The 57,671-nt window shown below is 61.8% G+C and carries 45 protein-coding genes (1 of these 45 running past the window's edge); 23 read left to right on the forward strand and 22 right to left on the reverse strand.

The window, feature by feature from the left end:
- Positions 1–209: 209 nt before the first annotated feature.
- The 5 genes from Q0L30_RS02850 to Q0L30_RS02870 all read right to left on the reverse strand — a co-directional run bounded on the left by Q0L30_RS02850 (position 210) and on the right by Q0L30_RS02870 (position 5,365).
- Positions 210–1,931, reverse strand: coding sequence for a methyl-accepting chemotaxis protein (locus Q0L30_RS02850; protein ID WP_296650916.1), 1,722 nt, complete (start codon positions 1,929–1,931; stop codon positions 210–212).
- A 179-nt stretch (positions 1,932–2,110) separates the two neighbouring features.
- Positions 2,111–2,992 carry a LysR substrate-binding domain-containing protein gene (locus Q0L30_RS02855; RefSeq protein WP_296650918.1) on the reverse strand — a complete coding sequence of 294 codons (882 nt, stop codon included), beginning with the start codon at positions 2,990–2,992 and terminating at the stop codon, positions 2,111–2,113.
- Between the two features lie 207 nt (positions 2,993–3,199).
- Positions 3,200–3,616 (reverse strand): DUF1801 domain-containing protein, encoded by a 417-nt coding sequence (locus Q0L30_RS02860; protein WP_296650920.1) that lies wholly within the window; start codon positions 3,614–3,616, stop codon positions 3,200–3,202.
- A gap of 6 nt (positions 3,617–3,622) precedes the next feature.
- Positions 3,623–4,891 (reverse strand): MFS transporter, encoded by a 1,269-nt coding sequence (locus Q0L30_RS02865; protein WP_296650921.1) that lies wholly within the window; start codon positions 4,889–4,891, stop codon positions 3,623–3,625.
- A gap of 21 nt (positions 4,892–4,912) precedes the next feature.
- Entirely contained in the window at positions 4,913–5,365 is a 453-nt protein-coding gene (locus Q0L30_RS02870; RefSeq protein WP_296650924.1) for a MarR family transcriptional regulator, read from the reverse strand.
- A 207-nt stretch (positions 5,366–5,572) separates the two neighbouring features.
- Here Q0L30_RS02870 and Q0L30_RS02875 point away from each other — a divergent pair, with 207 nt between their 5' ends.
- On the forward strand, positions 5,573–6,361 hold the full coding sequence (locus Q0L30_RS02875; RefSeq protein ID WP_296650926.1) for an FRG domain-containing protein: 789 nt from the start codon (positions 5,573–5,575) through the stop codon (positions 6,359–6,361).
- Between the two features lie 40 nt (positions 6,362–6,401).
- Here Q0L30_RS02875 and Q0L30_RS02880 read toward each other — a convergent pair whose 3' ends face one another.
- Positions 6,402–7,226, reverse strand: coding sequence for an oxaloacetate decarboxylase (locus Q0L30_RS02880; RefSeq protein ID WP_296650928.1), 825 nt, complete (start codon positions 7,224–7,226; stop codon positions 6,402–6,404).
- Between the two features lie 244 nt (positions 7,227–7,470).
- Here Q0L30_RS02880 and Q0L30_RS02885 point away from each other — a divergent pair, with 244 nt between their 5' ends.
- Positions 7,471–8,817 carry an MFS transporter gene (locus Q0L30_RS02885; RefSeq protein WP_296651235.1) on the forward strand — a complete coding sequence of 449 codons (1,347 nt, stop codon included), beginning with the start codon at positions 7,471–7,473 and terminating at the stop codon, positions 8,815–8,817.
- A gap of 278 nt (positions 8,818–9,095) precedes the next feature.
- Here Q0L30_RS02885 and Q0L30_RS02890 read toward each other — a convergent pair whose 3' ends face one another.
- Positions 9,096–9,560 (reverse strand): hypothetical protein, encoded by a 465-nt coding sequence (locus Q0L30_RS02890; protein WP_296650931.1) that lies wholly within the window; start codon positions 9,558–9,560, stop codon positions 9,096–9,098.
- Between the two features lie 368 nt (positions 9,561–9,928).
- Here Q0L30_RS02890 and nirK point away from each other — a divergent pair, with 368 nt between their 5' ends.
- Genes nirK through Q0L30_RS02905 form a run of 3 tightly spaced genes read left to right on the forward strand, consistent with a single transcriptional unit; the run spans position 9,929 to position 12,888 of the window.
- On the forward strand, positions 9,929–11,431 hold the full coding sequence (nirK, locus tag Q0L30_RS02895) for a copper-containing nitrite reductase (protein WP_296650933.1): 1,503 nt from the start codon (positions 9,929–9,931) through the stop codon (positions 11,429–11,431).
- A gap of 30 nt (positions 11,432–11,461) precedes the next feature.
- The gene (locus tag Q0L30_RS02900) at positions 11,462–12,253 is read left to right on the forward strand and encodes an SUMF1/EgtB/PvdO family nonheme iron enzyme (RefSeq protein ID WP_296650935.1); all 792 of its coding nucleotides are present in this window, start codon (positions 11,462–11,464) and stop codon (positions 12,251–12,253) included.
- Entirely contained in the window at positions 12,250–12,888 is a 639-nt protein-coding gene (locus tag Q0L30_RS02905; protein WP_296650937.1) for an SCO family protein, read from the forward strand. The genes Q0L30_RS02900 and Q0L30_RS02905 overlap by 4 nt, the downstream gene beginning before the upstream one ends.
- A gap of 65 nt (positions 12,889–12,953) precedes the next feature.
- Here the strand turns inward: Q0L30_RS02905 and Q0L30_RS02910 are convergent, their stop codons facing one another.
- Together Q0L30_RS02910 and Q0L30_RS02915 are read right to left on the reverse strand one after the other, a co-directional pair.
- Positions 12,954–13,634 carry a cytochrome b/b6 domain-containing protein gene (locus tag Q0L30_RS02910; protein ID WP_296650939.1) on the reverse strand — a complete coding sequence of 227 codons (681 nt, stop codon included), beginning with the start codon at positions 13,632–13,634 and terminating at the stop codon, positions 12,954–12,956.
- A 224-nt stretch (positions 13,635–13,858) separates the two neighbouring features.
- Entirely contained in the window at positions 13,859–14,044 is a 186-nt protein-coding gene (locus tag Q0L30_RS02915) for a hypothetical protein (RefSeq protein ID WP_296650941.1), read from the reverse strand.
- 101 nt (positions 14,045–14,145) lie between these two features.
- Here Q0L30_RS02915 and Q0L30_RS02920 point away from each other — a divergent pair, with 101 nt between their 5' ends.
- The gene (locus Q0L30_RS02920) at positions 14,146–14,664 is read left to right on the forward strand and encodes a universal stress protein (protein WP_296650944.1); all 519 of its coding nucleotides are present in this window, start codon (positions 14,146–14,148) and stop codon (positions 14,662–14,664) included.
- A gap of 19 nt (positions 14,665–14,683) precedes the next feature.
- On the opposite strand, the gene Q0L30_RS02925 is transcribed toward Q0L30_RS02920, so the two are convergent.
- The gene (locus Q0L30_RS02925) at positions 14,684–14,920 is read right to left on the reverse strand and encodes a hypothetical protein (RefSeq protein ID WP_296650946.1); all 237 of its coding nucleotides are present in this window, start codon (positions 14,918–14,920) and stop codon (positions 14,684–14,686) included.
- Positions 14,921–15,084: 164 nt separating this feature from the next.
- Between Q0L30_RS02925 and cynR the strand changes: the two genes are divergently transcribed.
- Both cynR and Q0L30_RS02935 read left to right on the forward strand, forming a co-directional pair.
- On the forward strand, positions 15,085–15,981 hold the full coding sequence (gene cynR, locus Q0L30_RS02930; protein WP_296650949.1) for a transcriptional regulator CynR: 897 nt from the start codon (positions 15,085–15,087) through the stop codon (positions 15,979–15,981).
- A gap of 164 nt (positions 15,982–16,145) precedes the next feature.
- On the forward strand, positions 16,146–17,222 hold the full coding sequence (locus tag Q0L30_RS02935; RefSeq protein ID WP_296650951.1) for an HPP family protein: 1,077 nt from the start codon (positions 16,146–16,148) through the stop codon (positions 17,220–17,222).
- A gap of 45 nt (positions 17,223–17,267) precedes the next feature.
- On the opposite strand, the gene Q0L30_RS02940 is transcribed toward Q0L30_RS02935, so the two are convergent.
- Positions 17,268–17,909 (reverse strand): DsbA family oxidoreductase, encoded by a 642-nt coding sequence (locus tag Q0L30_RS02940; RefSeq protein ID WP_296650953.1) that lies wholly within the window; start codon positions 17,907–17,909, stop codon positions 17,268–17,270.
- Between the two features lie 204 nt (positions 17,910–18,113).
- Here Q0L30_RS02940 and Q0L30_RS02945 point away from each other — a divergent pair, with 204 nt between their 5' ends.
- Complete coding sequence (locus Q0L30_RS02945) at positions 18,114–18,908, forward strand: sulfite exporter TauE/SafE family protein (RefSeq protein WP_296650955.1); 795 nt, start codon at positions 18,114–18,116, stop codon at positions 18,906–18,908.
- 127 nt (positions 18,909–19,035) lie between these two features.
- Here Q0L30_RS02945 and Q0L30_RS02950 read toward each other — a convergent pair whose 3' ends face one another.
- The gene (locus tag Q0L30_RS02950; protein WP_296650956.1) at positions 19,036–23,895 is read right to left on the reverse strand and encodes an NAD-glutamate dehydrogenase; all 4,860 of its coding nucleotides are present in this window, start codon (positions 23,893–23,895) and stop codon (positions 19,036–19,038) included.
- A 61-nt stretch (positions 23,896–23,956) separates the two neighbouring features.
- Here Q0L30_RS02950 and Q0L30_RS02955 point away from each other — a divergent pair, with 61 nt between their 5' ends.
- Positions 23,957–24,154, forward strand: coding sequence for a hypothetical protein (locus tag Q0L30_RS02955; protein WP_296650958.1), 198 nt, complete (start codon positions 23,957–23,959; stop codon positions 24,152–24,154).
- Between the two features lie 62 nt (positions 24,155–24,216).
- On the opposite strand, the gene Q0L30_RS02960 is transcribed toward Q0L30_RS02955, so the two are convergent.
- The 4 genes from Q0L30_RS02960 to Q0L30_RS02975 all read right to left on the reverse strand — a co-directional run bounded on the left by Q0L30_RS02960 (position 24,217) and on the right by Q0L30_RS02975 (position 29,213).
- Complete coding sequence (locus Q0L30_RS02960) at positions 24,217–25,656, reverse strand: MdtP family multidrug efflux transporter outer membrane subunit (protein ID WP_296650960.1); 1,440 nt, start codon at positions 25,654–25,656, stop codon at positions 24,217–24,219.
- 86 nt (positions 25,657–25,742) lie between these two features.
- Complete coding sequence (locus Q0L30_RS02965; protein ID WP_296650962.1) at positions 25,743–27,833, reverse strand: FUSC family protein; 2,091 nt, start codon at positions 27,831–27,833, stop codon at positions 25,743–25,745.
- 7 nt (positions 27,834–27,840) lie between these two features.
- Complete coding sequence (gene mdtN / locus Q0L30_RS02970; protein WP_296650964.1) at positions 27,841–28,899, reverse strand: multidrug transporter subunit MdtN; 1,059 nt, start codon at positions 28,897–28,899, stop codon at positions 27,841–27,843.
- 20 nt (positions 28,900–28,919) lie between these two features.
- The gene (locus tag Q0L30_RS02975; protein WP_296650967.1) at positions 28,920–29,213 is read right to left on the reverse strand and encodes a YtcA family lipoprotein; all 294 of its coding nucleotides are present in this window, start codon (positions 29,211–29,213) and stop codon (positions 28,920–28,922) included.
- A 257-nt stretch (positions 29,214–29,470) separates the two neighbouring features.
- On the opposite strand from Q0L30_RS02975, the gene Q0L30_RS02980 reads away from it, so the two are divergent.
- Positions 29,471–29,695: a hypothetical protein gene (locus tag Q0L30_RS02980; protein ID WP_296650969.1), complete on the forward strand. Its 225-nt coding sequence runs from the start codon at positions 29,471–29,473 to the stop codon at positions 29,693–29,695.
- A gap of 581 nt (positions 29,696–30,276) precedes the next feature.
- On the opposite strand, the gene Q0L30_RS02985 is transcribed toward Q0L30_RS02980, so the two are convergent.
- On the reverse strand, positions 30,277–31,908 hold the full coding sequence (locus Q0L30_RS02985) for an S-layer protein (RefSeq protein WP_296650971.1): 1,632 nt from the start codon (positions 31,906–31,908) through the stop codon (positions 30,277–30,279).
- Positions 31,909–32,473: 565 nt separating this feature from the next.
- Here Q0L30_RS02985 and Q0L30_RS02990 point away from each other — a divergent pair.
- The 5 genes from Q0L30_RS02990 to Q0L30_RS03010 all read left to right on the forward strand — a co-directional run bounded on the left by Q0L30_RS02990 (position 32,474) and on the right by Q0L30_RS03010 (position 40,662).
- The gene (locus Q0L30_RS02990; RefSeq protein WP_296650973.1) at positions 32,474–33,904 is read left to right on the forward strand and encodes an alkaline phosphatase; all 1,431 of its coding nucleotides are present in this window, start codon (positions 32,474–32,476) and stop codon (positions 33,902–33,904) included.
- A 32-nt stretch (positions 33,905–33,936) separates the two neighbouring features.
- A complete protein-coding gene (locus Q0L30_RS02995) occupies positions 33,937–35,340 on the forward strand; it encodes an alkaline phosphatase (protein ID WP_296651236.1) in 1,404 nt (467 codons plus the stop codon).
- Between the two features lie 31 nt (positions 35,341–35,371).
- Positions 35,372–36,136 carry a hypothetical protein gene (locus Q0L30_RS03000; RefSeq protein WP_296650976.1) on the forward strand — a complete coding sequence of 255 codons (765 nt, stop codon included), beginning with the start codon at positions 35,372–35,374 and terminating at the stop codon, positions 36,134–36,136.
- Between the two features lie 288 nt (positions 36,137–36,424).
- A complete protein-coding gene (locus tag Q0L30_RS03005) occupies positions 36,425–38,578 on the forward strand; it encodes a LamG-like jellyroll fold domain-containing protein (RefSeq protein ID WP_296650978.1) in 2,154 nt (717 codons plus the stop codon).
- Positions 38,579–38,688: 110 nt separating this feature from the next.
- The gene (locus tag Q0L30_RS03010) at positions 38,689–40,662 is read left to right on the forward strand and encodes a bifunctional metallophosphatase/5'-nucleotidase (protein WP_296650980.1); all 1,974 of its coding nucleotides are present in this window, start codon (positions 38,689–38,691) and stop codon (positions 40,660–40,662) included.
- A gap of 104 nt (positions 40,663–40,766) precedes the next feature.
- Here the strand turns inward: Q0L30_RS03010 and Q0L30_RS03015 are convergent, their stop codons facing one another.
- Complete coding sequence (locus Q0L30_RS03015; protein ID WP_367277760.1) at positions 40,767–41,189, reverse strand: hypothetical protein; 423 nt, start codon at positions 41,187–41,189, stop codon at positions 40,767–40,769.
- 773 nt (positions 41,190–41,962) lie between these two features.
- Between Q0L30_RS03015 and Q0L30_RS03020 the strand changes: the two genes are divergently transcribed.
- The 5 genes from Q0L30_RS03020 to Q0L30_RS03040 all read left to right on the forward strand — a co-directional run bounded on the left by Q0L30_RS03020 (position 41,963) and on the right by Q0L30_RS03040 (position 50,212).
- Complete coding sequence (locus tag Q0L30_RS03020; RefSeq protein WP_296650984.1) at positions 41,963–43,108, forward strand: DUF2827 domain-containing protein; 1,146 nt, start codon at positions 41,963–41,965, stop codon at positions 43,106–43,108.
- On the forward strand, positions 43,105–44,265 hold the full coding sequence (locus Q0L30_RS03025; protein ID WP_296650987.1) for a DUF2827 domain-containing protein: 1,161 nt from the start codon (positions 43,105–43,107) through the stop codon (positions 44,263–44,265). The genes Q0L30_RS03020 and Q0L30_RS03025 overlap by 4 nt, the downstream gene beginning before the upstream one ends.
- A 400-nt stretch (positions 44,266–44,665) precedes the next feature.
- Entirely contained in the window at positions 44,666–45,334 is a 669-nt protein-coding gene (locus Q0L30_RS03030) for a response regulator transcription factor (RefSeq protein WP_296650989.1), read from the forward strand.
- Positions 45,335–45,619: 285 nt separating this feature from the next.
- Complete coding sequence (locus Q0L30_RS03035) at positions 45,620–46,768, forward strand: DUF2827 domain-containing protein (RefSeq protein WP_296650992.1); 1,149 nt, start codon at positions 45,620–45,622, stop codon at positions 46,766–46,768.
- Positions 46,769–46,879: 111 nt separating this feature from the next.
- Complete coding sequence (locus tag Q0L30_RS03040) at positions 46,880–50,212, forward strand: hybrid sensor histidine kinase/response regulator (RefSeq protein ID WP_296650994.1); 3,333 nt, start codon at positions 46,880–46,882, stop codon at positions 50,210–50,212.
- A gap of 85 nt (positions 50,213–50,297) precedes the next feature.
- On the opposite strand, the gene Q0L30_RS03045 is transcribed toward Q0L30_RS03040, so the two are convergent.
- The 4 genes from Q0L30_RS03045 to Q0L30_RS03060 all read right to left on the reverse strand — a co-directional run bounded on the left by Q0L30_RS03045 (position 50,298) and on the right by Q0L30_RS03060 (position 56,188).
- Positions 50,298–51,620 (reverse strand): galactosyl transferase GMA12/MNN10 domain protein, encoded by a 1,323-nt coding sequence (locus tag Q0L30_RS03045; protein WP_296650996.1) that lies wholly within the window; start codon positions 51,618–51,620, stop codon positions 50,298–50,300.
- Positions 51,621–52,316: 696 nt separating this feature from the next.
- Positions 52,317–53,468 (reverse strand): hypothetical protein, encoded by a 1,152-nt coding sequence (locus Q0L30_RS03050; protein WP_367277761.1) that lies wholly within the window; start codon positions 53,466–53,468, stop codon positions 52,317–52,319.
- Entirely contained in the window at positions 53,465–53,803 is a 339-nt protein-coding gene (locus Q0L30_RS03055) for an iron-sulfur cluster assembly protein (protein WP_296651000.1), read from the reverse strand. Before Q0L30_RS03055 ends, Q0L30_RS03050 begins: the two co-directional genes overlap by 4 nt.
- Before the next feature lie 93 nt (positions 53,804–53,896).
- Positions 53,897–56,188, reverse strand: coding sequence for a nitric-oxide reductase large subunit (locus Q0L30_RS03060; protein WP_296651002.1), 2,292 nt, complete (start codon positions 56,186–56,188; stop codon positions 53,897–53,899).
- A 521-nt stretch (positions 56,189–56,709) separates the two neighbouring features.
- On the opposite strand from Q0L30_RS03060, the gene Q0L30_RS03065 reads away from it, so the two are divergent.
- Complete coding sequence (locus tag Q0L30_RS03065) at positions 56,710–56,943, forward strand: DUF2249 domain-containing protein (RefSeq protein WP_296651004.1); 234 nt, start codon at positions 56,710–56,712, stop codon at positions 56,941–56,943.
- Positions 56,943–57,671: the 5' portion of a hypothetical protein gene (locus Q0L30_RS03070; protein ID WP_296651005.1), read on the forward strand. 612 nt of this gene lie beyond the right edge of the window; only the first 729 of its 1,341 coding nucleotides appear in the window; it begins with the start codon at positions 56,943–56,945; its stop codon lies beyond the right edge, outside the window. Before Q0L30_RS03065 ends, Q0L30_RS03070 begins: the two co-directional genes overlap by 1 nt.

Raw genomic sequence — 57,671 nt, forward strand, 5'->3', positions numbered from 1 at the left:
ACGCACGATACGCACGATACGCACGATACGCACGATACGCACGATACGCACGATACGCACGATACGCACGATACGCACGATACGCACGATACGCGGGACAGCGTGCGGTCATTGCGGCCGCAAGCGAATGCGGATGCGGGCGGCACGCCGGTTAAGGCATAGCCGCCCGCTATGGTTTTACCCGCTGTGCTTCGTACGCATCGTGCGCGTCAGAACGTTTCCCAGTCGTGCTCCGCACTGGCCGCACCGGCCGGAAGTTCCGGCTCCCGCTGACGCACGGGGGCAGCGCTCGCACGCGCCTTTACCTTCACTTTCGGTTCGTGCGGCGCAGCCGGTTTTACGGGCCTGGGCGCGGCGGCAACCGGCGCCTCGCGCGTCGCGCCGATCCGGAACGCCGAGATCACGTCACGCAAGCCGTGCGATTGCGTAGCCATCGCCTGGGCTGCCGCCGACGCTTCTTCCACCAGTGCCGCATTTTGTTGTGTCATCTCGTCCATCTGCGAGACGGCCTTGTTGACCTGTTCGATGCCCGAGTGCTGCTCTTCGGAAGCGGCGGCGATTTCGCCCATGAGGTCGGCCACGCGTCTTGCGGACACCACGACTTCGTCGATGGTCGTGCCCGCCTCGTCGACGAGCTTCGAGCCTTCCGCCACCTGCGTGACCGACTGGCCGATCAATTCCTTGATTTCCTTCGCGGCACTGGCGCTGCGCTGCGCGAGGGTGCGGACTTCGGCGGCGACGACGGCGAAGCCGCGTCCCTGGTCTCCCGCGCGCGCCGCTTCCACGGCGGCGTTGAGCGCGAGGATGTTGGTCTGGAACGCGATGCTGTCGATTACGCTGATGATCTGCTCGACGCGTTCGGACGTCGTCGAAATATCGTGCATCGTCGCCACGACGCGGCGCACGGCGTCGCCGCCGCGCGCGGCGACCTGGGACGCGTTGACCGCGAGCGTATTGCCCTGGCGCGCGTTGTCGCTGTTGTGTTTCACCGTCGCGGTCAGTTGCTCCATGCTCGCCGCGGTTTCTTCGAGCGAGGCGGCCTGCTCTTCGGTGCGCGACGAAAGGTCGAGATTGCCGGTCGCGATTTCGCTGGCGCCCGTCGTGATCGATTCGGCGGACTGCTGGATGCGCCGCACGGCTTCCACGAGTTGCCGCTGCATCTGACTCATCGCGTACAGCAGGCTGTGCGAGTCGCCGTTCCTGACCTTCACCTGCGTGGTGAGATCGCCCGCGGCAATGCGCGTGCAGATTGCGGTGGCGTAGCCCGGTTCGCCGCCGAGGCTTGCGCGGATGCTGCGGATCAGCCAGACCATGCCGATCGTGACGGCCACGCCAATCAGCGTCACGAGCACGAGGTTGCGGATCAGCGCGCTGAAGAACGCGTCGTCGATGTCGTCGACATAGAGGCCCGAGAAGAGGTGCCAGTCGTACTCGGGCACGAATACGGAGTAGGTGATCTTGCCGACCGGCTGGCTGTGGCCCGGCTTCGGCCACACGTAGCGGGTGAGGTGATTGCCGCCAGGCGACGAACTCTTCACGATCTCGACGGCAACGTGGCTGCCGCGTGCGTCCAGCATGCCGGACTGGTCCTTGTTCTCGAGTTCGGGCTTGGGCGGAACGAGCACGGCCCAGGCCCGCGAATCGTAAGCGCCGAAGTAACCGCTCTGATCGGCGCCGTAACGTATGTTGCGCAGGGCCGCGATGGTCAGGCGCTTTGCTTCGTCGGCGGATATCTGGCCGGACGTGGCCTGCTTCTGGAAGAACGCGACCACGCCCATCGCCGTGTCGACCTGCTGCGCGAGCATCTCTTCGCGATCGTTCAGCATGTTCTGCCGCGTCATGACCGCATTCGCGACAATCATGACGACGAGCGAGATCCACAGCAGGGCGATGATGCACCACGCCTTCTTGTTCAACGATATACGGTTCACTTTTGGAATTCCCGGTCTCTCTCGTGTTGCTGCATTGTCCCAACACGCAATCCAGGCAGGCGGGACGGCCTCCCCACTCTGTTTATCGGACGATCTGGAGCAATCTGAACCCTCGCGGGGCGAATCCGCGCTGGAATGTCGCGTTGATGTGCCTGGGGGCGTTGACCGGGCCGCGACGTTCAGGCCGTGCGGGCGAACGGCCGGCAGCGCTCGACGGCTGAGAAGAACGATGCGACGAGACGGCTCTCGCGCCGCTCGCTCAAACAGCAGACGTGGATGTGCGTGACGACCGGATCGCCCTCGATGCGCAACGGGCGCAGGCGTTCGTCGGGCACGTACTCGGCCTGCGATACCGTCCCGACGCCGAGACCGCGCGCGACGGCTTCGCGCAGCGCTTCGCGGCTGCCGATTTCCATGGCGATGCTGGGGCAAAGGCTTGCTTCGCCGAGTGCGTCTTCAATCGCGCGCCGCGTGGTCGAACCGGGCTCGCGCATGAGGAGCGGTTCGCGGGCGAGTTCCTTCAACGTGATCGACTTGCGAGCGGCAAAGCGATGCGCCTTGTCGACGAACGCGATGACGGGAAACGTCCCGTACGGCTGCGTGTAATAGCGCGTGTCTTCGAATGCGCGGGCCACGACGCCCACGTCGCAGGCGTACTGATCGAGGTCGCGCAGCACTTCCTCGGAATTGCCGAGCGTCACCGAGAGCTGCATGCGCGGATAGATGGCATGCCAGGCCTCGATCATCTCGGTCACGTGAGCCGGACCGACTGCGCCGATTTTCAGCGTGCCGCGCTGAAGCGCGCCGCTATCGTGCAGCAGCGAGATGGCGTCGCTCTCGTAGCCGCTGATGCGCCGCGCAATGGGGAGGAATTCCAGCCCGACCGCGGACAGTTCCACGCGCCGGCCGCGCCGGTGAAAGAGTTCGACACCGTGCTCGCGTTCGAGGGCCTGGATCTGCGACGTGATCGTCGTCTGACTCGTGGAGAGCGCCCGTGCAGCGGCGGTGAAGCCGCCGTGCTGCGCAACGGCGATGAAACTGCGGATCTGCGTGAGGGTCATGGCGGGCGCCGAGCGAATAAACCGTCGCGAACGGCGGTTTCGACCGAAAAACGCAATCTATCCGCGTTGTGTGACAGTTTCGGAACGCGCAGCGCTCGTAATGTGAGGGCGAAGTTGCGGCCATCGCCGGTATGCCCTTGCCCGAATGGGCGCTCACCGCAGTGCTACGGCTGCTACGCGCTGTTTGCTGCGGGCTGGTACGGGCCACTACGGGCGCGGCATCTTCGGCGCTTTCGACCGCGCTCCCGTGGCCGTCTTTTGCTTCTTGTTTCGATTGAATTCCACCGCGGCACGGATCAGCGCTGTTAAAGCGCGTTCATCGACTGCGTCGCCCTCGAACCAGTCGATGGCCCGTCTCGCGTTGCCGTCGAGGCCCGCGTTGAACAGCTTCCCGGGATCGGGGAGGCTTGCGCCAAAGGCGAACGTCAGTTTCACCTTGTCCTTGTGGGCATTGGCGACGGCGATCATGCCGTCGCGATACCAGACCGGGCTTCCCATGTACTTCCATTCCTCGACGATCTCGTGATCGGCATCGAGAATGAGCCTGCGAACGGCCGCGAGTGTTTGCCCGCGCCAGTCCGTGAGCTCCGCGATCATCTGGTCGATGCGTTCGGATGCATTCATGGGATTTCATGCCTCGATGTCGTGGTCGGAGTCCTGCGACGCTAACACCGATGTCTCGTCGGCGTGTGCTTCTCGCCGCATCTCGCGTGCCGCGACGAACGCTGCGGCGATGCCCGAAGCCGCACCCACCACCAGCGCCCAGCGCGGGCCGTAATGATCGGCCACCCAGCCGACGATCGGCGCGCCGATGGGCGTACCGCCCAGCACCACCGCGAGCCGGATCGCCATGACGCGCCCGCGCATGGCGGGCTCGGTCGAGAGTTGCATGAGGCTGTTGGTCGTCGTCGTGAGCGTCAATGCAGCGACGCCAATGAGCACGAGCGCCGCGCCGAACCATCCATAGCCGGGCGCGATTGCCGCAAGCGCACAGCCGACACCGAACAGCACGGAGCCCGTGAGCAGCGAGCCAAAGCGCGGCAGGCTGCGTCGCGCGCCGAGCAGCGCGCCGGACACGGTGCCGACGGCCATCAACGACGAGAGGAGGCCGTAGCCGCCCGCGTCGGTATGAAAGACGCGTACGGCCATCGTCGAGATGAAGATCGGAAAGTTCAGGCCGAACGTGCCGACCAGTGCGAGCATGACGACGATGGCCTTGAGGTCGGGGCGCGACCACACGTAGCGAAAGCCCGCCGTCATGCTGCCGCGCGCCGGACGGGCACGCCCGCGTGTGCGCAGTTCCTGCGTGCGCAGGTGCGTGAGCGAGATCAGCACGGCGACGAACGAGAGGCCGTTGACGATAAACGCCCATCCCACGCCGACCGATGCGATCACCACGCCCGCCACGGCAGGGCCGACCATACGCGCTGCATTGAACGAGGTGGAATTGAGCGCGACGGCGTTGGGCAGGTCGCCGTCGCCGACCAGTTCGGAGACGAAGGTCTGCCGCACCGGCGCATCGAAGGCCGTCGTGCAGCCGAACAGGAAGGCGAATGCGTAGACGTGCCAGAGCTGCACGACGCCGGAGACGGTCAACACGCCGAGCAAGAGCGCGAGCGCGCCCAGCGTCGCCTGCGTGGCCATCAGCAGCTTGCGTTGGTCGAGATGATCGGCGGCGTAGCCGGACCACGGCAGGAAGAGCAACTGGGGCCCGAATTGCAGCCCCATGACCACGCCCACCGCCGCCGCGCTGTGGTGCGTAAGCCCGGTGAGAACGAGCCAGTCCTGCGCCGTGCGCTGCATCCACGTGCCGATGTTGGACACGATCGCGCCGCTCGCCCACACGCGGTAATTGAAGCTGCGCAGCGAGCGAAAGACGCCGTCCGACGAGGTGCTCATGCGTGCTCCGGCGTCAGTCGCTCAGTCATCTACGAGCCGCTGGAGCAGATCGAGTGCGGCAGCGAGTTCCCGCTGTTCGTCCTCGTCGAGCTTTGCTTCGATCGTATGCGAGAGCCAGTCCTGGCGCGCTGCCCGGACATCGCGCAGCCACGCGGCGCAGGCGTCGGTGAGCGACCAGAGCGTCTGGCGGCCGTCGTCGGGGTCGGGTGCGCCATTCAGGAGGCCGGCGGCGTCGAGTTGCGCGATCACGGCGCCCATCGACTGCGGGCGCATGCCTTCGGCGCGCGCGAGGCTCGTTACGGTGCCCGGCCCTTCGCGGTCGAGGCGCACGAGCACGGCGACCTGCGACGGCGTGAAGTCTCCGGGGTTGGACTGTTCGCGCAGGCGGCGTCTGAGTTTGCCGATCAGGGCGCGGATCTCGCTCGCGAGCTGGGCGGCGAGATCGTGTTCGGCGAGGGGATTGCGGCGGGTCATGCGGGCATTCTAGGAGAAAGGAAGGCAAACTTCAAAGTTTGGCTTCAGATCTGCCCTGGGCCTTACATTTGAGCCTGTAATGCGGGCTTTTGAATCGGGCCTGGAATTCGGGCCTGCCGTTCACGGAGGCGTCTTGCCTCGCCGGTAGGATCGGCGCGATGGCAAGGGCGGCGCCTGTCGGCCCGCTCGCCGCTTCGAGGATTGGCAATGCAGACGGTCGTAATCACCGATTGGCAGCAGTTCATGGCGCTCACGATGCAGCTCGAAGGCTGGGCCTTTCGGGGGCAGCAAAACGAGGCCTGGCGGCTCGAAAGCTCGCTTTCGCGCTACATGCGCGACTATGTGCTGGACCGCAGCCAGTGGCGCGTGCGCGAGGAGCGGGCGATCCGCATCTTCCGGCGCAAGGCGCACAACTTTCTCGCGCATCCCGACCTGCTCAAGGACGACCTGCGCTGCCTCGCGCTGATGCAGCACCACGGCGCGCCGACGCGCCTGCTCGATTTCACGAAAAGTCCCTTCGTCGCCGCGTTCTTCGCACTTGAACGCGCGACCGGCGATGCGGCGGTCTTCGCGCTGAATACGCCCGCGCTGTGGAATAACCGGGCCGTGCCGAAGGCCAACCCGACGCTCACGCGCGACATGATCGATCCCCGCGTGCACGACAATTTCGACCGGTACTATTTTTCAAACCGCCACGAGATCGTGTGGTTCGGCGAACCCACGGAAATGGACGACCGGCTCGTCGCGCAGTCGGGCACGTTCGTGGTGCCCGGCGTCATCGACAAGTCGCTACAGGCCATTCTCGACGGCTACGAAAGCAACGAAGAACTCCTGCACAAGATCGTGCTGCCCGAGCGCATTCGCGTCGACGCGATGAAGTGGCTCTACCGGATGAACATCACCAATGCATCGCTGCTTCCGGGGCTCGACGGTCTTGCGCGCTCGATTGCGGTCGAACTGGAAATCGTCTGGCCGGGTCTGATGCCGTCTCCGTGACGCCCGCGGCGCGCCAGCCGGGCCAGCCGCGTTAGCCGCGCTAGTGGTTCGCCCTGAAAATGCCATTGAGCTGCGGGCCGCGCGCGGCGCCTTCGAAGCCGTCGAAGCGGCCCTCGGCCAGCGCCTGCGCGGCGCGCATGAAAGCGCCCCATGCCGCGCGCGCCAATGCGCCGCCGACGCTCACGCGCCGCACGCCGAGCGCCGCGAGATCCGCAAGCGTGAACTCCGAGACCGAACCCACCAGCACGTTGACCGGCTTCGGCGCGACTGCGCCGACCACGGCGGCGATCTGTTCGCGCGTCTGGATGCCCGGCGCGTAAAGGCAATCGGCGCCCGCGTCCGCGTAGGCCACGAGGCGACGGATGGCGTCGTCGAGATCGGCCTTGCCCGCGAAAAAATTCTCGGCGCGTCCGACGAGCAGCGTGTCGCCGCCGTGTGCGTCGATGGCGCGCCGCGCCGCCTTGATCCGCTCGACGGCAACCTCGACCGGAAACAGCGGCGCGGCCGGGTCGCTCGTCGAGTCCTCGATGGACAGGCCCGCAACGCCCGTTTCCACCGCCAGGCACACGCTTTGCTCAACTTCATCGGGGTTCGCGCCGAAACCACTTTCGAAATCGGCGTTCACGGGCAGGTCCGTCGCGCTCGCGATTGCGCGCAGATGGGCAAGCACCGCCTCGCGGCCGACGGTGTTGTCGGCGTGGCCCGTGGACCAGGCAAATCCGGAACTGGTGGTGGCGAGCGCCTTGAAGCCGAGGTCCTGCAAATAACGGGCGCTGCCCACATCCCACGGATTCGGCAGCATGAAGCAGCCGGACTCGTGCAGCGCGCGAAACGCCGCGCGCTTTTCGCCTGTGGTTTGAGGCATGACGTGTCTCCTGGTCGAATAAGGGGACGGCAAGCGTGAGTGCCGCACGCTCGCCAGCATAAACGGGGTAGTCGTTTCGTGCGGTCGGCGTGAGCTCACACCAACATGGAGGGACATGAAATGTTTGCTATCGCAGATGCCGGAGCCGAAACCTGATTGAAGTTAATTCGGTACGTAACTATCCAATCGTTCAGATCTACCTTTCTTTTTGGGGTACGAAATGACTGATGAATCATCGGGGGTGATGCCCCTATCCGCGGAAGACGCCCAACGTCAGTTGCGCCGCGCTGTCATTGCCAGCACGATCGGCACGACGATCGAGTGGTACGACTTCTTTCTCTACAGCATCGTAACGGGCCTCGTTTTCGCGAAACTGTACTTTCCTGAATCCGATCCGCTCGTCGGCACGCTGCAGGCGTTTCTGATTTACGCGGTCGGTTTTATTGCGCGGCCGGTCGGTGCGGCGATTTTCGGCCACTACGGCGATCGCGTCGGCCGCAAGGCCACGCTGATCGTGACGCTGCTCACGATGGGGCTCGCCACGTTCGCCGTGGCGTTCGTTCCGACCTATGCCTCGATCGGTATCTGGGGCGCCGTGATTCTCACCGTGCTGCGCTTCATTCAGGGTGTGGGCGTGGGCGGCGAGTGGGGCGGCTCGGTGCTGATGTCCATGGAGTGGGCGCGAACCAATTCGCACCGCGGCTTTGTGGCTTCCTGGCCGCAGTTCGGCGTGCCGGCGGGACTGTTCATCGCCAACCTGGCGGTTCTGGCGATGAGCGAAATCTCCGGTAGCGCGTTCCTCACCTGGGGATGGCGTGTGCCGTTCTTCATGAGCATCGTGCTCGTCGCAATCGGCCTCTACATCCGCTTGAACATCCTGGAGACGCCAATATTTGCGAAGCTGCTCGCCGAGCGCAAGATCGAAAAGACCCCGATGCTCGAGGTGATCCGCCGCCAGCCGAAAGACATTCTGTATTCGGCGCTCGCACGTATGGCCGAACAGGCGCCGTTCTACATCTTTACTGCCTTTGTCTTCACGTATGGCGTGACGAACCTCGGCGTATCGCGGAACCTCCTGCTAATCGCAGTGCTCGCGGCTTCCGTCGTGGAATTCGGCACGATTCCGTTTTTCGGCCACCTGTCCGACCGGATCGGGCGCAAGCGCATGTACATGATCGGCGCCGTGGCGGTAGGCGTATTCGGCTTTCTCTACTTCGCGATGGTCGACACCAGAAATCCAATGTGGATCTTCGCGGCGATCGTGCTTTCGCTGGTGCCGCACTCGATGCTGTACGGTCCGCAGGCAGCCTTTATCGCCGAATCGTTCACGGGGCGGCTGCGCTACAGCGGCGCGTCGCTCGGCTATCAACTGGCTTCCGTCATTGCCGGCGGTCCCGCGCCATTGATCGCAACGGCGCTCTTCGCTTACTACCGCTCGGGCTATGCGATTGCGGCGTACATCCTCGTGTGCGCCGTGGTCAGCCTCTTTGCCGCGTGGCGCATGGGCGACTACACGAACAAGGATATCTCGCGCGAATACGATGAAGCGCATGCGTTGCACGATGGCGGACACGCTTCACGGCCCGCATGAGCTATCGGTTTGCGGTACGGCTTTGCGGCACGGCAGGTCAATGCGCCAGGCAACTGGCGCATTGACTGATTCGGTGCGCCCACATGCGGTTTGCATGATGCCGGCAACGCTTGCGACCCGGCTGCACAACGCACGCATGCAGCCGCTATCACGACGATGTTGCGAACCGTCAATCGCGGCCCTGTCCGGCTCATGCGCCGCGCATCGTTTCACGCTTCGACGTGCCTCATCATCTGCGCGCGACGCCTGCAAAAGCGCACGCAAGACTGCGCGGTGCGCTATTTCGTCATCCCGTCGCGAAGCCGCCCGAAATGGTTGCGCAAGGACAAGATTGCCCGGGGCGAAATTAAAAAATCGCGGTCTGCGCAGCGCGTGTCTATCTGAATAATTCGCGCAATTGCCGGACTGGCAAGGCCTCGCGTGCTTATGTGGCTAATAAAACCATTGTGCAAGTAAGGAAATGCGCCGGATGTCTGATTTTTTGAGTGACCTAAAACCCTTTCATCGTCACGGGAATATGTGCGGCATTCTGCTGCATAACCGAAATTGAGAAATTGATGGCTATCAAAGATATCTATTACCGGAGGGTTTAGTCTCTTTCCTGTTACGAAGTCGTAATTAACAGGTTGCACTGATATCGTTGAAGTCGCGAAAGACATTATTTCATTTTGCCGGGGAATGGCTATCTGAAAATCGGTTTGCTGCCCGCGCTGAATGTAATTGGCATTGGGATCTCGGTTCATTATGGTTGCGCATCTCAAACCCGGCTTTAACGGGTGACAGGTGTTTTTTGCCCGCGTCGCTATTCCCCGAATAGCTCGCATCGGCTGCGCAGGGAAGCCAGTCCTCGATCCGCTCGTGCGGCACCCGTTGCCGCAGGGAGAATTGCGTGCGTGAACGGGAGAATCGTCTTCAGGTAATCAATATCGCCTGGTTCCGGCAGGAAATTCCGAACGAAATTCGGACGAGAATACACACAAAACGCTCTGTTTAACGCGCCGTGGATTACTGAAAGAAAGGGAATGTTAGCCGCCGTCTGGGGATTTTCGGCGCCAAATTATTCCTGGCGCATCACAGCTCCCGGCAGCGAGAGCAAATAAGGAGAATGCTCATGAAACGAAAAATTTGTACTGCTTTGGCCGTTGCCGGTTTGCTGGCCGGTTTCTCTTATTCGGCGCTTTCCGCGACTGCGGTGCCGGGTGATCTGGGTGCGCCGCAGGGTGCGCCGATTCAGGCTGTGCTGACCAGCCCGCCGAACGTGCCGCCTCCGATCGACCGTAAGTATCCGGCGCGCGTGATCGTCAATCTCGACATCAAGGAAGTCAAAAAGGAAATCGCGGACGGCGTGACGTACGACTTCTGGACGTTTGGCGGCACCGTGCCGGGCAGCTTTATCCGCGTGCGCCAGGGCGACACGGTTGAATTGCACCTGACGAATCCGCCGGATTCGCACATGCCGCACAACATCGACCTTCACGCAGTGACCGGTCCTGGCGGCGGCGCGCCGCTGACGCTGACGTCGCCGGGCCACGAGGGTGTGTTCACGTTCAAGGCGCTGAACTCCGGCCTGTTCGTTTACCACTGCGCGGCAACGCCGGTCGGCATGCACATCGCCAACGGCATGTACGGCATGATCGAAGTGGATCCGCCGGAAGGCCTGCCGAAGGTCGACCACGAATACTACGTGATGCAGGGCGATTTCTACACGGCCGGCAAGTATCACGAGCAAGGCATGCAGGGCTTCGACATGGAGAAGGCCCTCGACGAGCGTCCGACCTACGTGCTGTTCAACGGCCGTGAAGGCGCGCTCACGGGCGATAACGCCCTGAAGGCCAAGGTCGGCGAGAGCGTGCGTCTGTTCGTGGGCAATGGCGGTCCCAACCTGGTGTCGAGCTTCCACGTGATCGGGGCGATCTTCGACCGCGTGTGGGACGGCTCGCTCAAGCACTACGAAGAGAATGTGCAGACCACGCTGATTCCTGCGGGCAGCGCGAAGGTGGTCCAGTTCAATACGCCGGTGCCGGGCACGTTCCTGCTGGTCGATCACTCGATCTTCCGCACGTTCAACAAGGGCGCGCTGGGCATGCTGAAGGTGGACGGTGCGCCCGCGCCGGAAGTCTACGCACCGGGCCCGGTTACGGCGATGGCGAAGGCAACGACGGCACCGGCAGCACCGGCAGCAGCAGCCGCAGCGTCGGGTGCAGCCGCGCAATCGAGCACGGCAGCGCCGGTACACGCCACGAGTACGCATGCAGCAGCAGGCAAGCCGGCCGATCTCGTCGCAACGGGCAAGCACGTGTTCGAGGGCATCTGTGCCGCGTGTCACCAGGCAACGGGCAGTGGCATTCCGACCGTGTTCCCGCCGCTCGCGAAGTCCGACTTCCTCGCAGCCGATCCGAAGCGTGCGATTCACATCGTGCTGAACGGTCTGAACGGGAAGGTCACGGTGAATGGCGAGCACTTCGATTCGTCGATGCCGCCGCTCGGTCCGCAACTGACCGACCAGGAAATCGCCGGCGCACTGACGTATGTGCTGAACAGCTGGGGCAATCCGGGCGGACATGTGAGCCCGGAAGAAGTGGCAGCAGCGCGCACGCCGACCTCGGCACACTGACGCTGCGACTTACCGGAGTGGAGTTCAACGATGCGATCCCCCAGGCTGTTGGCCGCCGTACTCTTACTGGCAGCTTCGTGTGCGTATGCCGATGGGCAATACGCCTTCGTGCCGGGGGGATCGTTTCGTAGCGCGATTGCGCAAGAGGGCAATGCGACCGACGCCGTCGACGTAGCGGCCTTTCGCATGCGCACGAAGCTCGTAACCAACGCGGAGTTCCTCGCTTTCGTCAAGCAGGACCCGAGTTGGCGCCGGGATCGCGTCGCCTCCTTGTTCGCCTCTTCGGGGTATTTGTCTCACTGGGCCGGGTCGTCGAGACTCGGCGACAACGCGCCAGCCGATCAGCCGGTGACGAAAGTCAGCTGGTTTGCTGCGCGCGCCTTTTGTGCTTCCGAACACGCGCGTCTGCCCGACTGGATCGAGTGGGAATACGCCGCGGCAGCGGACGCACACCATCGTGACGCTCGCGCTGACGTTATCCGCAAGGCACGCATTCTTGCGGCTCTGACCGCCAGTTTCAGCAGCGCACAGACCAAAGCCGACAACAGCAACGCGCCGAACACGTACGGGTTGTACGGCATGCATTCGCTTGTGGGCGAATGGGTGAACGACTACGCGGCATTGTTCGTGAATACCGACACGCGCGCCCCCGGTGGAACCGGGCAACTGCAGCTTTGTGGCGGTGCGGCGCTCGCGTTTGTCGATCGCACCGATTACGCGTTGCTGATGCGTGTCGCGGCTCTCGCCGCGCTTGCGCCTGCCGATAGCGCCAATGTGGGCTTCCGGTGCGTCAAGGACGTCGGCGACGGAGAAAAAACATGAAGCACATCCGTGGTGTCTGTCGCGTGCTCTACGCACTGTGTTTGCCTTATGTGCTCAACTCAGTGCTCGGCCCGGTGCTCGGCGCCTGCCTGCTCGCCAGCGCGCCGGCCATTGCCGCAGCGCCTGCCGCGCAGCTTCCGGGCGATTCGCTCTACCGAACCCCGCTTGTATTGCAGGACCAGCAAGGGCGCAAGTTCGATCTCGCGTCAGTGCGCGGAAAGCCGGTCATCGTCAGCATGTTCTACGCGTCCTGCACCTCGGCATGCCCGTTGACGGTCGACACGATCGATCAGACGCGCCGCGCTGTGGATGCAGCCGGTCGCACCGCGCCTCCCGTTCTGATGATCAGCTTCGATCCGGAACACGACGATGTCCTCAATCTCGCGGCCATGGCGAAGGCGCATCAACTCGATCCGGCGTACTGGCGTGTGACGCGCCCGGCGTCCGGCGACGTGATGGCGTTTGCCGCCACGCTGGGTATTGCCTACCGTCACCGCGCGGGCGGCGATATCAGCCACAATGCCGTGATTGCACTGCTGGACGAGAACGGTCGGGTCATTGCGCAAACAACGGTTGTCGGCGCACTCGATCCGGCGTTTGTCGATGCCGTGAAGGCACAGGTTGCGAAGCACTGAGGGATACGCGAGGTCGAGCCGATCCCGGAGCAACCCGAAGACGACTTTAAAGCTGGCGTGGATTGTCAAAGATACGTGGCGAGCAGCGCCACGATCATTGCCGCAAGCGCCAGCAATAGCGCGGCGAGCCAGAGCGAAGCGCGTGCCGGTGAGGCGATTGTCGAGGGCAGCCGCTTGCGGCCCGTGAGCATCGGGCCCAGCAGATTGTGGCCTTTCGCGAGCGCGTAGACGCCAATCGCGCAAAGATGCAGCACCACCGCGGCGAGCAGAACATACCAGCCATAAGCGTGCAGCGCCGAGATCGCGTTCGCGATGCGCGCCGGAACGATCTCGCTAAGCGGCCCCTCGTCGGCGATATCGTTGTAGACGTAAATGCCGCTTAGCGTCTCGATCAACAAAAGTGCGAGCAGCAGCAGAACCATCCAGGCGCCTGCGGGATTGTGCCCAACCTGGATGTCCGGCTCGCGCCTGAAGAGATGCCGCAGATGCCGGAACGCCGCCGCTGGCGTTGAGATGAAACTGCCGAAGCGCGAAGTTTCGCTCCCGACACAACCCCACATCAGCCGGAACAGCACGAGCGCGAGCAGCGTTTCGCCAAAGCGCACGTGCAGGTTGATCCAGTTGAACCGCTCGGTGATCCAGGCGCCGGCCACGAGCGCGACGGTCAGCCAGTGAAAGAGCCGCGTCGGGAAGTCCCAGACGCGCACCGGGCGTTCGCGGACGGCATTGGCTCGATTCGATTCCATAGACACGCGCGAGAGAGAGAGAGCGGCGTGTGGTGCCGCTCCTCCTGAGTACGAGTCTAGCGAATCCGTATTCGCGTGTCGCGGGCGCGGCACGCTGTGGTGCGCCGCAATGTGCGGCGGCGTGCTGCCCTGCAACATCAATGGCCATGCGCCTGTGAAGCGCCGCGTCGATGCGGAATTCACGCGCATGGCGCGTGAAAGCACGTAGTGATTAATCGCGCGTTTCAGGTCATCATCGGTAGTGCTTCGATGAGAACGAACCCGAGCAATGTGCCGATGGCGGCCCCGATGAGCCGTGGATGCCAGCGCTCCAGATGGAGCGCGGTAATGAGCGCGCCGATCAGGATTGCGCCGAGCAACGCGAACGCAATGAGAACATAGGTGATCTCGAATCCACTGGTGATGAGCATACGGCCTCCCTGATGACGCCGTGATCGCAGTGACAACGCACGTGTCAACTATATCACGCTGTGATACAACGCCTATAATCGAAACGGACAGTTCGCAACACGTGTCGTCGCAGGCCGCGCGCGCTTCGGACCTCACGCAACGCAAAGCGGGGGAGGAGAAAATGTCTTCTTTCAGCCGGATTCTGCTGTGCTACGACGCCTCGCGGGAAGGGCGCCGGGCGTTACGCGAAGGGGCGCAGCTTGCGCTCGAGTGCCACGCGCAAACGCACTTGCTGGCCGTGCTCGATAACGCGCCGGTGCAGTGGGCGATGGCGGATGTGACATTGGCAGTGCCGCTGGATTCGGCAGAAGACGCGGCCCGGGAGATTTTGCGCGAGGGCGTCGCACGCCTGACCGCGATGGGGCTCGATGCGCAAGGCCATTTTGTGGTTGGGCGGCCGATCGACGAGATTGCGCGCTATTGCGAAATGTTGAAACCCGATGTCGTCGTGCTCGGGCATCATCGCCGCGGCGCATTGGCCCGCTGGTGGGAAGGTCGCGACGACCGCCTGTTGCTTGACCGCGTGTCGTGCAACGTGCTGGTCGTGACCGCGCCAGAACCAGAACCGGCGCCCGCGTAAGCAGGGCGCTGCGCGAGGATCAAGCTTCCAGTCCGAAAGGTGTTCGACGCGTTTTGCGGCGGTACCGCGCTGCGGCATTTGCGGTGCGGCACGCACGTGCCTGCGGGTATTGCGATGCGTCGCTGCCGAGATCGGCAAAAAGTCCGCCGCGATTGGCCCGCTCGGCTGCCTCGTCCGGCAGCAATACCGCCGTCAAAAAGGTCAAACAGACCCCGGCGAAAACCGCGAGCACGGACATTACAATCGCTTCAAACATTCGTTGCCCCGCTTGTAAAATTGCAACACGCAGGCTGGGCGCCTGCCGTTGTCATGCGTTCACCCAGCGTTTACACCAGTCCATTCTGTGCATCCCGATGGCGGGTGTCCAAGACGATATTGCAATCGTTCCGATAAGTGACTCTTATAGAGGACCGGAGCTCGATGCTGCGCCCCCTTCGATACGTGGTAACCGTCGCAGAACTGAAGAACTTCACGCGCGCCGCCGAGGTGCTGCACGTTTCCCAGCCCGCGTTGTCGCAGCAGATCCGGCAACTGGAGAGCGAACTGGGCGGCCAGCTTTTCGACCGCACTGGCCGCACCGTGAGCCTCACCGATTTTGGCCGCGAATACGTCGAGCACGCAAAGCAGGCGCTGGCGCAGCTCGAAGCCGGCCGACGCGCGCTGCACGAATTGCGCGACCTCACACGCGGTCTGCTGCGCCTCGCCTATACGCCGACTTTCTCCGAATACCTGATCGATCCCGCGTTGCAGAAATTTCGCACGGCGCATCCGGCTATTGCCATCGAACTCGCGGAGAAGCCGCTGGAAGAAATCGAGGGCGGGCTCCTGCGCGACGAACTCGATCTCGGCATCGGCTTTACCGATGTGCGCTCGGAAGAAATTCAAGCGCAACCTCTGTTCGAGGAGCACATCGCGCTCGTGGTGTCGAAGCGTCACAATCTCGCGCGGCGGAAAAAGCCCATTCCCGCCGCCGAACTCGCCGCGACGCCCATGACGCTGCTCAGCCCGGATTTCGTCGTGCGCCAGTTCGCCGACACATGGTTGCGTGTGCATCAAACCCGGCCACCGGTCATGGTGCAGTCGAACGCACTGGGGACGGTGCTCAAGCTCGTAAAGCAAGGCACGCTCGCGTCGATCCTGCCCTCGGCGGTGATGCGGGAACACGACGGGCTCGTCAGCCTGGCCGTCTCGCCCGCACTGCCGCAAAGGACGGTGGCATTGCTTTCGCGTCGCAACGCCTATACGACGCTGGCGGCGAAGGCGTTTTCGGCCATGCTGATCGAACTGGTTGAAAGCGAAGGCTTCGCGCAACGCTAGGCCGTTGAAGGCGGGGCAATCGGCCACTCTCGCGTGCCCGCATGTCCTGCGACGTATACGCGATTCGTTATGCTTAAGCAGAAAATTATCAATTGTTGACGTTTGTCACGCCTCGATATGCTGGCAGCACTTCACTCATTGCACGCCGACGTGCTGCCTCGTTCATGTCACTGTCCACCTTCATCGACTGGCTGACGAATTTCGCACCCCATCCCGGCGTGCCGATGTGGCGCGAGCGCGTAAGGCGATGCGCGGGCGCGCTTCTCGGCATCGGCACTGCGGCACTGTCCACACGCTACGTGTTTGGCGAGGCGGGCGGCATCCCGATGCTTATCGCGCCGATGGGCGCGTCGGCGGTGCTGCTGTTCGGCGCATTCGAGAGCCCGCTGGCACAGCCGTGGTCGATACTCGGCGGCAACATCGTTTCGGCGTTGATCGGCGTGGCCTGTGTGCAGTGGTTTGCCGATCCGGGCACGGCAGCAGCCGTGGCGGTTGCGCTTGCAATCGGCGCCATGTATGCGTTGCGCTGCGTGCATCCGCCTTCGGGCGCCGTTGCGCTGACCGCCGTGCTCGGCGGCCCGGCCGTGCATGCGCTGGGGTTACGTTTCGTGATCGAACCGGTGCTGTTTCAGTCGGTCGCATTGCTCGGTGCGGCGCTCGTGTATCACGCGCTAACGGGTCACCGCTATCCGCATACGGTCGTGCATGCCGTACCGCAGCACAAAACGGATTTGGAGCGTACGCAGGCGTCGCGCTTCGATGCGGCCGCCAACGTCTTCTGGCATGGATTCGACGAAATCACCTGCGAGGACGTGATGAGCACGGACGTGCGAGCCGTGCCGTCGACAATGCATCGCAAGGCCGCGCGCGAACTGCTGCATCGCGAAGGTGTGACGGCACTGCATGTAGTCGATGCAATGCACCGGCTGGTGGGTGTGGTGACGCACGGCGATCTCGCCGAAGCGTCCGTTCCGTTGCTCAGGCGGCTGTGGCGAGCGCTGCGGCGCGGATCAGCACGCGTCGAGGAAACGGTCGAGGCGGTGATGACGGCAGCCGTCCATGCGGTCCATCAGGCGACGCCGCTGGCCGGACTCGTACCGGCCTTCACCGATCACGCGATTTCGTCGATCCCGGTGCTCGACGACGGACAGCGGCTGGTCGGCGTGATCAAGCATTCGGACATGATCCGCTGGCTGCATCGCCAGGCGGGCGAGGCGCGGACCGTTGCGCGCGCCCGCTGATCCGATCACGGATCGCGCGGGCGCGTCACGTCGCATCACGTTACGTCACGCTTGCGCGAGAATTTGCCGGATCGCCTGCTCGAAGGTTTCCACGGGTTGCCCGCCGCTCACGAGATAGCGCTCGTTGAAGATGATCGCGGGCACCGACTGAATACCCATCGACTGAACTTCCTCTTCTTGCGCGCGAACGTCGTCGGCATAGGCTTCGCTCTCGAGGACCTCGCGTGCCTGCGCGCCGTCGAGTCCGACCGATTGCGCGGCTTCCACCAGCACGTCATGGTTGCCCGGATCCTTCCCGTTCGAATGATAGGCGCGCAGCAGCGCCAGCTTCAGCGGCACTTGCTGGCCCACGAGACCGGCCCAATGCAGCAGGCGATGCGCGTCGAACGTGTTGTAGATAAAGTTGCGCGGTCCGAAATCGAAGCCCACGTCTTTACCGCGCGCGCGGATCATGGCCTGGTTTTCGGCAATCTGCTCGGGCGTAAGCTCGTACTTCTTGCTGATGTAATCGACGAGCGATTCGCCGGCCGGTCCCATCTGCGGATTCAGCTCGAACGGATGCACGGCGATCTGCGCGTCGACCTCGTCGCCAAGGCGTTGCAGCGCGAGTTGCAGCGAAGAAAGACCAATCGCACACCACGGGCAGGCGATATCGGAGACAAAATCGATCTTGAGCGGCTGCGTCATTGCGTTCCTCATGGACATGACTGGTTGCGCGCCGGGAAAAGTGGAACGCAACGATGGCGCACAGCGTAGCGCGAAACGCCGGGCTCTGCAGAGCAGCGACCGGGTTTTACCTCACGTTATCGGGTGTTTTTCGCGCTGAGCTATCATGCTCGACGGTCATCCTCTTGCGAATCCGGCGCCCACTCGCCCACCTCATATTCTTCGATGTTCGATCTCCATCTATCCGGCGGACTGCTTTATCCCCATCTTCAGGCCCTGAATGCGCTCGCGTTGTCGGGAATCGTCGTCGCGCTGGTACTGGGCGGAATCGTGAAAGGCGTCACGGGTATTGGCGTGCCGCTCGTCGCGATGCCGATCCTCGTGCACTTCATGCCGGTCAAGGCCGCCGTGTTGCTGCTGTCCATGCCCATCATCCTCGGCAATATTCCGCAGGCAATCGAAGGCGGCGCGATACTCGCGACCGCACGACGCATTGCCGCGCCGCTGGCCGGGACCGTGATCGGCAATGTGATTGGCGTGTCGGTGCTTATCGCGCTCGAACCGCATCGGGCCCAATTCGCGTCGGGCGCGGTGTTGATCGTGGCGGCCGTCTTGCTGCTCGCCTCGCCGAGACTCAAACTCGCGCCGTCACTCGTGATGCCCGTGGGTTTCGCATTCGGCTTCGGCGCGGCGCTGATGGAAAGCATCGCCTCCGTGCCTGGGCCGTTGCTCGCGATGTATCTGCTCGCGACTGGCGCAACGGGCCGTCAGTTTACGAAGCAGATTGCGATCATTCTCGTCGTGTCGATCGTGACGCTCGTCACGACGTTCACCAGCGGCGCGCACGCGAACGCCGCGGACCTCGCGATTTCTGCGGCGGCCAGTCTTCCGGCCATCGCGGGCATGCTGCTCGCGCGGCCATTGCGTGACAGCCTGCATCCGCTCGCGTTCCGTGCCGTGGTGCTCGTCTGCGTGCTGGCGGCCGCCACGCAGATGATCTGGAAATCCGGCCTGCTTTAAGGCACGAAGACACGGCAACGCAAAAACACGGCAACGCAAAAACACCTTCAACCGCATGAAGGCAATCGTCAGGCGAAGCGTCAAGCCGGATCGTACCGATTGCGCGCGCAACGGCCATCCATGCGGCTTACACCCGCTCGAGCGCAACCATCTCCCTGACAACCACCAGCAGCACCGCGAGACTTGCCCCGCCTGTGGCGCGAAGATCCGCGAGTAGCTGGCCGTAGCGCGCGAGCGCGGTTTCGCGGCAATCGCACCATGCCTTGACGATCGCATCGGACGTCGACGATTCCGGCGACTGTGCAAGCGCACTCGTCGTCAGCGCGCGCTTGAGCCGTGCAACCTCGGCCAGTGCCGCCGCGCGCGCCATCATGTCCCAATGCGTGGGCGTGGGCAGCGAAGCCGCCCGTTCGCTGATCCAGCCGTAATTGAGCTGCGTGCCGAGCGCGAAGTACACCCCGGCGACGAGATCCAGATTCCGGTTGCAGGCTGCGGCGACCTCGGCGATATCGAGCAGCGCTGCCGAAATGTCGCCACTCGCCACGCGCGCGGCCAGCCCGCTTTCGACACCCGCATCGACCAGCGTGCGCTGGCGTGCCGTGAGCGCTTCGAGATCCGTGGCATGCAGCAACTGCGGCAGTTGCGGTGCAAGCCGTTGCGCCGCGTCGCGACAGCGCGCGAGCAGATCGCTCACGCTGCCGTTGCTGCTGTTACCCACGGCGCCCGATTGCAGATGCCGCAGGAACCACAGCGCCGCGCGTTCGAGCAGCCGCGCGACGTCGACAAACATGCGCGCCTGCACGTCGTCGGCGACGCGGTTGTCGAGCGCGTCGATATCGCGCCAGACTTCGTCGAGATCGAACACGTCGCGCGCGAGGATGCAGGCGCGCACGATGTCGCGGGGCTTCGCGTCGGTTTCTTCCATGATGCGATGCACGAACGCGCAGCCCACGCGATTGATGAGCGCATTGGTCAGATGCGTCGCGAGAATTTCGCGGCGCAGCGGATGGCGGCGCATCGGCTCGCTGAAGCGCTGTTGCAGCGGCTTCGGGAAGTAATCGACCAGCATTTCGGCCACGAGCGGATCTTCGGGAATGTCGGAGTCGAGCAGCGCGTCGTACAGCCACATCTTGCTGTAGGCGAGCAGCACAGCGCGTTCCGGCGACGTGAGGCCGAGCTTCGCGGCCTGGCGCTCCGCAATCTCTTCGTCGGTGGGCAGAAACTCGATCACGCGGTTCAGGCGGCCCGCACGTTCGAGCGAGCGGATCAAGCGCGCTTCGGCATCGAGCATCTGCACGGCGTAACGGCCCGCAATCGAAAGCGCCTGGGTCTGGTAGTAGTTATCGCGCAGCACGAGCAGGCCGACTTCGTCGGTCATTTCCGCAAGCAGGGCGTTGCGCTGCTTTTCGGTCATTTCGCCGTCCGCGACCACGAGTCCGAGCAGAATCTTGATGTTGACTTCGTGGTCGGAGCAATCGACACCGGCTGAATTGTCGATGGCGTCCGTATTGATGCGGCCGCCGCGCAACGCGAATTCGATGCGCCCGAATTGCGTGGCGCCGAGATTGCCGCCTTCGCCGACGACCTTGCAGCGCAGGTCGGCACCGTTGACGCGCACGGCGTCGCTGGCGCGGTCGCCCACCTGCGCGTTCGTTTCGTGCGCCGCCTTCACGTATGTGCCGATTCCGCCGTTGTAAAGCAGATCGACGGGCGCGAGCAGGATCGCGCGGATCAGCTCGTTTGGCGCGAGCGCCTTCGCATCGATCCCGAGCGCGGCCTGAACTTCGTGTGAGAGCGGAATGGTTTTCACCGTGCGCGCGTAGACGCCGCCGCCCGCGGAAATTTTCGTGGTGTCATAGTCGGCCCAGCTCGAACGCTCCAGCGCGAAGATGCGCTGCCGCTCCGCGAGGCTCGTGGCCGGATCGGGATTCGGGTCGAGGAACACGTGCCGGTGATCGAAGGCGGCGACAAGCCGGATGTGCGGCGAAAGCAGCATGCCGTTGCCGAATACGTCGCCCGACATGTCGCCGATGCCGACCACCGTGAAATCGGTTGCCTGCGTATCGATGCCCATTCCGCGGAAATGCCGCTTCACGGATTCCCAGGCGCCGCGCGCCGTGATCGCCATCTTCTTGTGGTCGTAGCCGACCGAGCCGCCCGATGCGAAAGCATCGTCGAGCCAGAAGCCGTATTCGTGCGAGATCGCGTTTGCGTAATCGGAGAAGGTGGCCGTGCCCTTGTCGGCCGCGACGACGAGATAGGGATCGTCGGCATCGCGGCGCACGACATCGGCTGGCGGCACGACGGCGTTATTCGCGAGGTTGTCGGTGAGGTCGAGCAGGCCGCGCAGGAAAGTCTGATAGCACGCGATACCTTCGCGCATCCACGCTTCGCGATCCGAGGGCGCGGGCGGTTGCTTCACGACGAAGCCGCCCTTCGAGCCGACCGGCACGATAACCACGTTCTTCACCATCTGCGCCTTCATGAGCCCGAGCACTTCCGTGCGGAAGTCTTCGCGCCGGTCGGACCAGCGCAGGCCGCCGCGTGCGACGCGACCGCCACGCAGGTGCACGCCTTCGACGCGCGGCGAGTACACCCAGATCTCGAACATCGGCTTCGGTTCCGGCAGGCCGGGCACTTTCGCCGGATCGAACTTGAACGAGAGATAGGACTTGGGCTGGCGGCTGGCGTCGCGCAGGAAATAGTTGGTGCGCACCGTCGCGTTAATGACGCCGAGAAATTGCCGCAGAATGCGGTCTTCGTCGAGGTTGGGCACCTGGTCGAGCGCGCTTTCGATGGCCTGCAACAGGCTTTCGGCCTGCCTGTTGCGCGCCTCGCCGGCGGACGGATCGAAGTGCGTCATGAAGAGTTCGACGAACTGCCGCGCGATGGCCGGATTGCCGGTGATCGCGCGCTCGATATACGCATCGCTGAAGGTCGAGCCTACCTGGCGCAGATATTTCGCGTACGCCCGCAGGATGGTGACTTCGCGCGCGCTGAGATTCGCGCGCAGGACGAGCCGGTTGTAATTGTCGTTTTCGATGGCGCCGTTCCACACCTGATCGAACGCATCTTCGAACAGATCCTTCACGCGGTCGATATCGAATTCGGCATCGTCGGCCAGTTCGAGCCCGAAATCGTGGACCCATGCAGGCGCGCAATCGGGCGCCTGAATCAGATAAGGCCGCTCTTCATCGACGCGCACGCCAAGATGTTCGAGCATCGGCAGGCTGCGCGAGAGTGCGATTGGCTCGCCCGCGCGATAGACCTTGAAGCGGAACTGACGCACCCCGGATTCAATGGGGCGATAGAGATTCATCGCGAGACGAGGCGTGCCTTGAACGCGCTCGATCAGTTCGATGTCGCGCACCGCGGTGCGCGCGGGATAATCGTCGCGATAGCCCGCGGGAAACGAGTCCGCGTAGCGGTGCAGCAGCCGGTTGCCCTGTTCTTCGCCGAACGCATCGAGCAGCGTATCGGCGAGATCGTCCTGCCAGCGGCGCGTTGCCTGCACGAGCCGCGCTTCGAGTTCGCGCGTGTCGACATCGGGCATCGTGCCCGGTTCGGCATGCACGACGAAATGAATTCGCGCGATGGTCGATTCGGACAACAGCGGCGTAAATTCCGCGGATATGCCGTTGAATGCCTGCATGAGCAGGCGTGCGATGCGTCGGCGCGAATCGGTGTTGTACTTGTCGCGCGAGATGAACACGAGGCACGACACGAACCGGTCGAAGCGGTCGCGCCGCACGAAAAGCCGCGTGCGCTGATGTTCCTGGAGGCGCAGCACGCCGAGCGCGCTGTCGTAAAGCTGGTCTTCATCGGCTTCGAACAGTTCGTCGCGCGGCCAGGTATCGAGCACCGTCACGAGCGTTTTGCCAAGGTGCCCCTTAGGCAGAAAACCCGCGCGCTGCACGATGTTCGCGCACTTGCGGCGCACGATCGGAATCTCGGCGCTGGACACCATGTAGGCCGTCGACGTATAGAGCCCGAGAAAGCGCCGCTCGCCGGTCACTTTGCCGTCGGGGCCCATGAGCTTCACGCCCACGTAGTCCAGGTAGCCGGGCCGGTGAACCGTTGCGCGCGAATTCGCTTTCGTCAGGAAGATCGGCCACGCACCCGTGATGATTTCGGCAGCGGCGTGCGGCAACGGCGTGATGTCGGGCGTCCCGGGCGGACGCCGTGCGGCGCGCAGGATGCCGAGGCCCGATTCGTCCATGCCGCGCAGGCCGAAGCCGGTGTCGAGGGAGACGAGCGCATAGTCGCGTTGCCCGAGGAACGTGAAATGGTCGGCCACCATCCATTCGAGGAATGCGCGTGCCTCGATGTCCTCCGCGGTCTTCTCGCGGGCCTTCATGAGCTTGATCGTGTCGCGTGCGATGTCGAGGAGCTTCGGCCAATCCTCGACCGATGCGCGCACATCGTCCAGAACTTGAGCGATGTCGTTGCGCAGTGTGTCGAGTTTTGCCGCGTCTCCGCATCGATCGACTTCGAAGTGAATGAAAGAGGCGAGTTGCGACTGGGCCTCGTCGCCGGTTGCACCCCCCACGCCGCCCACGCTAACGCGGCCAATGCCGCCGTCCTTGTCGCGCCAGATCCGGAACACGGGATGCAGAACCGAATGGAGAACGAGGCCGAGCCGATTGACGGCCATGGTGACCGAGTCAACGAGAAACGGCATGTCGTCGTTGACGATTTCGATGACCGTGTGGTCCGAATGCCAGCCGTGCTGTTCGAGGATCGGGTTGTAGACGCGCAGGCGTTCGCTGCCCGGTACGAAACGTTGCGCTGTCTGCCAGTGCGCCATGGCGGCGCCATAAAGGTCGGCGATGCTGCGGCTCTTGAGATCGTCGACGTCGGCAAAATCGTAATAATGCTGGAGAAACGGCTCGACGATCTGGAACGCGGGTTCCGGTAATCGTCCACGCGCGAAATCAACGAGATCAACAAGCAGGTGCGTGACGACTTCCTCGGTCTTCGCGTGCATGGCGCTCTCCTCGGCGGGTGACCATCATTGCATCGGTAGTGGGCCATTATGCGCCCGTTGCGTGAATGGGCCGCGTACGGTGTGCGTGCAGTCGCGCGCCGGTTTCATCAGATGTATCGCACGTGCAGCAAAGCGCGCGCCCGATAAATCCTTTGCCCAATTGCATCAGTTGCTCGCGGATGGCACGCCCGATATTCCTGCGCCGTTCGGCGACGCATGCCGCGAGGAACTCGAATCGCTTCGCGCACAACAGTTCTGATTGCCGTGGACCGGCGTGTCAACGCGGCGTTATCGCGATGTTAGTGTGATGTTAGTGTGATGTTAGTGCGGCGTGAGCTCGACGGGCTGATCGGCGCGATATCCGCCGCCGAGCGCCTTCGTCAATGCAATGTCCTGACTGATCATTTCTCCGTGCAGCGTAAGCAGGACAACCTGCTCCGCAATCACGGGCTGGCGCGCTTCGAGCGCCGCCAACCGGCTGGATAAACCGCGCTGGTAATGCGCTTTGGCGCTGTTGCTGGCGAAATCGATGGAGGCGACCCGGCGGCCTTGCAATGCGAACTGCGCATCGAGTGCCTGCAGGCGGCTGCCGGTCTGCGCGACGTCGCGCACCGCGTTGAGGACGGCCTCGTTGTACTGGTCGATCAACAGGTTGCTCTGCGCGCGTGCGCCGCTCAGGTTGGCGTTGAGCCGCCCGCCGTCGAAGATCGGCAAGTAGAGACCCGGAATGAAGTTGATCTGCTGGCTTGCATGCGTGAACAGGTCGCTGAGATGCAGCGCATTGACGCCGAAGAACGCCTTGATGTCGAAGCTCGGGAAGAAGGCGGCCTTCGCGGCATCGATGCGTTTGAACGATGCCTGCACATACCAGCGCATGGCCTGCAAATCGGGCCGGCGTGCGAGCAGCTCGTACGAAAGCGTCGCGGGCAAGGCCGCCTGTTCGGGCGGCAGCGCAACCGGTTCGATCACGCTCAGGCCGTTCGGCCCCGCGCCCATCAATGCGCGCAACGACTCGCGAAACGCCACGATCCGGCCTTGCGCTGCCGCGATCTGTTGTTCGATGGCCAGTTGCTGTGCTTCGGCTAATTCGAGTTCGGTGCGGGCTTCGAGGCCACGCGAGGCGCGTGCTTGATGAGCCGCCACGGCGAACGACGCGATATCGCGCGACTGGTTGAGCAAATCAACGAGTGCATACGTCGTTTGAATGCCGTAATACAGCTGCGCGACGTCGGTGGAAATTTCGAGTTCGACTGCGGACGTTTCGGCTAGGCGCGCGTTGCGCACGCCAAGCGATGCGGCAATCTGGGCGCGCTGCTTGCCCCAGATATCGATATTCAGACTTGCGCCCAGGCCGACGATTCCCTCCGTGTACCAGGGGCCTGTCAACCCGAGCGCCGGGTCGTTGCTGGCGAACGGACCGAGAAAGCCGTTTGCCGAAACATGCTGGCGATCGAGCATGCCTAGCGCCACGACTTGAAGGCTCGAGCCGGTTTGCGCCAGTTCCACGTCGGACCTGGCCTGCGCGACGCGGGTTCGCGCGATGTGCATCGTGGGTGCATTTTCAAGCGCCTGATCGATGAGTGCGTCGAGCTGGGCATCGTGATACCGGGTCCACCAGCGCGCAGCGGGCCAGCCTTCGCTCGCAAGATGAATGTCGCTTGCCAGATTGATCTGGTCGGGTTCGATCGTGGCATCGGGCGTGCCGTTTTTATGGATCAGCGCGCATCCGGGGATCACGCACAGCACCCAGACGATGCTCAAGATGCGCCGTTGCCAGCGCCGTCGCTGTTGCCGCCGCAGTTGCCGCCGCTGTTGCCGCGATACTCCGCTGAAAAAAGGACGCGTCTTCACGTGCGCACCGCCTGTGACGTTGCCAAAGCAACGGTCGCTCCGAAGCGCCAGTCGGGCAGGCCTGCGATTTGCCGTGACAGATCGTCCATCGCGGCGGCCAGTGGAGGCTCCACGGCAACCGCTGCGAACTCGATGCGCCGGGGCGCGCTGGCGGCAGGTGGGTTGGATGCGAGATCGTCGGCGTACCGGCCCAGTTCGGCGCAGGCCTGCTCCTGAACGCTGCGCGCCGCGTTGGCCGCTTCGGCGCTTGCAGCGCGGTCGCGCGAAGCAATCGTGTTGTGCAGCGTATTGCCCGCGAGCATGATCTCGCGCCCCTGTGCGAGGACGGTTTGCGCACGCAGCGTCAATTGCGCGTGTTCCCCTTCTTGCCAGTTGGGTTCGAGCGCAACACGTGAAAGCGTCGCTTCGCAATCGTCCAGTTGCGCCCACGCTTTTAGCTCAAGCTGGGCGTAGGGCGCCTCCGCCACCGTTCCTGCGGGCGCCTGCGGCGGGCGCAGCAGCGAGGCGATCGAGCGCAGCAGCGCGGCGAGTTTCAGGCGCAGTGCATCGCCTTCGCCTTCGCGCCAGAAGGACATCTGCACGAAGGTCGACACGCCGACGCCCAGCAGAATGCCCACCATCCGGTCGCGGATTTCCGTGAGGTTCGTGGTCGGGCCAAACTGTTCGAGCAATGCCAGCGCGAATGTGAATACGAGCTGGATTCCGGCGTAGCCGATACGCTCCGACCCGGCCGATATCCACGCGCCGAACGCGACGATGGGCAGTGTCATCAATAGCAAGCCGACGATGCTGTCGAGTTGCGGCACGACGAATACCACCATGAACAGGGCAAGCGCGCTGCCGACGAGCGCACCGGCGAGGCGCAGTGCGGAACGTTGCGCCGACGCGCCAAGACTCGGCAGCGCGACGATCAGGCAGGTCAGCATGATCGTATGGATGCCCTGCCAGTCCACGGCGTTGTAAAACACGTAGCACACGAGCACGGTCAACAGCACTTTCAGCGAAAAGCGCATGTAGGCGGGATTGGTCCATGCATCGGGCGCGATCATCGGTTCGGGTGTCGCGGGCTTGCCGGATGCGGCGCCGCTCGCAACCAGATCGGAATAAGCGTGCAGGGCCCGCTGAATTTCCGCTGCGGCCGGGATGGTATCCGCGCTGGCGCGGTCCGTGACGGTGGTGGTGCTCACATACCGATACGGTTCGCCCGTCATGACAGCGTTGTCGAGCGCCCGGCAGTTCGCGAGCAACTCGCGCAACATCGCGATCCGCGCTGCGGGCACGAGCGGTGATTCGTCGGGCAGTGCAACTGCGCTGCGATAAAGCCTCGATACCGTTGCGATGCACGCAAGATGCAGTGCCTGATCCTCCCGATACTGCGCATCGCGCATCGTCGAAAATCGCAGCAGTTTCTGAAGTGACAGCGCACCGCGTTGCACCGCCGCATGCGTTACCGGCGTGGCGCCGCGCGTGCCGTCGATCAATTGCGTGAGCCGGGCTTCGAGCGCGCCCAACTGACGATGGATTTCCTCACGAAGCTGACGTTGCGGCTCGGCGGGCAGGAGCAGGGTGTTGACCACGAGCGTCAGCGCAATCGGATAGTTGACGGCGACCCACACCCACAAGACGGCTCGGACCAGAATCTCTGCCTGATCCGTTTGATCGACAAAGCTTTGGACGTAGATGATGACGATCGCGACAATGAAAAACACAACGCCGATCTTGAGCACGCGCATCAGATAAACGCTTGCGAAGAACAGTCCACTCGCTACGACGATGCGCACCAGCGGGTAATCGAACGTGAGCTTGAGCATCAGGATCGATAAGCCGATGGCGAACGTCGAGCCGACGATGAACATGAGACCGACGAGCCGCGTCATCACCACGTTGGCCTGCGTGACGTAAAACACGACGAGCAGCGACAACGCGAGCGAAGGCACTTCGAGCGCCATCGAGGCGACGATCACGATCGCGCTCGTGAGTACGCTGCGAAGCATCACATTGGTTCGTCCGGGAAACGGCGCAAGCTCGTGTTTCAGGAACGCGCCTGCGTCATGCAGCGAGGTCGGCAGGTATTCGTCGATGGCCATGGCGACCTCAGCGGCGTTCGCCGTTTTTGTCGTGCTCGGGGTGCAGCACCGCGACCGCCGACGTGCCGACGCGAAAGAGCGCAGGGTCGGGATGATCGACGCGTATCTTCACGGGGAAGCGCTGCGACACGTGCACCCAGTTGATCGTGCGTTGTATGCGCGGCAAGCCGCCCGGAAGCGTGAGGCCGCCTTCGTCCGGCGCGACGCCGTAACTGATCGAATCGACGGTGCCCTGAAAGTGACGGCGCGTATCGCTCATCAGGTAGACGGTGGCGCGCGTTCCGGGCCGGATGTTTTTAAGTTCGGTCTCGCGGAAGTTCGCGACGACGTACCACTGGCGTGTGTCGATCAGCGTAAAAATGGGTTTGAGCACCGATGCAAACTGGCCCGTCGAAGTCTTCAACGCGACGATGCGGCCATCGAACGGCGCTTTCACCGTTGCGTATTCGAGATTCAGTTCGGCAATCGAGATATCGGCCATGACGACGGCACGCTGCGCGACGAGCGCATCGACACCGCTTACGGCCGCCGTAGCCTGTTGCGCCTGCAACTGTGCGGCGCCGAGTTCGGCTGCCGTGGCGCGTTGCGCGGTACGCGCACGATCGACATCCTCCGCCGATACATAGCCTTGCGACAGGAGCGGTTCCATCCGGTGCAGCGTATCGGCGGCCTGGGCGGCGGCAGCGCGCGAGCGTTCGACGGCGGCGCGCACGGATTGCGCGTTGTACTGTTGCGCGTTGACGGTGCGCTGGGTCAGCTCGATCTGCCGGTCGAGCGCGACGAGCGACGCTTGACCTCGTGCGAGTGCCTGCTCGTACGGACGAGGATCGATGCGAAACAACAGGTCTCCCTGCTTTACCGCCTGATTGTCGCGCACGGGCAATTCGACGATACGACCGCTCACTTCCGGCACGACGTCGATCGTATCGGCGTACACATAGGCGTCGTCCGTGCGCGGGGAACGGTCGAGCAGATGGATCACGAAAAACAGCAACAGTATCGTGACGACTACCAGCACGATGGCGGGCCATTGCTTCGTTGATGTCTTGCGGGCAGTTGTCGCCATGGTGTGCCTGCGAAGGAGAATCAGTCGTGAAAAAAGACTAGCCAGGCAACGAGTGCGAGGAACGTGACGAGCGTGGGATAAACGACGGCCGGTGGGCCGAGCAGCCGGTCGCGTTGCAGGCGTTTGAGGATCAGGAAGAGCGCCACCGCGAGCGCGACGCCCGCGACAATGCAGAACAGCCAATCAGGAAAATAGGCGCCGAGAATGCCTATGGACGGTGCGACTGCGCATCCTTGCAGGAGCACGGTGGCGACGGCTGCGACGGTCACCATAGCGATTGCGCGCGCCAGCTGGAAGTCTCGCCCGAGCGGCATAAAAGCGCTCCCAAGTCGTCCGTCTTGTTCGTTTCGGATGTAAAGCTTTGTAGCTTTGCTCGCGTATTCTGCACGAACTGCCGATACTCGCGCGGCGAGCAGGGATGCCAATCCGGAAGTCAACCCGGACGCAATTCAACGCTTCCTTGCATTACCCTGACAACCATCGCGATTTAATTATTGCACCGCAGCAAAATGATGCCTAAACTGGATACGTTGAGTGGTCGTTCCGAATGTTTTTGAAAGGAGAGCGTGACATGACGACTCGATCTCCACCGCATCAATCAAACCCGATGCTACATGTCTTCGAACAAGAAGGTGGATGGCATTGGGGTATCACAATCCCCAGGCCGGCTGGCAGCGGCTTCAAAGTTATTGCATACAGTAAGACGAAATTCGCCGGTGAAAGTGAGGCCAGACGAGACGGCAACCACGCACTCGATAGTCTCCCTGGTATGGAAGGATTCTCGTTCGTGAGTTAATGCGCGGACGGTCGTTCGATCTCGCTGAATCGATGCGCTTGCCCTGCGGCGGCATCGTGGACGGTCGGATGTTCTCGCTGTTTTTGTGCTCGACGTATCACGTAACGCGAAGAGACAAAACGATGATTGAGCGAGCCGATATCGCAATGCGGCGGAAGCGTTATGCGATGTATCGCCTTGGTCTGGCGATGGATCGACTGATGAAGGCCGATGGCGAGTGCGAGCGCGTCATGGCTACGCGCTGGGTGAACGCCTGGGGACGAGCAATCGGCGAGCGATGGTTCGCGAGACGCACGTACGGAAGCGATCGGCCTCCCGCTGTGGCATCGCCCGAGTGGCTAAAGCACGCCGGCGCTATCGGCGCAGCCGGAACAACGGCGACAGATCGTCCGTTTCAATAAAATTCGGAATCCGGTTTTAAAAACGCAGTTGACTCGCATGTGACGTTTCCATGCGATTGCCCCGCTGCGCATCGACCGATGAGGTAATGGAACCAAAACGCGGAGAGATGGACCCGTTACACCGCAACGGTCCACCCTCCGCTTATCCGCGTATCCGATTTTGTGCGGATAGCTCTCCTGTTACGACCCTACCGTCACGAACACCGGGTTCGAATAGAACCACAGGTTATTGTAGTTCCGCGCGTTGATCGCATTAAAGCGCGCGTCGTTTTGAGTCACGTCGGTCTTCTGGTCGGGTAGCGGATTGCCATTCTCCGTTTCGCCCGGCACATTCATGCCCAGATTCGTGCCGCGCAAACGGAAGTATTGATTCGTCGTCGCCACGTACTTGTATGTCATTGTGTTGTAGCCATCCTTGTCTAGCTTCCAGTCGGCAGCCGTGAACGTAGCGATAACCCGCGTCGAATCGTTGGTGTCCTTGCTGTAGTTCGGCGTGCCTGGTGCCGCGCGAGGCGTGACGTCACCGGCAATCAAATCAATATGATCCACGGTGGGGCGAGCATTGACGCTGATGCCACTGTCGATCGGATACTGATAATTGTTGCGATCCGGGCTCTTGAAGCGGATCGTGATCGATACCGTTTCTCCAGCTTTCGCCTTCAGCTCACCGCCCATATCGGCAGCGGTCGTGCCGCCGCCGATATGAAAGTCGAGCGCATTGATCAAGTCGCCGTACACCGAAAACATCTTGCCTGAGCGCAGACCTTCCAGTACCCCTTTCACGCCGGTGTACTTATCGTCTACCCAGATATAGGTTCTAGCATATTCGCCGGGGAAGTAGCTGCTGCTGTGCGGCACACGAATCTTGAAGTGGTGATCGGAATTGCCCACGTTCCAGAAGCGGCGGCCGTCACCGAGCAACGCATCCCAAACGCCACCCACTTGCGCCACAGCGTAATCCACGCCGCCGTAGGCACGGTTTTTCCGGTTTGCATCGACATAAGCCGTGGTATAGCCACCGCGATCGGGCTCCATCTGCGCGCCAATCATGCCTTCCATGGCAAACACGATGTTCGGTGCAACGTCATTGAACGCGCGATAGTCGGCCGCCGCCCATTTGCCGTTATTGCGCGAAGGGTGGTTGATCAATGCATAACTCGTGTCCGGGTAGTTGTCGCGCAACCACGTGATGGCCTTGACCGCATCGTCGTGAGTCGTGAAGGCGCGGGTACCGGCGGCATCCCATCGGGCGACATCGGCTGAGTCGAACTGGCTGGCCTTGCGTTTGGTGAAGTAGTACTCGAATTGTTTGGCCGCTTCGAGCGACGTGCTCAGTGGCGAACCGGTGAAGATGCCCACGTTAATATGATCGTGCGTGGGCATATCCCATTCGAATGTCGAGAAGATCAACTTGTCTCCGTAGCGGCCGCCGGCCTGCAGTTCGCGTACAGCCGGAATTTCGTATTGAGCCAGGGCCAAAGAGAACGGTAGCTCGCCGTTGACGAGGTCAACGCCGTTGTGATCGCGTTCTGACGGACGAAGATGGTTGGAGAGGGCCATCCAGTCGAGGTCGTAGTGGAGCAGCGCTTCATCCAGCACGACCGAAAGCTTGTCCTGCGCATCGTTCGACTCCACCGTATGGACGTGAAAATCACCGGTCTTCCATTTACCCGTGATCTCAGGCGCTGGTGTTGGCGGTGCCGAGGGCTTCGACTCGACTGGTTTATTGTTGTTGGCATCGCTGCAGCCATAAGACACGGCGATGATAAAAGCCGCCATGGCGGTCATCGTCAACTTGAGAGGATTCGTCATATTTCAAATATCTAGATTTTCTGGTGCCGAAGAGGGGGTATTCCTGGAGGCCTAAGCGCGCGCGTCTACCAGCAGAAGCGGTATCCCGGCGGACGGAAATGAACACTGGACTACTAAGTGACACGCCGATGCCTGCCTTTGCTGTAGGGCAAGGATTCCATTTTGCTAGCTGTTCGTGCGTACTTTGCGGTCCTCACTAATTTCAAGGCCGCAATTATGCGTAAGGAAAATGACATCTTTCTGACCCGGTGCGTGGCACATCTCGTGGTGACCTCAAAGTGAGCCGGGTTTAACCTGCGCAAGCTCGCCCGTCAACGTCATCTTCACGGCCTCGTCGCGAAGCGCCTTCATATAGGGCGCTCCTGGATGTCGATTCGTCCACGCCTGCGTTTTGCAATTTTTAACGAAACGTTGGCCGCCATGTTCTCCAATCGATGTCATCGACTCCGCGCGCACCTCGTTCGAAAAGCATTCCTGACCTTTCGTTATGCTTTCATTGTCGAGTCACACTTGTTCCTTAACATCCGAGCTTCCTGAAAACCTTCGCGACGGGGGAGTAGAAAACATGGAGCGAGCCAAACTGGCGGCGCTGCTTAGTTCTTGCGTCTTTGCACTTGCCGGATGCAACGGCAGCGATGAACGGACCAGCACCGTACCCGATACTGCGCCGACTGCCGCGCGCAACGTAATCTTTTTCCTCGGCGACGGCATGGGCATCACGACCCTGACGGCCGCTCGCATTTACGCCGTTGGCGAAAGCGGCGACCTCACGATCGACACGCTGCCTGAGTCCGCGTTCGTGAAGACCTATTCCAACGATGCACAGGTGACCGACAGTGCGCCTTCGATGTCCGCCTATATGACGGGCGTCAAGTCCAACAATGAAGTCATCGCGATGTCGACCGAAACGGTGGCGATCGAGCCGAGTGGTGGCGTCGGCAACTGCGGTGCGAACAACGGCAAACCCGCGACGACGCTGCTCGAAATCGCCAAGGCGAAGGGGTTGGCCACGGGCGTTGTGACGACCACGCGCGTCACGCACGCGACGCCAGCAGCAACGTACGCGCACGTATGTCATCGCGACGCCGAGAACGACATTGCGGCATCGCTGGTGCCGGGCGGTGCGGGCTTTAACAGCGCGCTGGGCGACGGCGTCGACGTTGTGCTCGGCGGCGGCAAGAAATTCTTCGTCCCGAAGGACAGCGGCGGCGAGCGCGGCGACGGGCGCAACCTGGTCAACGAGTTGAAGGCGAAGGGCTACGCGTTCGCGCAGAACCGAGACGACCTCATTGGCGCGGATGCGATCAAGAACGGAAAGCTGGTCGGCTTTTTTGCGTCGAGTCACATGAGCTACGACCTCGATCGCAACGCGGTGAAGGAGCCTAGCCTCTCCGAGATGACGACGCGTGCGCTCGACGTGCTGCAAAAGAATCCGAAGGGCTATTTCCTGATGGTTGAAGGCGGCCGCATCGACCACGCGCTGCACGACACCAATGCGAAGCGCGCGCTGCAGGACACTGTCGCGTTCGACGACGCGATCAAGGCGGCGCTCGACAAGGTGAGCAAGACCGATCCCGGCCTGAAGAACACGCTGATCGTCGTCACGGCCGATCACGATCACACGCTGGTGCTGAACGGCTATGCGGGGCTGACCGGCAGGACCGAAGCGGGCAAGCCGGGCGTGCTGGGTGTGGTGCACAACTATCAGGACGGCAAGGTCGCGAAGGATGCGGACGGCGCACCGTACACGATCATCGGCTTCGGCAATGGTCATAACCGTGTGCAGGGCAGCCGCGCGAACACCGCGCTCACTGACGAAGTGACGGGCGCGAACGATTATTACCAGGAGGCGGCAATTCGAGTGACCAAGGGCGAAGAAACGCACGGCGGCACGGATGTGTTCCTCGGTGCGATCGGCCGCGGCGCGGACACGTTCCACGGCGTGATCGAGAACACCAAGGTCTTCGAGCTGGTGCGCAAGGCGGTGCAGCTATGAGCGCCGACAACACGGGTACAGGGGGATACATGATGTCGACCATCAAGCGTATTGGGGCGGCGTTGGCCGTCGCGGGTTTCGCATGCGGCCCGGTGCAGGCAGCGGGCCAGGCGAAGAACGTGATTTTCTTTCTCGGTGACGGCATGGGGCCGACAGTCGTGACGGCGAGCCGGATCTACAAGGTCGGTGAGGCGGGACAACTGACGATGGAGACGCTGAAGCGCACCGCGCGCGTCAAAACCTTCTCGAACGATGCGCAGACAACCGACAGCGCGCCGTCCATGTCCGCGTACATGACCGGCGTGAAGATGAACAACGAAGTGCTGTCGATGTCGCCCGATACGGTCGCCGTCAGGCCGGGCAAAGACGCCAACGAGAACGGCAACGGCGTCAACAACTGCAAGCCGGACAACGGCAAGCCGGTCAAGACGATACTTGAACTGGCGAAGGAGCAAGGCAAGGCGATCGGTGCGATCACAACTACCGAGCTTACGCACGCGACGCCCGCCGCGACTTTTTCGCACATCTGCCATCGCGATGCGATGTACGACATCGCCGCACAGGCTGTGCCGGGCGGTGCCGGCTACAACACGGCGCTCGGCGATGGCGTCGACGTGCTGATGGGTGGCGGTCGCAACTACTGGACGCCGTACCATAAGGATGACAACGATCAGAAGAATGACAACCGTCGCGGGCGCGCGGACGGCCGCCACCTGCTCGACGAGATGGCGGCGAAGGGCTACACGGTCGTGGCCACCAAGGATGAACTCGCGCAGGCGGACACCGGCAAGCTGATCGGTCTGTTCAGTAAGACGAGCCATCTCGAGTACGACATGGATCGGGTCGCGGGCAAGGACGAAGGGCCGACGCAGCCGAGCCTGGCAGAGATGACGTCAAAGGCGATCGACGTGCTGTCGAATAACCCGAAGGGATACTTCCTGATGGTCGAAGGCGGCCGGATCGATCATGCGCTTCACGGCACCAACGCGAAACGGGCGCTTGACGACACGGTGGCGTTCGACGAAGCGATCCGCGTTGCGCTGGAGAAGGTTGACCTGTCCAACACGTTGATTGTCGTGACCGCCGACCACGACCACACGATGACGATCAACGGCTATTCGGGGCGCGGCAATTCGATTCTCGACATCAGCCGCAGCTATCGCGACGGCCAGCCGAGCAAGGATGCGGACGGCAATACGTACACGACACTGGTATTCGGCAACGGCAAGAATCGACCGGAAGTGCGGACGTCCGTCGATTCAGCCGAGGCGCGGAGTGACGGCTATCTCCAGGAGGTCGGTATCAAGATGGGTGGCGAGACGCACGGCGGCGGCGACGTCATGCTGTTTGCCGATGGCGCGGACGCGAATACGTTCAAGGGCACGATTGACAATACGAAGGTGTTCGATCTCATGCGGTCCGCGCTCGGCTTGTGAGCTTCTCGATTTCTAGACGGACGGAGAAACGATGAGCCCCACCATCTTTTGCGTGCTTGCCTGCGCATTCGCCGCGTCCCCGGCGCTTGCGGCAGCGGATCTCGACGCCGTGGTACTGCATGAAAGCCGCGTGGTCACGGCTGACGGCGTAACGCGTACCACGACGTATCGGGAACGGATGGTTCGGCGCGACGGGCACGTGTGGGTCGAGCGTGTGCTGCCCGTCGCGGCGGCGGGCGGCGGTCGTGGTGGTCATGACGACCATGACCATGACCACGGTCATGTGCGCAAGAACCCGCTGCGCGCCGGTGTGCAGCCGGTTTCCGCACATGCAGCCCAGGCGACCCACACCGGCCACAAGCACTTCAACTTCCAGACGGCCGCACGGCACGTCACCTACGACGGCAAGACGGCGCACATCGAGTACGTGGATGCGGCGAACCGGACGGTCGTCGGTGTGCCGCCGGCCGAGTACGAATCCACGGGTTTCGACGGCTCGTGGGACAACGCGTACTACGTCACGCCGCCATCGCAGTTGAAGCGGCTTGCGGCCGCGAAGCGCGGCGCGACGACCGGCACGCGCTGGTACGAGCAGGCTGTCGATACACGCGGCGTGAACCGGATCCTGTGGAGCGACAAGCTGCAGGCACCGTTGTCGGTCGAGTATCGGAGTGCGGATGGCCGTGTGATGCGCAAGCTGACGTTGACGCAAGTTCCAGCCTCGCGGAACAAGCCGTTGCCGTGGCAAACGCTCGCGGACTATCAGCGCAAGGAATATGCCGACTACCTGGATTGACCGTGTGCGCGGTTGGGCTCCGGTCGGTTGCCGCAAGCTGGTCGAGTAGTTCGCGCAGATATCACCTTCACGCAACCGGATGAATCTCTCGATTCATCCGGTTCCTCTCGCTCGTACGGCGCACTTGCCCGACTCGACATGTCTTGATCGAGCACCGCTCGGGTCACGGGCGTGCCTGCACCGACCTTGAACGGCGTCACGCGGCGAGCAGCTCGCACCCGCTACCGACCTCGACATCCTCCAAAGTTTTTTCTCTTGCCTTAACCCAATCAATCAGATCACCACCTCATGAAAAACGAAGGCGTTCCCGCAGCAGGACCTGTTATCAGCGACGACATAAGCGTGTCGGACTCCCGCAGGCGAAGCCTGCTTAAAGCAGGCTTCGGCGCCACACTACTGCCGATTGGCGGCAGCATGCTGCTGTCCGCTTGCGGCGGCGAACTCGGCGCACCAGGCGCCGCCACCCAGCCGCCGGCACAGCCGGACACGTCGAAGCTCGTCTCCAGCTTCGCGCTGGCCGTGCTGCCCGACACGCAGTTCTACGCCCGTTACGCCACCGTCGCCGAGAACCGGCAGTTCACACGCAAATACGGTAGCGAGCCGTTCCGTGCCCAGACCCAATGGGTGGCGAGCAACGCCGCTGCACTGAATATCCCGTTCCTGATCCATCTGGGCGATGTGGTTGACCAGGTGGGCAAAGAAGCGCAGTGGATGGTGGCACACAGTGCGATGCAGGTGCTGGAGAGCGCCAAGGTGCCGTACTCGATCCTCGCCGGCAACCACGACGTCATTCGCGATCGCGACTACGTCGATGCCGGCAGTCAGCAACGTGACACCGACGCGCAGCGCGACCTTGACAAGGAACCGTACTTGCAGTGGTTCGGCACTGCGCGCGCGAAGCGCCAGGCCACCTTCGGCGGGCGCGATCCCAGCGGCTTCCACGAGTACCACGTGTTCACCGCCGAAGGGCAGAAGTTCCTGGTGCTGTCGCTGTCGTGGCGCATTTCCGACGATGGTCTAGCGTGGGCCAACAAGGTCATCCGCGACAACCCCACGCTGCCCGTGATCCTGGTGAATCACCAGCTCCTCAACATCGGCAAGGACGGCGTGAGCCCGCTTGAGGTGCCCTACGGAAAGATGCTGTGGGACGAGCTGATCTACAACAACGATCAGATCTTCATGACGCTGAACGGCCACTACCACGGCGCTGCGCGACTCACCAAAACCAACGCGTACGGCAACGCGGTCGAACAGATGGTGGTGGACTATCAGATGGCCTACCAGGGCGGTAACGGCCTGATGCGTCTCTACGAACTCGATCTGACCAACAACGAGATCAAGTGCCTGTCGTTTTCGCCGTGGGTGCCGCAGAAGCCTGCGGACACGCTGAACGCCTTCGATCAGGCGGTGTTGACCGCACCGAACGAGCAGTTCGTCATCAAAATGGATTTCGCGAAGCGCTTTGCGCGCTTCAACAAGGACTTCCAGGCCGGCAAACCGTCCCATACCTCGCTGGTGGACAAGGCCACGGCCATGATCCTGGCCAACTACAAGGACCCGGCGCCTGCCGAGCAGAAGCCTGCAGCCGACTCGGAAGACTATCCGCACATTGTCGGCACGCTGGCGCACTGGCGCTTCTTTGGCGCGGTGGGCCAGGCCGTCAAGGTAGGCGAGACCGTCATCGACAAGGGTGAGAGTGGCCAGAACCCGATCCGCCGCGCTGCGCTCAACGTCGATGGCGTGACTGACGCGCAGCTTGACGATCTTGTCTGGTCCGATGACCGCCACCACCTGTCGGCCGTACCGGGTTCCGTGCAGTTCCGCAACACGGACAAGATCAAGATCAGGAACGAGAACACGGGCGAGGACGAGGAAGTACCGCGCATGAGCTACTTTCTGACCGACGCCGCAGCGCCGATCAATGCAGAAAACCTGGCCAATGGCTACACCGTCGAAGCCATCGTCAAAATCGACAAGGACTGGAATGCCGGTAAGCACGCATGGATGAACATCATGACGCGCGATGGCGCGCGCGGCGGCCTGGATGGCTTCAAGGGCGACGACCCGAAAGCATCGCCGATGCTGTTCGCCGTTTCAAGCCTGCGCGAGATCCAGTGGGAAGTCGTGCCGGTGCAGAGCGGCGATCGGATTCCCACGGCCAACTGGTCCGGGGAAATCATCGCTGACAAGTGGCTGCATATCGCGATCGTCGGCGACAACAGCACCAACGAAACCATCCTCTATGTCGAAGGCGCCCCGGTGCTGCGCAATGCAAGCAATGCCCCCGGCGTGGATACGCTGGGCGCCGCGATGCCCTGGGTCATCGGTGGGGGCGCATGGGGCGGCGACCGTGCGGACGGTTTCTTCGGCAACATCAGCGAGATTCGCGTGGTCGGCAAACCGCTGACGCCGGAGCAGTGGCTCACTGCACGGCGTAGTTGACGTTTTTTCGGGCGCCTGGCCGTCGAATGGAATCTCTTTGGTGGACGGCCGGGCGCATTTAAGGCATGGCCTGTGGGCGTGCGCGGTTCTCGCGTTTAGTCGAGTGGGAGATGAAATTGTTGAACTATAGAGCTTTGCGGATTGGCGCAATTGCTGCGCTACTCGGGGCAGGCATCGCCGCCTGCGGCGGTGTCGACGACAATCAAACTGCACTGCAACCGCCAGCGCAGCAACCCCCGGCGCAGCAACCCCCGGCGCAGCAACCGCCAGCGCAGCAACCCCCAGCGCAGCAACCCCCAGCGCCGCAACCCCCAGCGCCGCAACCCCCAGAGCCGCAACCCCCAGAGCCGCAACCCCCAGAGCCAGTCACGGTTTCCGTGATTGGATTGAACGATTTTCACGGCAATTTGATGCCGCCGTCGGGTGGCGTGGTCATGGAAGACCCAGCGAAGCCTAAGGGAACCACCGTGTCGGCTGGCGGTGCCGCCTACCTGGCGACATTGATCAACAGCCTGAAAGCGCAAAATCCGGGCAATACTTTGGTCGTTGCTGCCGGAGACATGATTGGTGCGTCGCCGCTGATCTCGGGGGTATTTCATGATGAGCCAACCATCGATGTATTGGGAAAGCTCGGGTTGGACATTTCCGCGGTAGGCAATCACGAGTTCGATAAGGGCCGAGACGAAATACTCCGCATGCAGAACGGCGGGTGTTTTCCCGCTTCAGCAGACGGTTCGGCCGGCGTGGTTGGCGGCGACACCTGTATGGATAACGGTAGCTTTAGCGGGGCGAAATTCCATTACCTGACGGCTAACGTAGTCGATAAGTCGACTGGCAAGCCCTTGTTTCCCGCATATGAAGTTCGTACGGTAGGCGGTGTGAAGATCGGCTTCATTGGTTTGACGCTGGAAGAAACGCCTACGGTGGTGACAGCCTCTGGCGTGGCGGGCCTGCGATTCCTGGACGAGATCACGACCGTCAATAACCTTGTTCCAGAACTCAAGAAGCAGGGTGTTTCCGCCATCGTGGTGTTGCTCCACAACGGCGGTCGTACCAAGGCTACCTTCGTCAATGACAAGACTTGCCCCGGGTTGAACGGCGACATCGTTGGAATAGTCGACAAGCTCGATCCGGCGGTTGATGTCGTTATCAGTGGCCATACTCATCAAGAATATGTCTGCACAAGAAATGGGAAGCTGCTGACGCAAACCGGATTGTATGGGCGAATCGCAACAAAGGTCGATTTGACTATCGATCCAGTCACCAGAACTGTCCTCAAGAAGGATGCCAATAACATCGTCGCAGTCAACGATGTCGGAATACTGTCTGGTGGGAAACCGGTTCCCCTTCCCGACGGTGTCGTTCCTTTGGCTAAAGACAGTGAAATCGACGCCCTCGTGCAGAACTACGAAAAACTGGCTGCCCCGTTGGCTGGAAAGGTGGTCGGCAAAATCTCTGAATCTCTGTTTAAGAAAAAAAATACGGCGGGCGAGTCGACGCTTGGCGATGTTATAGCGGATGCCTTCCTGTTTGGTACGTCAGACGCTTCGTTCGACAAACCGGCACAAATCGCCTTCACCAACGGTGGTGGCGGTTTCCGCAGCGACTTGAAAGAACTGGACGTGACTTTAGGCGCGTTGTATAGTGTTCTGCCGTTCAGCAATAGTGTCGTTTTGATGGATTTGACAGGAAATCAATTGCTGAGATTGTTAGAGCAGCAGTGGGAGGCCCCGAACTCAGGTAATGGTCGCGTCCTCGAGGTTTCGGATGGATTCACCTATACCTGGGACGTAAATCAGCAAGAGGGCGCTGAACCTGGAACGGGTAAGCGCGTCGACACCGGGTCGATGCAGTTGAATGGTTCGCCGATCGAAATGGACAAAATCTATCGCGTGGCCGTCAATGATTACATTGCAGGCGGTGGCAGCGGTTTCACTGTGCTATTAGACGGCGCCAACCTGGAGCAAGGCGGGATCGACCTGGACATTGTGGCCGCTTATTTCGAGGCCAAGGGTATCGTCGCTAAACCTACTAGGTTGAATAGAATTAAATGTGTAAACAAGAAGGGATGCGGTAACCCATGACGATCAGGGGCGGCTCAATGCCGCCCCTGAACGCTTGAGGAATCTCTGTTTTCCTGTGGCGTTTTAGTCCGGGTGCCGGTGGCGACATGACCGGTCGTGTCAGGTTAAATGCGTGGCCGCAGCATTCGGTGCACCGCATCCAGCGTTCGGCGACGTATCCATCCGCTCGGCAGCCGGATCGCCCACCAGTAGGGCGTCATTCGCCTCCGGGTCTGCGAGTCTGGACAATGAACGAACGTTTCAGTGCGTAGCGTCCGCAAGCCGTCTGGCCGGTCAAGCACGAGAAACCGCAATACCAGTTTCGCGTTGCCCGGTGTGACGAAGCGAGAGAACGCGTCTGCGTCGGATAGCGTTGCGAGTTGCATGCCGGCGCGCCAGAATTGGCCCGCAAGGCCGAGCGACAGTTCGCGCTGCGTCCGCCGCAACGGCGTAAACGTCGAAAATCCGAACCGTTCCGTCTCCTCCGAATCATCGCGTCCATACAGTCGTGCGGGCAACTGGCGCACCGCGAGTAGCGTGCGCGTCACGCGATCGTCTTGCATTTCGATTGCTTCGACGGCCGCGATGATCTCCGCCGGCGTGGCGCATAAAGGTCGCGAGTCGTGCAGTTCGTGAAAGCAGTAAGACGGCAGAAACTCCGTGCCGGGCGGGCCCTCATGTGTTGTTCTGTCGATCATGTCGCAGGTTCATTGTTGTCGTCGCGAGGAAGCCGGACTAAACGGATCGGGACACCGGCTGCGCGCTACAGTATGCGCTTTCCGATCGGGGAGTTCAGGGAGGAGATTGGCTCAAGCGCGTCACGGCGAACGGTCTTCGACATGGGAGCCCTCCGATTCCGTCATTTGCCGCACGATGGCCGCCATACTCAAGCGCAGTCAGCGAACGCCATGCATCGGCGTTTCAAACCATCGCAGCCGAAGTAAATCGAATACCTGATCAATCTGAATGCGCCAATAGCGACTCGAAATCAAGCGGCATCGCTGCTTCAGATATCGAGCTACAAAAAAAGACCGCCCCGGGGAGGGGCGGCAAACTCCATGAGTACGCACTCGTAGCCAGCCAGAATGGGAGGTATCTGGCTGCTGTCTCAGTATAGGTGGGTGCGAACATCGGCTGCATGGGACTAGTCCGAAAAACGAAGTGGTAACCCCATTGAAGGTGCTGGAAGTGCCGCAGGCGATGCGGAACCCGCACTCGCATCGCCGCAACTATTGATCGATAGTTCACCGTATCGTATCGTGCGACACGTTCGGTATTCCTCAAAAGGGCGGGCCGATTATGTCGTTTATTGGGGTGAATAATGCGAATCGGAATATCGGCGCTGAGTCGGGCGGGCCAGAGCATCTGGCAAAACGGGCTCGGTCAGAATGTAATTTTTTTCGCGCAATTGCTGCTGCGTCTACCACGGGTGAAATCAGTCGTGCTGATCGATGTCGGAAGCGAGCGCAAGCTGCCGTGTGATCTTGAACGGTTTGCGGCAGGCGTTCGCATCCTGACGCAGCAAGAGGCAACCGACGAGGTCGACGTGATCGTCGAAATGGCCGGTGCGCTCGACAACGAATGGCTCGACCTGATGCGCGCGCGCGGCCGCAAGGTCGTCTATTACTGCTGCGGCCAGCCCTACGTGGCGCTGGTCGAGTCTGCGGTGTTCGAGCGGCAGGTGAGCACAACGCGCCCGGATCGCTGCGATGAGGTGTGGCTGCTTCCGAAGGATCACCTCATGCAACCCATGATGCGCACGATGCACCGTTGCCCCGTGCATGTCGTGCCATTCATCTGGCATGCGGGTTTTCTCGACGTCCGTATCGCCGAGGCGGCCGGCTATGGCGTGCGATACGGCTACGATTCCGGCCGGGAAGCACGCGAAAAGCAGGGCGGCGGCCTGCGCGTAGCGATTTTCGAGCCCAATATTTCTGTTGTGAAGGCGTCGAGTATTCCAATGCTCATATGCGACGAGGCCTATCGTGCCGACCGCAGCAGTGTGAGCGCGATGCACGCGCTGAACACGTTTCACATGAAGGATCATCGGACCATGCTGTATCTGGCGAATTCGCTCGATCTCGTGCGCGAGCATCGGGCCACGTTTCATGGTCGCCACGATATCGTCGGCTTCATGGGGCAACATGCTGACGCGGTGGTCGCGCATCAATGGGGCAACGAACAGAACTACAGCTATCTCGACGCGCTCTACGGCGACTATCCCTTGATACACAATTCGCCCTGGCTTGCGGACGCGGGCTACTACTATCCGGGTTTCGACGCGCTTGCGGGCGCGGCACAACTGCTGGAGGCCGTCCGCCATCATGAAGCGAGGATCGACGATTATCGCGCGCGCTCGCGGGCTGTTTTCGAAGCCGTCAATCCGTTCAACGAGGCCAATCTGGAGGCTTACGCCATGCGTCTGCAGGCGCTGGCAGGCAACAAGGCGTGGGAGAACGCGGCGTGAATGACAATGCAAAAACGGCGCGCACCGTGGGGCGCGAGCTGAAGGTCGGCGTTTCGCTCTTCGTGCGCAAGGGAGAGCAATCGTTGTGGGAAAACGGCATCTTCCAGAATTGCCTCTTCCTCGTGATGTTGCTGCAACGATTGCCGCAAGTGAGTGAGGTCTATCTCGTGGTCGGCGGCGGCGACGGCGATCTGGACGACGCGCGGCGTTTCGTCGAAGAGTCGCCCGCGCCGATGATCGATATGAGCGACGCCGCCAACCGGCTCGACCTGATGATCGAGATGAGTGCGCAGCTCGACCGCGAGTGGATCGCGCGGTTTCGCGAACGCGGCGGCCGGGTTGTGTCGATGCGTGTCGGCAACGACTACGTGATCGATATCGAACGCATGATCTTCGACAAGCCCCATGCGCTGCTGATCAGCGGTGCGGCGTACGACGAAATCTGGACGCTGCCGGAGTACGAACACAGTTGCAAACCGTACTTCCGAAGCGCGATGCGCGCTCCCGTTCGCATCGTGCCGCATCTGTGGAGCCCGTTGGTGCTGGACCGCGCGGCGGCGAAGCTGGACGCGGATACGCCGTTCGGCTATCAGCCAGGCCGCCGCCGCTGGCGGGTCGGCATATTCGAGCCGAATATCTGCATGGTCAAGACAGGGCCGTTACCGATGCTGTGCTGCGAAGTGGCGCACCGCGCAAACGCCGACATACTTGAGCACGTGTGGGTGTACAACGCGATGAAGCTCAAGGAGCATGGCGGGTTTGGCGTATTTGCGCGGAGTCTCGACATCGTGCGCCACGGCCTGGCTTCGTTCGAAGGCCGGTTCCCGTTCTATCAGGTGATGGCATCCTATGTGGATGCAGTGGTGACGCATCAATGGGAAAACGCGCAAAACTATATCTATTACGAAGCGTTGCACGGGGGCTATCCGTTGATTCACAACTCCCATTTGATCGCGGATTGCGGTTATCGCTATCGCGATTTCGACTGCGAAGAGGGTGGACGCGCGCTTCTGGACGCATTCGCGCAACACGACCGTAATCTCGACGCCTATCGGCGCAAGTCGCAAGCGTTCCTCGCGACGCTTTATCCCGATCACGAGGCCAACCTGCAAGCCTACGGGCAGGCCATTGGGGCGTTATTCGACGACGGAATCTGAGGATGACGGGGCCGCATCGCGCATCGTTCGGGTAAGTCATCGGGGTGAGGCGTTTCCGGACAGAACGGGATATCGCAGGCGTTGAGGTTCTTCCAGGAAGTCAAATAGTAGAACTGATGGCAACCCGCGAGTTTGTCAGCGACTTGTTATGAGATTGTAATGTCCGGATTGTTGGGTTACCATCTGCCGAATGTTGCATGGGTGGCTGGAATGCCACCTGATCCGATAACCCCATATGTTGTTTCGGTTGTTTCGGGGGTTTCGACTCACACATTGAGCGTGCAGTCCCGATCCAGACTGCGTGCGTCTCTTATTCGGAAATGATTCGGACAAGGTCCTGAAACCGGATCAGGCGACTACATTTTCGTTGTCCGAAAGTTTTACCCCCAGAGCCGGAACCATGAAAATCGACGTCATTCTTGCTGACGACCATCCCGCGTTGCTGGCCGGCGTCAGATATACGCTGGAGTCCACCCGAGGGATCGACGTGATCGGTACGGCGGGGAGTTCGACGGAACTGATCGACCTGCTCGACGATGTCACCTGCGACGTGCTTGTGACCGACTTCTCCATGCCCAACGGCGAGCACCGCGATGGCATCGCGCTGTTGTCGTATCTGCGGCGTCAGTGGCCCGATCTGAAGATTGTCGTGCTCACGATGATCGACAACCCTGGAATCGTGCGTGAAGTCGCAAAGCTCGGCGTGCAGTCGTACATCCGCAAATCTGACAGTCTGGAAAATCTCGTCATGGCTGTTCATGCCGTGTTCAACCACATGATCTACTTTCCCGGCGCGGCTTCGCGGTCGGAGGAATCGCTGCGGCCGCTCAGTGGCGGCGCACAGAATCAGGCGGCGCTGTCGAAGCGGGAGAAGGAAGTCGTGCAAATGTACGTGGCGGGCGTATCGATCAGCGAAATCGCGCAGCGATTGAATCGTGCGGTGCAGACGGTCAGCACGCAGAAGCAGATGGCGATGAAGAAACTCGGCATTGCCCGCGACGCGGAGTTGTTTCGTTATGCGTGGGAGTGCGGCCTCATTGTCGATGGCCGCCCCGGAAGTGATCTGTGAGCAGACCAGGACATGTCCTGGCTGCTGAGGGCTGGCTTTAGTATCGGTCTGATATCGAACGGCTGGCCTCATTGCAATACTGGCCCGATCGCAACGTTGGCGGCATTGGCGGCATTGTCGGCCTGGCGCGTCGTCTGCCTGAACCGAATGGCAAGATCCCACTGCTCGCGCGCCGCTCGGCAAGCGTCCATCCCTGGAGCAAACATTGAACAGGCGAGGTCACTTGATCTACAGTGAATTTAGCGCACACCGAATCCCTGGACCGGCCCGCCTGGAGCAGCTGTTATGAAGCGCCAGCGCATTGGCATCACCATCGGCCTGCACAGGCCCGACGAAACGCTCTGGAATAACGGTATCAAGCAAAATGCCGTGTTTCTCGCCGACGCCTTGCGTCATTGCCCGAGCGTCGCGAGCGTCGTGCTCGTCAATACCACATCCGTACCGTTGACATCGGCCCTGCCATGGGACCTGTCGCGTCATCCGACGCTCGACTTCAGCGATGCGAAAGACCAGCTTGACCTCGTCATCGAACTCGGCGGACAGGTGGATAGCGCGCGCACCGAATATCTCAAGGCGCGCGGGGTGCGGCTCGTGTCCTATTGCTGCGGCTTCGAGTACATCCACGCGGCCGAAGCGATGATATTCGGCAAATCGCTCTGGGGCGGCAACCTGTTCGTCAACGACCGGTACGACGATCTATGGGTCATTCCGCAGGTGGCGGGCAACAGCCAGAGCTATCTGGAGGTCATGCGGCGGCAGAACGGACGCGTTGTCCCGTTCGTATGGAGCCCGGAGTTTATCGAGGCCCGCAGCCGCGAATTTCCGCACAACGGCATTTATCGCGCACACGCCGGCTCTCGCCGGCTGACCGTGATGGAGCCGAATATCGACGTCGTCAAATTTTGCCTCTATCCGATCCTGATCGCCGAGCTGGTCTATCGCGAGCGGCCTGGCGCTATCGATCTCGTGCAGGTCGCCAACGCATTGTCGCTGGCGCAGGGGCACGTCGATTTCATCGCGCTGATGAATCAGCTCGATATCGTGCGCGAGCACAAAGCGGTGTTTACCGGCCATCACGACACGCCTACGTTCCTTGCGCAGAATACCGACATCGTGATTTCTCACCAGATGGAAAATCCGCTGAACTATTTCTATCTGGAGGTGTGCTGGCAGGGCTACCCGCTCGTCCATAATGCGTCGCTGTGCCCGGATCTGGGCTACTACTACGAGGGCAACAACGCGCAACGCGGCGCCGCGCGACTCATCGAGGCCATCGACTACCACGATCTCCATGTGGAGAGTTACCGCACCTGGCAGCGCCGCCTGATCGGCCGCTATGCGCCCGGCAATCGGGCAGTCGTGCGCACGTATCAGGCACTGCTCGATCAACTGTTGAGCCGTCCGGTGCGCGGCGCGAGCGCCGGGCAGAAATAGGCCGGGCAAACGGCGGAGCAAGCGGCGGAGCAGGCGATTGCGACGCGTGCTGCGCGTTCGGGGGCAGGTGTTTAGACTTGCGTTAGCTGCCTGAGCAAGAAATGAGGGAACATGAGCATGCCTTTCACGCCTTTGGGACGTCTGCGGCGCTACCAGGACTTACTGCTTCTGGGCGGCGGCGTCGTGATTACCTTGGTGGCGTTCCTGATGTTCGCAATCACATGCGTTTATGCGATACGTCAGTTCGTGGCGGCCGAGCGTCAAAATCTCGCGGAGGACAGAAGCCAGGTCGTGACGCTTGTGCAGGCCGTGGAAACGTCGCTGCGCCGCACGGTCAGCCTCTTCGAACTGTCATGGCCGACGTTGCCGCAAAACGACGGATTGGCCTACGCGGCATTCCTGCGCAACGGCAACCAGCTTTCCATCAAGAGTCCCGCGACATCGAGCGACGTCTATTTCGCTGCCTCCACGAAAGCCCTCGACGATCCATCCCTCGTGCGCCGCTATCTCGCGCTCGCGCAGTTGTTCGCGCTGAGCAACGCGTCGTCGTCGGTCGCCAACAACCTGGACATCTCCGGGTATATCTACAGCCCGCACGACGAGCTGATCATCATGCCGGCATCCGTCGTGCCGCTTGCGACACGTCCTCAAGTGGCCGAACTCATCGAGACGCTCAAGGTCGACCTCTCAAGGCTCACGCCGTCCGCCGAACAACGCCCGGGCGGCTTCCGGCGCGCTGTGTACTGGCTGCCGCCGTTCACCGATCCGCTTAGCGGCGGCAAGCGCGTACGGCTCGTTTCGCAGGCGAGCAGCCAGGGCGAGCCTTTCGCGGTGATCGCCATCGAATACGATCCGCAAACCTTTCTACGCGCGGTGTCCACGCGCGGGGAGGGCACCTACCTGATCGCGGGACCCGAGGGGCATATTATTGCGAGCCGCGACAACCAGAGTTCCGCCGAGGCTCAGGAGCAAACGTGGCGGCAACTGCGGCATCCGGCGTTTCTTGGCGGCGATGTGGGTTACGGCGGCGGGAAATTCGTGATCAAGGAGTCGATTGGAGGCACGGAGTGGACACTGCTTCACGTGTTTTCGTGGGACGACGTCGCAGCCGGCATCGCGCCGCAGGCGCGCACCGCGGCAGTGGCGATGGCCGTGATCCTCGGCGTCGTGTGGGCGCTGCTGCTGAGTTTTCGCAGCCGCGTTTTCGCCCCCTTGCTGCGCCGCTCAGAGCGCGTATTCGAAAGCGAGAACCTGAGCCGCACGGTGGTCCAGACAGTTCCCGTCGGTCTCGCGCTCATATCGCGCAAGTCCCGCGAGTGGCTGCTGGATAGCCCGGTCATACAGGAACTCGGGTCGCGGATCGAGCGCGGAGAGGCGGCTCTCGCGGATGCGCTGGTCGCGTGCTACGACGCGTTCGAGCGCGATCATCCAGCGGGCGGGCCGGTTGGCGTGCTGCGCCAGGACGTCGTTCTTCCCACGAAAGGCGGCGGCCACGTCGAGCTGGCTTGCAGCGCCTCGCAAGCGCGATATAAGGGCATTGACGTGCTGGTTGCGGTCTTCATCGACGTGACGGAGCGGCGGCGTCTGCAGCGCCAACTCAATGCGGCGCTGGAGGCCGCGGATTCGGCGAATCAGGCCAAGTCGGCCTTTCTCGCCGCGATGAGTCACGAAATCCGCACGCCGCTCAATGCGATCCTCGGCAACCTCGAACTGCTTGCGCACTCACCCTTGACGAGTGTGCAGCATGACCGGCTTGCCACGGTGCGCGGCGCTTCCGCTGGCTTGCTCGCGGTGATCAGCGACGTTCTCGATTTTTCGAAGATCGAAGCCGGTGAGATGACGCTCGAGCAAATCGAGTTCAACGTGCTGGAGCAGATCGAGTGCGTGCTGGGGATTTTCGAGCCGCTCGCGCGGGCACGTGGACTTGGCCTTTATGCCCGCATCGACATCGCCGCCGGGCAGACCATGTGGGGCGATCCGACGCGCGTGGGGCAGGTTCTCAATAATCTACTCAGCAACGCGATTAAATTTACCGAATACGGGTCCGTTACGGTGGCCGTGAGCATCGAGACGGCCAGCGACGGCAAGCAGCAGCTGGTGCTTGCGATTGTCGATACCGGCATCGGCATTTCACCGCAGCATCAGGATCAGCTTTTTACAGCGTTTTCGCAGCTTGACGCTTCGATTAACCGGCGCTTTGGCGGTACAGGACTTGGGCTTGCGTTGTGCCAGCGGCTCGTTCAAGCCATGCACGGGCGCATCGATGTGTCGAGCACGCCCAACGTCGGCAGCCGCTTCACGGTGTATCTGCCGCTCGGCGACGCAATCGCGGTGCGCAGCGACCCGCGCATCGTCGACGGGGCACGGGTGCTGTTCCTGAGTTCGGCGCGCGAATGGTGCGAGTTTGCGGTGCCCCATCTCGAACACTGGGGTGCGCAGGTGAATGTGCACCGGCATCCGGCGACCATCAAGGAGTCGGACCTCGAAACCGCCGCCGTGCTGGTGATCTGGGGCGCTCGCGAGCAATGGCGAGCCGACGACGAGAACCGACTCGTCGAAGACGCAACATGGGTGGTCGACGGCTATCCGGGCGGCCCGGCGAACGCCATTTGCACGGGCAAGATCGTGAGCGTGTCGTGCCTGAGTCTGAGCGGACTCGCGGCGAGCATGCGTGCGACTTTGCTGGGTGAGCCGTTGCCCGGCCCATCGGCTGCGACGGCCGGCGCGATTCGCGCGGATACGGTGGCGTCCTCGCGCGGTCTGAACGTGCTGGTGGCCGAGGACAACGAAGCGAACCGTATGCTGCTGGCGGAGCAGCTCACGTCGCTCGGCTGCCGGGTCACGACCGCGGCGAACGGCCGGCAGGCGCTCGAACGGCTCGACGACGACGACTGGGACGTTCTGCTGACCGACCTGAACATGCCGGGCATGAGCGGCTACCAGCTGGCTGAGACTGTGCGCACGCGCAAGCCTGCTTTACCGATTGTGGCGATCACGGCGCACGCCACGAAGGAAGAGCGGCAACGATGCGAGGCTGCGGGCATGACCCAGGTGATGACCAAGCCGATTTCGCGGCAGCAACTCAACGATGTGATGGGAGCGATTGCCGCGGAGCGGGGCGTGAAACTGATCAGCGTGTCCAACTCGGACGAAGCGAAGTTTCGTGGCCGCACCATGCCGAAACAGCTCTGGGAGACGTTCATCAAGTCGACGGCGGAAGCGGTATCGACCATGGAAACCGCTCAGGCGGCGGGCGATGTGGACGCCGTCCTGGCGCAGCTTCACTCGATACGCGGTGCACTGGCGGTGTTCGGTCAGGCGTCACTGGCGGCTGATTGCGCGCGGGTGGAAACGGTAATCAATCGGGATACGAGCGCGCCATTGCCGGACGATCTGAACGTGCTTTCGCAGTCTCTGCGGGAAATGCTTGATGGCGATGCTTAGTGGGCGGTAACGGGCAGTAGCGGTCAGCACGTGCGCGGGCGTTATCGGCGAGCTTTTTGAGCAGCGAAGCCGTTGGTGTACCGGCTTATGCGAGGAGCGCGTTGTCGTGCGCCATCATCAGCGTTCGCATGCTGTGCCACATTCCGTAATAGTGCACGATGAAGCTATCCGGGCGGCGAAATAGCCAGGGCGTGTTGACGCAGACCATATCCGATATCGCTTCATCCTGTAGCGCGCCGCTTTCTCTCATCGCGTTGATGAACTGAAGCTGATCGCCATCGCTGGAATAGACTCTCGATTTATCCGGCAACGCCGAAACGCTCGCCATAAGATCTTGCAGCATCGCGTCGTTGCGCGCCGTGCGCCGAAAACCCATCACACCCGAGTTAAAAGGCCACTGGCCGACATCATGTGCGAGCAGGTAATCGCGGCCCTCGAGCAACGGCTCCAGTTTTTTCTGCTGATCGGCGATCAGAACGTCGGCGTCGAGCCAGATGACCCACTCATGATGTTGCAGGTAACCGTGTAACAACCACGGCTTGAACCAGTTGCCGGACGCGTTCAAGCCGATTTCGCGCGGAATGTCGCGGTGTACATAAAAGGTATAACCCTGCGTCTCGCAGTAGCGACGGAAATTTCCCTCCGCAATGCGTGCGTAGCTTCCAATATTGGGTGTGTGGAGCGTCACTACCGCGATTGCTTTGCCAAGGTTGTAGGCACGACGATCCGCCGTTTCATTCGAGGAATCCGCAGCATATTGCGGAAATGAAAACATCGGTAAACCGGCCGCCTGAGCCTGGTTGACGTGCGCGATGAGCGCATCCCTGAAGCGTGGCGTGGTGCCTTTCCGTTCTGGCGATTGCGGCGCATCGTCAATACTGATAGCGAACGTCGGCACTCGGCTCCACATGGGATCATAGTTGTATCCGGTCGGCATGACCGGGCAAAGTCCGTTAAACAACGTCATGTAGTGTTCAGATTCGAAACCGGCGAATACGCCGGCCTCGGAGGGTAGCCGGTCGGTGAAGTCGATTCGGCATCGCTTCACGATCTGCAACACGGTCTCGCGTATGGCGCTCGTGTTTCGCCAGATCTGGACGTCGATTTGCGGCAGGGCATGCGTGGATGCGCGTACCAGAAGCACGTCGCGATCGGCCATGAGCTGCTCCAGAGCAACCGGCTCGATGATCGCCGCATCTTCACTGAGTAAAAGGATGAGTTCGTTGTGGTCCGCGCGTCGCAGCGTATTCAGCAGCGTTTCGTAACGGTAGAGTGCGCGCAACGGAAGCGCCTGAGGCATTGCGGATGCGTCGATTATCTCGTGGCGATAGCCGTGCGCGCTCGCGTAGTGTCGATGATTTGCAAGACTGGGCGCGGCATGCTGTCGAAAGTGGCTGAGGACGATCATGGTAGACGGGCCGTGCGTTTATGCGGAGTTTCGGATAATGTCCGGCCCGCCGCTAATCGAGACGGGAGGGGGCTGTTCCGTGTTGGCGCGTAACCCATAGCGCAGACTTCTCCACATAAAAAGATTGCGGGTGCCTGGATAGATTCGGTTAACTAAATAATGCAGATGTTTTTCAAACCGGATCGATGGCGCGAGATGGTGATCTTAACCCAGCGTGCGCCGATTTCGTCGTCGAAATGTATGGAAGTGGTTGCGCGGTGCGCGTGCAGTAGCGACGCAACCAGTCTTTGATTCGCGATACTAGAGGTGCGCCATCTGCTCCAGCACGAAGTCCTTGATGCTCCGGCGAATCTCATCGCCCAGGCGGGCGAACTCGAGACAATGGCGAATGCGATTCGAATCGGTTCGTCGATTCATGACGGTTGCGTACACCTTCACGTGGCGCGTCCTGCGATCAACCGGCAGGTTCATCGTGAGCGGCAGATCAACGCGTCGTGTGAGATTTACGGCGAGGTGCTGCCGAATGAGCGCCTGAAATGAATTGCCGGTCCCGATGTGCGAGGAGTGCACGCAGTCGAGCCCATATCGTTGGCACGACGCGGTTCGGCGGCTTTCAGCGGAGGGGGGTATTACCGATTGGCGATGTCGATGCAGAAGGGAAGGAGCAGTGAGTGAGAAATCACCGCTCCTGTGAACTCAATTCCTGCCGGCCTTTCGTCGCGCTGACAACACCGCCGTCAAAAGCGTAAGCATGAACACCAGCAAGGCAACGGCAGCCGCTTCACTACCAAAACGTCTCAGGTTGAAGTTGCCGGCCAGTACGCCGATTACCCGCAGCCCAACTGCTGTATGCAAGAGAACGAGCGGCAGATAAAAGCGCGGGCTGTAGCGCACACGCAAGCCGGTGATCGCGGGCAGGACGATCGGCGCGTGGCCGAACACCATCGAGAATACGAAGCCGAGCGTCAGCGCATGCAGCGCTGCGTCGTGCCAGGGATGTCCGGCCGCGAACGCGCCATCCATTCCCAGCAAGCCGCTTACGCCGAGCCAGCCGTAGCCGGATAGCAGCGCGGCGGCGATGAATCGCGTCAGGCCTTGCTGACGCACGGTGTGCCGGGCGATATCGTATCGGGCGAGCCAAAAGAGCAGCAGGACGCAGCTCGCGGCAAAGATACGAAGACCGAGGTCCGGTTGCCAGAGCGTGACGACGAGTCCCGCCAGCAACACCGTGACGCAGCCATAGAAAAGGTAATGCGTTGCGGGCCGCATGGGCCGCATGCGCGTCAATTCGAGTCGTTCGGCGACAATCGTCAGTACGAGATACGCGAGCCAGTACGGCACGGCAGCCAACGGATCGCCGAAAACGATCCAGGCGAGATTGCCCGCGCTCCAGCAGACCGTTGCAATGGCAAGGACCGCGAGGTGCAGTGCAAGCTGCTTGCGCAGCACGACAATGCTGCCCGCGAGCAGGACGGCTCCAGCGATCAGCAGTGCGGCTTGTGCGAGTGGAACCGGTGCGCCGGCCAGCAAGAGTACGCCCGCAAGCGCGGCTGCGGCCGGTGCGGAAAAGCACCACGCGGAACCGATTGCGACGGCACGCTCGAGGCTGATGGCGGCGCCAAAGAATACGGGGATCATCAGGACGCCATGCCACGCTGCTCTGGAGACGGCGTGGGCTGGCAACGGTACGCCCAGTCGGGCGAGTCCGGCGGCAAGGCCGCAAAGGAGCGATGCGACGATGGCCGCACCGAGTAATGCGCGGACTACGAATCGCAGAGGGGAAGGGCGGGGGCGCTTCGTCTGGCTCGTCCGTTGTCCGGGGACCGTGGACGCGGCGGAGTGTGTCATTCGTCCGGCCATCCCAGCACCTGGCGGGCGGCGTCGTTCATCATGTCGGGGTTCCATGGCGGTTCCCAGACAAGCTCGATATCGAGTTCTGTGCCAGGAGGTATGAGTGCATCGAGAACTTCATTGACGTCGTCCATGATGACCTGGCCCATCGGGCAGGCGGGCGAAGTCATCGTCATCTCGATACGCAGTACATCGGGGCGTACATCCACGCGATAAACAAGCCCGAGGTCAACGATGTTGACGCCAACCTCAGGATCGATCACATACCGCAGGGCCGCAAGGACTTCGTTTTCAGCTTGCGACAGCGGAGTGTTTGTAGTGTTGGTCGTCATGGTTGTTTCTCCTGCCAACCGTTAAAAACCGCTGGTCGACATGTGCCGGCCAGCGGTTCGTTCTTGCTATTGCTACTACTACTGCTACTGCGATTAAACGCGGTGCTTCATTTGCTTGCTGACTGCAGCCTGCGATGCGGTCGGCTTGCCGCGGCCGAGCAGACGCAGTGCAAACCAGCCGAGGTACAGAACGCCTGCAGCGAACACCAGGTCGCCCGGCACACGTGCCCAGACCAGCGACGTCATGACCGGCGAGTGAATAACCTCAGCCGAACGTGCGTACCAGAGACCCTTGTGGACAGCTTCGTACGCTTCGTAGATACCCGACGGCAGGATCGAGATGAACACCATCATGGCCAGACCGATGTTCAGCAACCAGAATGCCGGCTTGAGCAGCGAGTCATCCCATGCGTCACGCGAGGTCAGACCACGCAGGCAGAACAGCATCAGGCCGATACCGAGCATGCCGTACACGCCGAACAGTGCAGCATGGCCGTGCGCCGGGGTCATGTTCAGACCTTGCACATAGTACAGCGAAATCGGCGGGTTGATCGAGAAGCCCAGCAGACCCGCGCCAATCGTGTTCCACACACCGACTGCCACGAAGCAGATGATCATCCACTTGTAGTTCTGAACCCACGGAGCAGCCTGGGTGCGACGATACGTGTGCCAGCCTTCCAGACCGATGAGTGCGAGCGGCACGACTTCGAACGCGGAGAACGCGGCGCCGAAAGCGATGATTGCCGTCGACGTACCCGTGAAGTACAGGTGGTGCAGCGTACCGAGAATCCCGCCGAAGAGGAACACGATCGTTTCCATCACGATTGCGCGATTCGCGCTTTCGATACCGATCAGACCAAGTCGCGAGAAGATCAGCGCGATAACAGCCGTGGCGAACACTTCGAAGAAGCCTTCAACCCACAGGTGCACCAGCCACCATCTCCAGTACTCGATCATCGAGTAGCTGGTGTGTTGACCCCAGGCGAGCGACGATGCGTAGAACAGGCCGATACAGGTTGCCGACAGGAACACCATGGCGATCAGGCTGCGGCCCTTCGTCTTCGGATCCTTGAGCGCCGGCCACAGACCACGGCCGAGCAGGAACACCCAGAACAGCAGACCGACGAACAGAAGCAACTGCCAGATCCGGCCCATGGCCGTGTAGGCGAGACCCTGATTGCCGAGCCAGAAGGCGAACGACGTGCCGCGGTGTTGCAGCGAGCCGAGCCAGCCGCAGGCCGTCGAGCCCACGACGATGAAGAGCAGCGCATAGAACAGGACGTCAACGCCGAGCTTCTGCATGACCGGTTCACGACCACCGAGCAGCGGGGCGATGTAGAGACCCGTCGCAAGCCACGCGGTAGCGATCCAGAGAACGCCGAACTGCGTGTGGATGGTACGGCTCACAACCCACGGAAGAACTTCAGCAACCGGAACACCAAAGACGCTGTGACCTTCGACGGCGTAGTGGGCGCTCAGCGAGCCCATTGCGACCTGTGCGAGCAGGAGACCGATCACGACGTAGAAGTACTTCTTCGTCGCGCGCATCGACGGCGTCGCCTTGACGTTGAACAGCGGATCGTCGCCCGGCGTGGCCGGTTCTTGCGATTCGCTTTCACCGTGCGCAGCGTGATACCAGATCATGCCGGCGATACCAGCGATCATCAGGATCACGGACGCAACCGACCACATGCCGTTGGCGATCGTCGGCGTATTGTCGACGAGCGGCTCATGCGGCCAGTTGTTGGTATACGTTTGACCCACTTGTCCCGGACGCTCGGTCGTGGCAGCCCACGACGACCAGAAGAAGAACGCGGCCAGTGCGGTCCGATCATTTGCATCGGGCACCGAGTTGGCGTTCATCGCATAGTCGTCGCGCAGCTTGTCGAACGAGGGATCCGTTCCAAACAGCGATTCATAGTGCTTGGCGACGTCGAGGATTACGCTCGCACGCGGATCGGTCACCGTGACGTGGCCGGTTGCGGCGTCGTAGCGGTTGGCGCGCATTTCGTGCTTCAGGCGTGCGTCGAGCGCGCCTTGCTGATCCACGGTCAGTGCGTCATACGACTTGTGGAACTCCTGCTGAGCCCACGACTCGCGCAACGCAACTGCCTCGCGGTGCAGCCAGTCGGCAGACCAGTCGGGAGCCACGTAGCTGCCGTGACCCCAGACCGTGCCGACCTGCTGGCCGCCGGCCGCCAGCCAAACCTGCTGGCCGCGCTGGATTTGATCGCCCGTGAACAAAACGTTGCCGTTTTCGCTGACGACTTGGCTCGGGATGGGAGGCTGAGCCAGATAGATATCCCTGCCCAGCCAGAGCAGGGTGCCAAATGACAGCAGGCAGATTAGCCCGAGCCATTTCCATAAGCGACGTGTTGAGTGCATAGTCCTCTTTCCGCTGTTTGAAGGGATTGGATCGCAGGAAAGTTGTGTACGTTCGTAGCGGCCTGCGATGTCGTTAAACATGTACGTCGAATGCATGTTTAACGACATGATAAGACGTAGACGCGTTATATGCAAAGGAACCGTTGATCCCCGGCACTGCCCCGCAGACAGCAAAAATTAAATAAAACAAATGGTTACAGCCTCCTGGATGGTTGACTGCGCACCAGCTGTGCCAATTCGCCACATGGTGTTCTAAAATTTCGTGCCCAGAACTCTGCGCAAGCGCATTCCCGGCGGTGCGTCTCTGAGGCATCGGCCGGGCGTTGGAGTGAAGCACCGGCAAGCGGCTGCTGGCGGGAGTGGCCTTCGCTCACCTCAAGTCAGACAATCGACGCCCGCGGGGCGATTGATGTGAACAATGCGCGCAAGGTTATAGGCGGAATTCACGCTCGCGTCTGCTATTCTCTTCAAGCGCCGCATACTTCGACTTCGGCGGAACGCATTAGCGGATGCAGCAAAACATGGAACCTGAAGCGCGTGAAATAGTGCTCGATGTTTGCGGACTGCAACCACCCGAGCCGATGGAGCAGATCATGTCGGCGCTGGGCACACTCGAGCCTGGGTGGCATCTGCGTGTCATCATCGATCGCCAGCCTTTTCCCCTCTACTCAATACTTGAGCGAAGCGGTTACGCACACAGTACGCGTGCGATCGACGCTCATCGCTTTGAAATTCGCATCTGGCGGAATGCCTGATGCGCCGTGCGCTATCGCTCGACAGTTCGCCGTCTTTGTCGGCGCCGCTCCGATTCTTCGTTAGTGCGCCAATCTACGTCTTGATCGCGGGCGGCCTGCTGCTTTGGAGCGGGCCGCTTGCGCTGGCGTCGCGCTGGTCGCCGTTCGCGCTCGCGCTCACGCACCTCTTTACGCTGGGCGCGCTGGGTAACGCGATGCTCGGAGCGCTCATTCAGATTCTGCCCGTGGCGACGGGCGTACACGTTTACCGCCCCGTCGTCACCGCCACCGTCGTGCATGCTTTGCTTACGATCGGCGCGCTCTCGCTTTCCACGGCTTTTGTTTTCTCGGTACCGGCGCTTTACGCCTTAAGCGCCGTTGTGCTCGTCGGCGCTTTTCTCTGGTTCCTCACAGCGTTCGTCATCGGCTTCTTTCTTAGCCGTAAAAACCGCCAGAAAGGATCCGAGGATGTCCTGCTGTCGACGCGGCTTGCCCTCGGCTCGCTCTTCGTTACCGTTGTCGTCGGCGGTATGCTCGCGGGCGCGATGTCGGGTGCCTACACGCTTCCACTGCCGCGCGTGACCCATATTCATGTTGTCTGGGGATTGTCCGGCTGGATCGGGCTCCTCGTGGCGGGCATTGCCTACCAGGTTATCCCGATGTTTCTCGTGACCGAGCCGTATCCGCTTGCATTCACGCGGTGGTTCGCCCCGGGTGTATTCGGCCTCGTTCTCGTGCTGTCGCTCGCG

It is taken from the genome of Paraburkholderia sp., from assembly GCF_024281035.1.
Classification (GTDB): domain Bacteria; phylum Pseudomonadota; class Gammaproteobacteria; order Burkholderiales; family Burkholderiaceae; genus Paraburkholderia.

Bases quoted from the DNA above. Each gene is read 5' to 3' on its own strand.
- Q0L30_RS03065 (WP_296651004.1), top strand. From the start codon at position 56,710: ATGGAACCTGAAGCGCGTGAAATAGTGCTCGATGTTTGCGGACTGCAA.
- Q0L30_RS02915 (WP_296650941.1), bottom strand. From the start codon at position 14,044: ATGCTCATCACCAGTGGATTCGAGATCACCTATGTTCTCATTGCGTTC.
- Q0L30_RS02875 (WP_296650926.1), top strand. From the start codon at position 5,573: ATGCAGACGGTCGTAATCACCGATTGGCAGCAGTTCATGGCGCTCACG.
- Q0L30_RS02880 (WP_296650928.1), bottom strand. From the start codon at position 7,226: ATGCCTCAAACCACAGGCGAAAAGCGCGCGGCGTTTCGCGCGCTGCAC.
- Q0L30_RS02860 (WP_296650920.1), bottom strand. From the start codon at position 3,616: ATGAATGCATCCGAACGCATCGACCAGATGATCGCGGAGCTCACGGAC.
- Q0L30_RS03050 (WP_367277761.1), bottom strand. From the start codon at position 53,468: ATGACACACTCCGCCGCGTCCACGGTCCCCGGACAACGGACGAGCCAG.
- Q0L30_RS02935 (WP_296650951.1), top strand. From the start codon at position 16,146: ATGTCACTGTCCACCTTCATCGACTGGCTGACGAATTTCGCACCCCAT.
- Q0L30_RS02975 (WP_296650967.1), bottom strand. From the start codon at position 29,213: ATGCCGCTCGGGCGAGACTTCCAGCTGGCGCGCGCAATCGCTATGGTG.
- Q0L30_RS02990 (WP_296650973.1), top strand. From the start codon at position 32,474: ATGGAGCGAGCCAAACTGGCGGCGCTGCTTAGTTCTTGCGTCTTTGCA.
- Q0L30_RS02855 (WP_296650918.1), bottom strand. From the start codon at position 2,992: ATGACCCTCACGCAGATCCGCAGTTTCATCGCCGTTGCGCAGCACGGC.
- Q0L30_RS03055 (WP_296651000.1), bottom strand. From the start codon at position 53,803: ATGACGACCAACACTACAAACACTCCGCTGTCGCAAGCTGAAAACGAA.
- Q0L30_RS02910 (WP_296650939.1), bottom strand. From the start codon at position 13,634: ATGGAATCGAATCGAGCCAATGCCGTCCGCGAACGCCCGGTGCGCGTC.
- Q0L30_RS03005 (WP_296650978.1), top strand. From the start codon at position 36,425: ATGAAAAACGAAGGCGTTCCCGCAGCAGGACCTGTTATCAGCGACGAC.
- Q0L30_RS02865 (WP_296650921.1), bottom strand. From the start codon at position 4,891: ATGAGCACCTCGTCGGACGGCGTCTTTCGCTCGCTGCGCAGCTTCAAT.
- Q0L30_RS03020 (WP_296650984.1), top strand. From the start codon at position 41,963: ATGCGAATCGGAATATCGGCGCTGAGTCGGGCGGGCCAGAGCATCTGG.
- Q0L30_RS03045 (WP_296650996.1), bottom strand. From the start codon at position 51,620: ATGATCGTCCTCAGCCACTTTCGACAGCATGCCGCGCCCAGTCTTGCA.
- Q0L30_RS02870 (WP_296650924.1), bottom strand. From the start codon at position 5,365: ATGACCCGCCGCAATCCCCTCGCCGAACACGATCTCGCCGCCCAGCTC.
- Q0L30_RS03040 (WP_296650994.1), top strand. From the start codon at position 46,880: ATGAGCATGCCTTTCACGCCTTTGGGACGTCTGCGGCGCTACCAGGAC.
- Q0L30_RS02890 (WP_296650931.1), bottom strand. From the start codon at position 9,560: ATGAACCGAGATCCCAATGCCAATTACATTCAGCGCGGGCAGCAAACC.
- Q0L30_RS02940 (WP_296650953.1), bottom strand. From the start codon at position 17,909: ATGACGCAGCCGCTCAAGATCGATTTTGTCTCCGATATCGCCTGCCCG.
- Q0L30_RS02885 (WP_296651235.1), top strand. From the start codon at position 7,471: ATGCCCCTATCCGCGGAAGACGCCCAACGTCAGTTGCGCCGCGCTGTC.
- Q0L30_RS02995 (WP_296651236.1), top strand. From the start codon at position 33,937: ATGTCGACCATCAAGCGTATTGGGGCGGCGTTGGCCGTCGCGGGTTTC.
- Q0L30_RS03060 (WP_296651002.1), bottom strand. From the start codon at position 56,188: ATGCACTCAACACGTCGCTTATGGAAATGGCTCGGGCTAATCTGCCTG.
- Q0L30_RS03030 (WP_296650989.1), top strand. From the start codon at position 44,666: ATGAAAATCGACGTCATTCTTGCTGACGACCATCCCGCGTTGCTGGCC.
- Q0L30_RS03000 (WP_296650976.1), top strand. From the start codon at position 35,372: ATGAGCCCCACCATCTTTTGCGTGCTTGCCTGCGCATTCGCCGCGTCC.
- Q0L30_RS03010 (WP_296650980.1), top strand. From the start codon at position 38,689: ATGAAATTGTTGAACTATAGAGCTTTGCGGATTGGCGCAATTGCTGCG.
- cynR (WP_296650949.1), top strand. From the start codon at position 15,085: ATGCTGCGCCCCCTTCGATACGTGGTAACCGTCGCAGAACTGAAGAAC.
- Q0L30_RS02925 (WP_296650946.1), bottom strand. From the start codon at position 14,920: ATGTTTGAAGCGATTGTAATGTCCGTGCTCGCGGTTTTCGCCGGGGTC.
- Q0L30_RS02985 (WP_296650971.1), bottom strand. From the start codon at position 31,908: ATGACGAATCCTCTCAAGTTGACGATGACCGCCATGGCGGCTTTTATC.
- mdtN (WP_296650964.1), bottom strand. From the start codon at position 28,899: ATGGCGACAACTGCCCGCAAGACATCAACGAAGCAATGGCCCGCCATC.
- Q0L30_RS02965 (WP_296650962.1), bottom strand. From the start codon at position 27,833: ATGGCCATCGACGAATACCTGCCGACCTCGCTGCATGACGCAGGCGCG.
- Q0L30_RS02950 (WP_296650956.1), bottom strand. From the start codon at position 23,895: ATGCACGCGAAGACCGAGGAAGTCGTCACGCACCTGCTTGTTGATCTC.
- Q0L30_RS03035 (WP_296650992.1), top strand. From the start codon at position 45,620: ATGAAGCGCCAGCGCATTGGCATCACCATCGGCCTGCACAGGCCCGAC.
- nirK (WP_296650933.1), top strand. From the start codon at position 9,929: ATGAAACGAAAAATTTGTACTGCTTTGGCCGTTGCCGGTTTGCTGGCC.
- Q0L30_RS02900 (WP_296650935.1), top strand. From the start codon at position 11,462: ATGCGATCCCCCAGGCTGTTGGCCGCCGTACTCTTACTGGCAGCTTCG.
- Q0L30_RS02905 (WP_296650937.1), top strand. From the start codon at position 12,250: ATGAAGCACATCCGTGGTGTCTGTCGCGTGCTCTACGCACTGTGTTTG.
- Q0L30_RS02945 (WP_296650955.1), top strand. From the start codon at position 18,114: ATGTTCGATCTCCATCTATCCGGCGGACTGCTTTATCCCCATCTTCAG.
- Q0L30_RS02980 (WP_296650969.1), top strand. From the start codon at position 29,471: ATGACGACTCGATCTCCACCGCATCAATCAAACCCGATGCTACATGTC.